This is a genomic window from Nitratireductor sp. GZWM139, assembly GCF_030068685.1.
GTDB classification, from domain to species: domain Bacteria; phylum Pseudomonadota; class Alphaproteobacteria; order Rhizobiales; family Rhizobiaceae; genus Nitratireductor; species Nitratireductor aquimarinus.
In genome coordinates, this window is record NZ_JAMQML010000002.1 from 165,975 (window position 1) to 223,043 (window position 57,069).

Here is a 57,069-nt window from a genome sequence, read left to right on the forward strand (position 1 = left end):
ATCGGCGGTTGCCGCCGGATCGCCGGGGCCGTTGGAGAGGAAGATACCGTCGGGCTTCATGGCGAGGATGTCGGCGGCGCTGGTCTTGGCGGGCACCACCGTCACCTTCGCGCCGAGACCGGCCAGAAGGCGCAGAATGTTGCGCTTCGCGCCATAGTCGACAGCGACGATGTGGTGGGTCGGCTCGTCCTGCGCGCCAAACCCTTCATCCCAGACCCACGGCGTTTCCGTCCAGCCCATCGACTGGCCGGAGGTAACCTCCTTGGCGAGGTCGAGGCCGACCAGACCCGACCATTCGCGCGCCTTGCTCTTCAGGGCTTCGATGTCGAACGCGCCATCGGGATTATGTGCGATCACCGCATTGGCCGCACCCTTTTCGCGCAGAAGCGCGGTCAGCGCACGCGTGTCCACGCCGCTGATGGCCACGATGCCGCGGCGCTTCAGCCAGCCATCGAGATGGCCGCCGGAGCGGTAGTTCGAGGGGTTGGTGATGTCAGCGCGGAAAACAGCGCCGACCGCGCCGGCGCGCGCCGCCGGGTGCAGGTCTTCGATGTCTTCGTCATTGGCGCCGACATTGCCGATATGCGGGAATGTGAAGGTGACGATCTGCCCGGCATAGGACGGATCGGTCAGAACCTCTTGATAGCCGGTGAGCGCGGTGTTGAAGCAGAGCTCGCCAATGGCCTCTCCGCCAGCGCCAATGCCTTTGCCCTCTATGACAGTGCCATCGGCAAGCACGATGAGAGCCGTTGGCCGGGTCGTGCTCCATGGGGCGGTCTTGGTCGCCATTGGGAAGTCTCCATCCTTCGTGTGCCCGGGCGCGATCACGGTCATATGACCGGGCGCTCCGTTCAGGTTCCTTTAGCATGATCTGCGAGCAGACCGGTTCTCACTTTTTGCCGCCGAGCGCAAGAGGCTTGCGCCCGAGGGGCCTTGAAAGAAAGTGCCTTATAGGCCATATGGCCCATCGACATGGGTCCAGCCCCGGGCGAAATCGCCGGTGGATTCAGGCCGAAACGGAAATTGTCCATGCAGGTCGCGGACAATAGGCAAAGGCTCAAAAACGGTCAATCTGTAGCAAATAAATATTTATGCCAATGTTTCCAATGACTTATGGGGGCGTTGCGGCTTGCTTCGAGATTCGGCCGGGGCTATGTTCATCCTAGTGACTGGAGACAGGTGTTATGATGCGCGAGAAACTCGCCAGGGCGTTGAACGATGCCGTCAAACAGAAGGACAAACGCCGCGTTTCGACGCTGCGTCTGGTTCAGACCGCTATCAAGGACCGCGATATAGCCAATCGCGGAGCCGGCAAGGATCCTGTGAGTGATGAGGATATCCTCCAGATTCTCTCGAAAATGGCCAAGCAGCGTCAGGAATCGGCAAAGGCTTTCGAAGAAGGAAACCGCCTCGAGCTCGCAGAGCAGGAGCGCGAGGAGATCGTGGTGATCACCGAGTTTCTGCCAAAACCCCTTGGCGAAGACGATCTGAAGCAGGCCTGCGCCCAGGTGGTGCAGGAAGTCGGCGCAGACGGTTTGCGCGACATGGGGCGCTGCATGAACGTTCTGAAGGAAAAATTCCCCGGCCGTATGGATTTCGGCAAAGCCAGCGGCATCGTGAAGGGCATGCTGCGCTAGCGCCTTTCACATATTGCGGGAAACAGGATGTCAGGGCGGCTCGATCGGGTCGCCCTTTTTGCATTGAGGCGAAGAGGGGTTTGACCTTCCAGCGGCTGGAAGGAGTAACGCAGGAGCGAACACATATCTCTGGAGGTGTGCAATGGCCGATGCGCATAAACATGATCACGCTGAAAAAGCCTGCTGCGGCGGACATAAGGAGGCTCACACCGAAGCCTCGGCGCGTGACCCGGTTTGCGGTATGGACGTGACGATAGAGGGAGCCGGGCACACGCTGGAGCACGGCGGTGAGCGTCACTATTTCTGCTCGCAGCGCTGTCAGGACCGGTTCGAAGCTGATCCGGAGCGGTATCTGGATGGCGCGCGGCAACAGGAGCCCATGCCCAGGGGTACCCAATACACCTGTCCCATGCATCCCGAGATCATTCGCGACGAGCCGGGTTCATGCCCCATCTGCGGCATGGCGCTGGAGCCCATGGGCGTGCCCACCGGAGAGGAGGGGCCCAATCCCGAACTCGTGGATTTCACCCGCCGTTTCAAGGTAAGCGCAGTTCTGGCGGTTCCGCTGCTGCTGATCGCGATGGGGCCGATGGTTGGCTTGCCTTTCCGCCACTGGATCGGTGAGCCGCTTGCGGTCTGGCTGGAATTCGCGCTGGCAACGCCCGTGGTTCTGTGGGCGGCGCTGCCGTTTTTCCGTCGCGGCTACGATTCCATCGTCAATCGCAGCCCCAATATGTGGACGCTCATCTCCATCGGTGTGGGCGCGGCCTATGCCTACAGCGTCGTCGCCACCCTGATGCCGGATATCTTCCCGGCCCAGTTTCGCGGCGAAGGCGGTGTGGTGCCGGTCTATTTCGAGGCAGCGGCCGTCATCGTGGCGCTGGTCTTTCTCGGTCAGGTGCTGGAGCTGAGAGCGCGTGAGCGCACCGGCTCGGCCATCCGCGCGCTGCTCGATCTTGCGCCGAAAACCGCGCGGCGCATCGCCGACGATGGTTCGGAGGCCGATGTGCCGCTGGATGACGTGCGCGAAGGCGACCGGCTGAGGGTGCGCCCCGGCGACAGCATTCCCGTCGACGCCACGGTCGAGGAGGGGCGTTCCTCCGTCGATGAATCCATGATCACCGGCGAGCCCGTTCCCGTCGAAAAGGCCGAAGGGGACCCGGTAACGGGCGGTACGATCAACAAGAATGGCACGCTGATCGTGCGCGCCGACCGGGTCGGTTCGGAAACGGTCCTGTCGCAGATCGTCGACATGGTGGCCAAGGCCCAGCGCTCGCGCGCCCCCATTCAGGGGCTGGCAGACCGGGTTTCGTTCTATTTCGTGCCAACGGTGGTGCTGGTCGCCATCATTGCCTTTGTCGTCTGGGCGATGTTCGGTCCTGCGCCTTCAATGGTCTTCGCCATCGTCTCGGCGGTCTCGGTGCTCATCATTGCCTGCCCCTGTGCGCTTGGGCTTGCCACGCCCATGTCGATCATGACGGCGACGGGCAGGGGCGCGCAGGCGGGTGTCCTCATCAAGGACGCCGAGGCGCTGGAGCGCTTTGCCAGGGTGGACACGCTGATCGTGGACAAGACCGGAACCCTGACCGAGGGGCGTCCGAAACTGACCGATGTGGTGGTTGCCGAGGGGGTCGACGAAAAACGCTTCCTCAAACTGGCGGCAAGTCTGGAGCGAGGTTCCGAACATCCGCTGGCCGAGGCAATCGTCGCTGGCGCGGAAGAGCGTGGCGTCACACTCGAAACGGCTTCCGATTTCGAGGCAATCACCGGCAAGGGTGTTTCCGGCACGGTCTCGGGCAACCATGTCGCACTGGGCAACAGGGCGATGATGGAAGAGGCCGGCGTCACGGTTGACGCTCTGGTTGAACAGGCCGACGCACTGCGCAGCGATGGCAAGACAGCCATGTTCGTTTCTGTCGACGGAAAGGCAGCCGGCCTCATTGCCGTCGCCGATCCGGTCAAGGAGACGACGGCCGATGCGATCCGCGCGCTTCATGATCTCGGCCTCACCATCATCATGGCGACCGGCGACAATGCCCGCACGGCGAAGGCGGTCGCAGAACGCCTCGGCATTGATGAAGTGCGCGCCGACATGCTGCCGGAGAGCAAGCAGGCGCTGATCGAGGAGCTGCGCGCCAAGGGAGCCAGCGTGGCGATGGCGGGCGATGGCGTGAATGATGCGCCTGCACTCGCCGCTGCCGATGTGGGCATCGCCATGGGGACCGGTGCAGACGTGGCTATGGAAAGCGCCGGCATCACGCTGGTGAAGGGCGATCTGAACGGGATTGTGCGGGCGCGCGCTCTGGCGCGGGCAACGATCCGCAACATCAAGGAGAACCTGTTCTTTGCCTTTGTCTACAATGCGCTCGGCGTGCCGGTGGCCGCTGGCATTCTCTACCCGGTCTTTGGCACGCTTCTGTCACCGATGATCGCAGCAGCGGCGATGAGCCTGTCTTCGGTTTCCGTGATCGCGAACGCCCTGCGCCTTCGCACCGTGAAGCTCGGATAGATCTGGTTCTTCGCGAAGCCAGAAATGAAAAAGCCCCGTCCTGAGCGGGGCTTTTTGTTGAGATCTCTCAGGCTGCGTTCGCGTCGGAGCGCTTTTGCTCCCCCGTTTCGAACTCCCGGAGCACATCCTCGATCGGGCTGGGTCGACCCAGATAATAGCCCTGTCCGATCTGACAGAACTCGCTGGCGAGAAAGCTGAGCTCGCCGGAGGTCTCCACACCTTCCGCCAGCACCGGCAGGCCGAGGCCGCGCCCGATGCCCAGAACCGCTTTCACAATGGTTGCGGCCTGTTCGTTGGTGTCCACCTGACGAATGAAGCTGCCGTCGATCTTGATCTTGTCGAACGGGAAGGCGCGCAGGTTGGAGAGTGAGGAATAGCCGGTGCCGAAATCGTCCATCGCCACCTTGATGCCGAGCGCCTTGAGCTGGCGCAGCGTGGTGAGCGCACGGTGCATGTCGCGCACCAGGGCCGTTTCGGTGATCTCGATCTCCAGGCGATGCGGAGAGAGGCCGGTTTCCAGAAGCACGCGATGTACGGTCTGCGGAAAGTTCACGCTGTGCAGCTGCACGGCGGAGACGTTGACCGCGATCATGAGATCGTCTTTCCAGCTGGCCGCTGCGCTACAGGCAGTCTGCAGAACCCATTCGCCGATCGGCACGATGGCGCCGCTTTCCTCGGCAACCGGAATGAAGACGCCCGGAGAAATGTTGCCGCGCTCGGGGTGTTTCCAGCGCAGAAGCGCCTCGTATCCGATCAGCTCGCCCGTATCGAGCTTCTTCTGTGGCTGGTAGACGAGGTGAAACTCTCTGCGGCCCACCGCATGGCGCAGCTCATGCTCCATGATGCGCCGCGCGCGCGCTTCCTGCCCCATTTCGTGTTCATAGAAGCGATAGGTATCGCGGCCCTCGGACTTTGCGCGATAGAGCGCGGTGTCTGCATGGTTGATCAGGGTCTCCTGATCCCGGGCGTCCTGCGGATAAAGCGCAATGCCGATGCTGGTGGACATCAGGCCATCATTGCTCGCCTGCTCGTTTTCCTTGCGGAAAGCGTGCAGGATTTCCTCTGCGAGTGCCGCAGCCTCGCGCGGATCAGAAAGCCCCGGTGCAATGATCGCGAACTCATCGCCGCCAAGGCGCGCGAGCATCTGCCCATGGCGAAGCGCACGGCCAGCATTGTCGGCGACCTTGCGCAGCATCGTGTCTCCGGCTGCATGGCCAAACAGGTCGTTGACCTCCTTGAAACGGTCAAGGTCGAGACAGAGAAGCGCGATGGATTTGCCTTCCGGGAGCGCTTCCATCTCTTCTTCCAGCCGGGCGGTGAAGTTGCGCCGGTTGGGCAGGTTGGTCAGCGTGTCATGCATGGCGAGCCGGCGGATATCGGCCTCCGCCTTCTTGCGCTCGCGCAGGTCGCGCACAGCGACGACGGTGTGCGGCTTGCCGCTGTAATCGATGACGCGCGAAAGAAGTTCAACAGGCTGCGTGGTGCCGTCCGCATGTTTCAGCGTGGTCTCCCAGACCGGTTCATCGGCAAGGACGCCATTCTTCTCGATGGAGGTGAAGAGCTTGGTGAAGTCGATGCCGATGAGCTCATCGAGCGGGCGGCCGCTCAGTGTGCAAAGGCTTTGGTTTGCGGTGATGATGGTGGTGTCATCGCATACCAGAAGCCCTTCCATGGCGGCGTTGGCGAGGCCGCGCATGCGGCGTTCTTCGGTGATTGCACGGCTGCGGTCACGGATGTCGACCCACAGCGCTACGGCCGTCATCAGGAAGATCATGAAGGCTGCGAACGCGACCGCCATGGCCAGCCACATGGACGGTATGGAGAAGGGCGAGATGGTGGTCGTCGGGTCGGGAATGATCGAAACGGCGCCCATCGCGGTGAAGTGCATGGTGCAGATGGCCAGCGTGAGCGTCAGGCTCGCGGCGATGGTCTTGGCTTCATTGCTGCGGGAGAGCGCAATGCGCATCGCCAGTGCGCCAAGCACCACGCCGGCAATGAGTGAAGCGGCGACCAGCCCCATGTCCCACACGAGACGGCCTTCAACCTCGAGGGCTGCCATGCCGGTGAAGTGCATGACGGCGATGCCGGAGCCGACAATCGCGCCGCCGACCAGTTGATGATCGAGTTTCTGGCGGGCGGCGACCGACATGCCGAGTCCGCTGAATAGGATGGCGAGCAGAAGGGAGACGGCTGTGAGCGGCACGTCATATGCCGTAGGAAGGCCCGGAGCGAAGGCGAGCATGGCAATGAAATGCGTCGCCCACACGCCAAAGCCGAAGCAGATTGCGGCAACGGCGGTCCATAACCAGCGCGTGCGTCCGGTGGATTTACATAAATGCTGGAGCAGGATTATCGCTGCAAAGGATGCGATGGCTCCGATGACCCCGGCGAGAAGCACCATTCCCGGGTCGTGTTCATTGACGATGCAATTGTAAACCGTAAGCACTTTGTGTCCCGCCACCTGATCGTTTTGTCAGTCGCTGGCCGTGCATTCGGGCGCAGCGCGCTGTTCTTTGAACCAGCGTTTAGCATCACTGTTTTGAATAATCGGTTAAGTTGTATGGCGGTTATGAAGTACCAGCCTGACGGGGCAGGGCTGTGAATACCGTGAAGAAGCCGGATCTCGATTCGCCGTCGCCGACGAACGTGCTTATATGGAGCGGCTAGAGGCTCTGAACTGAACAATGCGCTTTCCGAATTCCTTTCTTGATGAGATACGCGACCGCGTTCCGATTTCGCAGGTGATCGGCACACGTGTGACGTTTGACAGGCGCAAGACAAACGCCTCGCGCGGCGACTATTGGGCCTGCTGTCCCTTCCATGGCGAGAAGTCCCCGAGTTTTCACTGCGAGGACCGCAAGGGGCGTTACCACTGTTTCGGCTGCGGCGTGTCGGGCGATCATTTCCGCTTTCTCTCCGAGCTCGATGGAATAAGCTTCCCCGAAGCGGTCGAGCGCATTGCCGACATGGCCGGTGTGCCGATGCCGCAGCGCGATCCGCAGGCGGAGCGTCGCGAGCAGAAGCGCGCCTCACTCTCCGAGGTCATGGAAATGGCGGCAGGCTATTTCCAGAGCATGCTGCAGGAGCAGCAGGGCGCCGAGGCGCGGGCCTATCTGCGTTCGCGCGGGCTCTCCAGCGCCACGCAGCAGAGCTTCCGCATCGGTTACGCGCCGTCGAGCCGCAATGCGCTCAAGGAGTTTCTTGCCGGCAAGGGCGTTGGGAAGGATCAGATCGAGGCCTGCGGTCTTGTCGTGTTCGGCCCCGATATCCCGGTTTCCTATGATCGTTTCCGTGATCGCATCATGTTTCCCATCGAGGATGCACGGGGACGGGTGATCGCTTTTGGCGGTCGCGCCATGTCCAAGGATGTGCCTGCCAAATATCTGAACTCGCCTGATACCGAGCTCTTCCACAAGGGAACGGTGCTCTACAATCTGGCGCGCGCGCGCCGTGTGTCCGCGAAGGGCGACACCGTTATCGCGGTGGAAGGCTATATGGACGTGATCGGGCTTGCGCAGGCGGGTTTTGAAAACGCCGTTGCGCCGCTCGGAACGGCGCTCACGGAAAACCAGCTCGAACTGCTCTGGCGCATGACCGGTGAGCCGGTCCTGTGTTTCGACGGCGACGAGGCCGGGCTGCGCGCTGCCTGGCGCGCTGCCGATCTCGCCCTGCCGGTGGTGCAGCCGGGGCGCAGCCTGCGCTTTGCGCTTTTGCCCGAGGGCAAGGACCCCGACGATCTGGTGCGCGAGGAGGGGCCGGACGCATTTGCGGCGGTTCTGTCCGGCGCGCGCCCGCTGGCCGACATGCTCTGGATGCGCGAAACCTCCGGCAAGGTGTTCGATACACCCGAACGCCGCGCTGAGCTGGAGCGCAATCTGCAGGCGCTGACGGCGCAGATCCGCGACGAAAACCTCAAGCGCCACTACAGCCAGGACATGCGTGAGCGTGCGCGCACCTTCTTTGGGGGCGAGCAGTCGAAGCGTGGCGGCCAGCGTGGCTACCGCGATGGCGGCGGTGGTGGTGGGCGCAATCGCGGTTTCAGCGGCAGGCCCGGTGGGGCGTCAGGACGGCTTGCGGTTTCCGAAAGCCTGGCCCGCTCGGCTCTGGTGCGCAGTTCCAAACCCGCAATGCCGCTGCGCGAGGCAACCCTCCTCGTGACGCTGGTAAATCATCCGGGCCTTCTGGATGAGTATTTCGATGCGCTCGATCAGATGCTTCTGGCCAGTGCCGATCTCGGTCGGCTGCGCATGTCTCTTCTGGATGCGGTGGCGCACAACCCCGCGCATGACCGGGACATGATCCTCAAAAAGATCGAGGATGACGGACTGGTCGGGATCTGGAAGCAGGCGGAGGCGCGCGTGAAGGGCGCTTACATGTGGCCGGCCCTTGAGAATGCTGCTCTGGACGATGCGCGGGAGGCTTTTGCGCAGACCCTCTACTTGCACCGGCGCGCAGGCTCTCTACATAAGGAGCTGAAAGCGGCCGAACTGGCGCTCGCAAACGATTGGAATGAAGAGGATGCGCGGCATCTGACTGAGATCCAGGCGGAGTTGAGCAATCTGCAGGCAACTGAAGCGCTCATTGAAGGCTTCGGTCTTCTATCAGGGCGTGCGAATCGATCTTGAGCGTGACAAACCTATCTGGTTGGCTAAAAACCGGCCGAAACGGGAAAAAGCACGAGAATCACCCTCTGATTCGCTTTTTTACTCCGAATCAGGGTGCTTCGGCTTGACGTTGCGCCGGAATGCAGGAATCAGGTTCGATTCGAGAATGGGCTGTGCCGACGCCGCGAAAAGCGCGGCACGCAAGAGAAAAGATACTGAAATTGGACACGATAGGGAGTCCACCTAAGTATCAGGGTTAATCCGACATTAACGCGGCCGGCGCTAGACCACGAATCAGGTTGCGGGATGTCGTGACGGACAGCCGTTGCAGCGGCGGCGACGGGGTGGCATGGAACCCCGCTCGGTTGGAGAAGGCAAAGCATGGCGACAAAAGAGAAGGAAGAGGTCGAAACCGAACGCGAGGGCACCGACGGCCCTTTGCTCGACCTTTCCGATGACGCAGTCAAGAAGATGATCAAGGCCGCGAAGAAGCGCGGCTATGTGACAATGGACGAGCTTAATGCCGTTCTTCCTTCTGGCCAGGTCAGTTCCGAACAAATCGAAGACACCATGGCGATGCTCTCGGATATGGGCATCAATGTGGTCGAGGATGAGGAAGCTGCGGAAGACAACGATTCCAATGACAGTGAGGAAAGCAGCGAGCTGACCACGCAGTCGGGAACGGCTGTCGCCACGACGACCAAGAAAGAGCCGACGGACCGTACCGACGATCCGGTGCGCATGTATCTGCGCGAAATGGGCTCGGTCGAGCTTCTGTCGCGCGAAGGCGAAATCGCCATCGCGAAGCGCATCGAGGCTGGCCGCGAGACGATGATCGCGGGGCTTTGCGAAAGCCCGCTGACCTTTCAGGCGCTCATCATCTGGCGTGACGAACTCAACGAAGGCAAGATCCTGCTGCGCGAGATCATCGATCTCGAAGCGACCTATGCCGGCCCGGAAGCCAAGCAGGCGCCGGTCGTTCAGCGCCCTGATGAAGAGAACAAGCCTGCTGATGACAAGTCCGCGCGTTCGCGCAGCGACGACGTCACCAATGTAGGCGGCGAGGGCCAGAGCGAGGAAGAGGACGACGAAGAGGATGAGGCCAACCTGTCGCTTGCCGCGATGGAGGCCGAACTCAAGCCCGGCGTCATGGAGACGCTGGACTTCATCGCCGACACCTACAAGAAACTGCGCAAGCTGCAGGACCAGAAGGTGGAATCGAGCCTGGCCGACGCCGACAGCCTGTCGAGCAGCCAGGAGCGCCGCTACAAGCAGTTGAAGGGCGAGCTGATCACTTCGGTGAAGTCGCTTTCGCTCAACAATGCGCGTATCGAGACGCTGGTCGAGCAGCTTTACGACATCAACAAGCGCCTTGTGCAGAACGAGGGCCGTCTGCTGCGGCTCGCCGAAAGCTATGGCGTGAAGCGCGAATCCTTCCTCAAGGAGTATCAGGGGTCCGAGCTCGACACGAACTGGACCGAGCGCGTTGCAACGCTTTCCGGCAAGGGCTGGAAGGAGTTCTCGAAGAACGAAGCCAGGGCGATCGAAGATCTGCGCACCGAGATCCAGAATCTCGCGCAGGAAACCGCGATCTCCATCGGCGAGTTCCGTCGCATCGTGAACCAGGTGCAGAAGGGCGAGCGCGAAGCTGCAATCGCCAAGAAGGAGATGGTCGAGGCCAATCTGCGTCTCGTGATCTCCATCGCCAAGAAGTACACGAACCGCGGCCTTCAGTTCCTGGATCTGATCCAGGAGGGCAATATCGGCCTGATGAAGGCGGTGGACAAGTTCGAGTACCGCCGCGGCTACAAGTTCTCCACCTATGCGACCTGGTGGATCAGGCAGGCAATCACCCGTTCGATTGCCGACCAGGCCCGCACGATCCGCATCCCGGTCCACATGATCGAGACGATCAACAAGATCGTCCGCACCTCGCGCCAGATGCTGCACGAGATCGGCCGTGAGCCGACCCCGGAAGAGCTGGCCGAAAAGCTGGCCATGCCGCTGGAGAAGGTGCGCAAGGTGCTCAAGATCGCCAAGGAGCCGATCTCGCTCGAAACCCCGGTGGGTGACGAGGAAGATTCGCATCTCGGCGACTTCATCGAGGACAAGGGCGCTGTCCTGCCGATCGACGCGGCCATTCAGGCGAACCTGCGTGAGACCACCACCCGTGTTCTCGCTTCGCTGACCCCGCGCGAGGAACGCGTTCTGCGCATGCGTTTCGGCATCGGCATGAACACCGACCACACGCTGGAAGAAGTCGGCCAGCAGTTCTCGGTGACGCGTGAGCGTATCCGCCAGATCGAGGCGAAGGCGCTGCGCAAGCTCAAGCACCCGAGCCGCTCCAGAAAGCTGCGGAGCTTCCTGGACAGCTAATCAGAGGTCACTCACGACCTGCGATAAAAACCCGGCTGCAAAGCCGGGTTTTTTGTAATCTGAATTTGTAAAACAATAATTCTATATTCGTCCGTGATCGCCTTTCCTTTCTGATCTATAATTTGATTTGTTCTGTTTATTTAAGCGGCGCCCTTGGCGTGCTCGGCGTTTTCATTGAGCCGGGAGAGCGTGATGAGAGCTTTGAAAGCCTCGCGGCTGTCTTTCCTGGCAAGGTGCAGGGCAGTGCGTCGGTTGCGGATGTCGACCTGGGCGGGCTCCTGCCGGACGACCTTGCCTATTGGTTCTATGAGGGCTCGCTCACGACGCCGCCTTGCTCCGAAATCGTCGACTGGATGGTTTTGCGCACACCAAAGCGGGTCGCGGCTGAAGACATTCGCCGGTTCACGGCGCTCTATTCGGGCAATGCAAGGCCCGTGCGCCAGTCAAACCGGCGCTTCATCCTCGCTTCGCGGTGATTGGCATCAGGTTCTTTCGCCGGCATGCGCGGGCATATTCGGAATGATGAGGGCCGGGCTTCGTGTCCGGCCTCCTTCATTCTCCGTAAGGTCCTGATTTACCTCCAAAGCCCAGCTTGCAACGCCAGTGTGGCAGGCGGCAGGATTTGTTGCAGGCGGTATGGGCGATGAAGGGCGCATCCGGTCGGTGGCCGGTGTGCGTCGCAGGGAGGTGTGACATGACCACCTACATCATTCTCATCAACTGGACCGACCAGGGCATCAAGAATGTGAAGGATTCGCCAAACCGGCTGGAAAGCGCGAAGGCTGCGCTTTCCAAAATGGGTGGCACCCTGCGGGCGTTCTATCTGACCATGGGTGAATACGACATGGTCGCCGTGTCCGAGGCCCCTGACGATGAGGTTGCGGCGCGCTTTGCGCTGACGCTCGGCATGGGCGGCAATGTGCGCACGAAGGTGGTGAAGGCCTTCCCCGAAGCCGCCTATCGCGACATCATCGGCTCGCTCGGTTAGGGATAAGCTCGCTCCGGTGCGCTTGACAGGTTCGGCTCGCCGGGGCACCACCTCCGGATGCGACAGGCAATTCTCTCCGTGTCGACCATGGGCGCGGGGCTTTACGAATTTACCGATCGGGTTGAGGATTTCGTCAGGGAGGCAGGTGTTGAGGCCGGTCTCCTGACGGTCTTCGTGCGTCATACATCCTGCTCCCTGACCATTCAGGAAAACGCGGACCCGGATGTGAAGCGGGATCTGGAGGTGTTCTTTCGCCGTCTCGTGCCGCCCGCGGATGATGCTTCAATGAGCTGGGTGGTTCACCGTCTGGAAGGTCCCGACGACATGCCGGCCCACATCAAGGCGGCGCTGACACAGGTTTCCATCGGTATTCCGGTGGTGCGGTGGCGTCTGGCGCTTGGAACCTGGCAGGGGATCTACCTCTTCGAGCACCGCACACATCCGCACCAGCGCGAGGTGGTATTGCACCTCTCCTGAGGAGAGAGTGTTCGCAATGGTTTCGCAGCAATGCTTCTGCGGGTAAAACGATATCAAATATCGAATTTGACGGGAGTAAGCGTATGTCATTCTTGAAGCGGCTTTTCGGGGGCGGTGGCAGCGCGCCGGAAACGGGTGAGGCAAAGCCTGTCGGAGACGCGGTGGAGCACAAGGGCTTCACGATCCAGCCGACGCCCTTCTCCGAAGGCGGCCAGTTCCAGACCTGCGCGCTTATCACCAAGGACGTGGATGGCGAACGCAGGGAACACCGGCTGGTGCGCGCGGACCGTTTCCCCAGCGCCGAATTCGCCGCCGATCAGTCGATCCGAAAGGCGCGGCAGATGATCGATGAGCAGGGCGAGAAGATCTTCACCTGATCTTCAACGAGCGGGTCTGACTCGCTGGTTCTTTGTGCTGAAAGGGATTGCACGTTGACGCTCGCGGCATCGCTGTTTCCGATCCTGTGCTGGATCTTCTACACCGTCTTCGCCAGCTGGCTGGAGAAGCGCCGGCCGTCTCTGTCCATCATCATGGGCGCGCAGCGCCATCGCTGGGTGCGCAATGCCGTCCGTCGCGAAACGCCCATGGATGCAATCCTGTCGGGCAATCTCATGGGGGCGGTGTCTTTCTTCGCCTCCACGACGGTGCTGATCATTCTGGCGATGATTGCCGTCTTCGGGCAGGTCAATGCGGTGCTGGACGCGGTGACGGTGATGCAGCCGGCGCTCGATGTCGACAAGGCGGCGGTCGAGCGGCATCTGGTGATCTTTCTGCTGATGTTCGTGATGGCGTTTCTGTCGTTCACGCTTTCGCTGCGCCAGTTCAACCATTTCTGCATCATGCTTGGCGCTGCCGACGATTCCGAGGAAAGCGACCCGGAAGAAATCTACATCATGGCCGCGCTCAACACGATTGCGGCGCGCAACTTCAATCAGGGCATTCGCGCCTACTACTTCTCGATCGGCATGATTGCGTGGTTTGTCTCCGCCTGGGCGGCGATTGCGGTCAGTCTCGTCATCTTCGCCTCCATTCTCTACCGGGAATTCTTCTCCGCCGCACGCGAGCTCGTGGCGGGTCTCAAGGTCGAAGTCATCGAACCGGCTGGGAAAAAGGGCCAAGTGGGCGCGAAGACGGTGGGCGAGAAGACGGGTGCGCAGAAGCCCTGACCGGCTTCTGTTCAAAGCTGGCTATGCCTGTCCGGTTTTCTGTCTGGCAGCATCAGCCCATTGGCTGAGTACTGCGAACGTATCGGCCTCGCTCGTTCGGTCGATGGTCATGCGCACCAGTCCATTGTTCCAGATCTTGCAGGGCAGGTCTTCAAGAAGTCTGCGCGGCAGGATTTCCTTGCCATCCGGCGTGCGGTTTTGAAAGCTCACGAAATTGGCGTTGGCCGGATAGACTTTCAGCCCCCGTATCGTTTCAAGCAGATTTTTGAGTCTGACTGCCGCCTGATGGACAAGCCGGCCCTCCTGGATAGCGAGTGCGTACCAGTTCTCCTCAAACAGGGTCCCGAGCGCCGTGATCTGCGCAAAATCCAGCATGTAGCGTGGCTGGTTTCTTGAAATCCTCTGCAAAAGCACTGCCGGAGCAATTATTGCTCCAAGTCGCATGCCGGCCACCCCAAACGCTTTTGAAAACGACAGGAGATTGATGAAGCCGTATGCCAGATAGGATCTGAAGAGCGCCGGGCCAAAGTCGGGCCGGAAAAACGCATACGTGCTGTCGATGGCGATGTGGCGTCTGGTCGATACGGGGATGGCATGCAGATCCTCTGCGCACAGCCAGTCGCCTGTCGGATTGTTCGGGTTGCAGACCAGAAGGTGGCTGTTGGCGTCGGGAACAAAGTTCATGAGGGACGCCGGGTCGTAATACTCGACGGCCAATCCGCTCGCCTGCATGATCGTCCCGTATGCAAAATAGCCGGGGGAGGGCAGCGCCACGCTTGCAGCTTCGGTCGCTGCAAAGCGTGCCAGCAAATCCAGTGCCTCCGTGCAGCCATTGGTTGGAAGCACATTTTCTGGAGCCATGCCGAACCTTGCGCCTATGCATCGCCGGGCGGCCATGGCGGAATTCGCGGGATAGCGCCGCCAGTCCAGGGTGCGCAGGCGTGACGCGACCGCCTCCTTGAATGCATCGGGGAAGGACCAGTCTGACAGGGTCATGTCGATGCCCCTGGGTGGTGCTTCATAGATCTTGGTTGTCATGTCTCGTCTCCTCCTCAACGGTCGGGCAGGGTGCGCGGCGCCAGTAAGCCATTGCTGGCTTGAAGTTGAAGCAGGCAGGCAAACAGAAGGCGTCCGAAGAGGAGGGTGAGCCAGGTGGCTTCAAGTGTCAGGCGACCGGTGAACCACAGCCCTCCGACAATGGGCAGCACAAAGCCCCAGAGCGAGCCGGCAAGCGCCAGCAGAACCTGAAACGGCGACATCGTGACCTTCATCACTGCAGCCCTGAATGCCGCACAGGGTTCGATCAGGAACTGTATGGCGATGGCGCACAGGATGAGTGGTCCGCTTGTCGTCCAGAAGCAGCTCGTGCTGAACGGAGACAGGCCCGCATTCCAGGCTGCTATTCCCAGCAGTGTCAGTGAGAGAAGCGCGCAGATCGAAACAATCGCCATGAACATGGAGCGCTCGGTGGCTTCAAGGTTCTCTGTTCTGTCGAGGGAGCGCAGCATTCGCCCTGCGACCACGCCGAAAGACTTGAGCGGCACGATGAAGGTGCGAACAATCGTAAAGCCGATCGACGTGTAGGTGGCGGCGGCGGGGTCGGTTGCACGCAGGGCTGTCAGTACAAGCCAGAATGTCGAGGAGAGAACGATGATATCGCTGCCGGAAGCGAGCGCCTGGCCGGAGATCGCGTAGCCTGCGCGCCATGAGCCTGTCGGCTGGAACAGGGTTCTGAGGTGATTGGTGATGCGCAGCGCTATGCAATAGCGCAGGCTGATGTAAATCTGCGTCGTGAGGCTGATCATCCCCACAAAGCTGAGCAGAAGTGCGGGATTTGCTGGAAGAAACTGAAGGGCGCTTGCTGCCGTCAACTGCAGGAGAATTGCCTGAAAGGTGACGGCGAGCTGAGTGTTTTCCATCTGTGCACGTACCAGATAGCCTCCCATGAGTGCGTTCAGGCCGGTGACGGGAAAACCAATCGCGCAGAAGACAAGGTAGGCTGGGAGCAGCGAAGACAGATCGTCCGAGATGAGGAGAATGGTCGTTGATGTCACGCCGAACAGAAGCAAAAGGCTTCCGCAGAGGAGATAAAAGGCTTCTGCCATTCCCTTGATTCTGAAAGGGCGGGACTGCTTTCTGCGTTGAGAAATCACAACGATCCGAAAGCCGGAGAGTGGGACGGAGAAGGCGGCGCAGAGAAACCACCCCATGCCATGCGCGGCTGCGGCCTGGGTGCTGGTTGTCGCCAGCGCGACCGAGAATATAAGTCCGCTGATGCCGGCTGCAAATATCGCGAATGAAAGTTGGCCGCCTCTCTTGAGAAAATCGCGCGTCGTGCGCTGCAGGAATCGTGTGTTCATTTTTCGCCAGATTGAGGCGGTGGGATTTCCTGCGCCTGCTTTGAGCCGATATCATTGATTTGAGCCAGTGAAAGGCCGAGTTCTTTTTTGAGAAAACGACATATGGTCCAGTAGTCGGATATTTTATCGGTAAACGGTCCAAATCTATTTATGTATTTTGGTAGCCATTCGAGAATCTGATCTACCATTTGTTCTTTTCCTACCTTCTTGCTGTATTCCTCCATGCTGATGGTTTCGTGGTGTATGAAGCGCTTTCCGGGGAGTTTCTTGCAGAGGTTGTCGTAGGACGCGGTCTGCATGATGAACTCATGCCAGATGTCATCAACTTCGGCGTTCAGCGGGATGAAGGATGTGTCTTCATCCGAGGCAATCGTCATGAACTTCAAGAACTCTTCAACCTGTAGAACGAGCACGGCGTCACTGCGTTCGGGAAGGTTTTCTTTCAGGACATCCCACATTTTCGCAGTTACATATTTTTCGGCAAGCATATGACTCTCCTGCGTTGTCGGAGACAGGGCGCTTGAAAGCGCCCTGTCTTTGCACTCATACAAATTGGTATTCTTCTTCCTGATTAACGGCGCAGCATGAGTGTCCGTAGGACAGAAGCTTCAGGAAGTGGCGCTTCAGGATAACTTCGCGGATATTTTCGTGGGTCATTTTCGTCTCCACTAATTTTCACGCGTCTCGTCTGAGGCGCGTATTTATTTAAATATTGTTTTCGTTTGATTTCAACATCTATAAATAAAAAACAATGTAAGTGATATACTATATTTGTTATACTTGTTTTGATTTTTGGGAGTTATCTTTAATGGTTGCATTGTTATTTTGGGTGTATTTCGAAGTAATTCTTCGGTGAACTTGAAATTTCTGGCAGGCGAGCAGTGATGTGGTGCGCCTGGCGCCCCGACCGCGTGTTGCGGGGGCGAAGCTATGGCGGCCAGAAGCGCTGCAAGGCGCGATGCACCGCGCTTTGCAGAGAGCCGTCAGGGGGAGGCATGGTGCCCCGATATGAAAGGCGGGTTATGTCAGGCTTGCCGAGTGGGGGCCGGGGCTGTGGTGAGGCCTTCGATAAGCCCGTTCAGGGCCGCGATCTGCGCATCCGCATCGCTGCCCGCGTCGATGGCAAGGGCTGCCCGATCAAAGGCGGCTGCCAGCAGGCCCGTCAGTGCATCCAGTGGCAGGCTGCGCAGCGCGCCTGCCTCCATGGCTGCGTGGAGCCCTTCACGCAGGATGCATTGCCGCAGTAGCGGGGGGGGCATATGGGGAGCCGCGGCGCTTTTGCGGCGGCGGCTCCCGGCCGGCTCAATCAGCCGGCGACGACTTCGACGATCTCGATCTCGAAGACCAGGTCGTGCCCAGCCAGCGGGTGGTTGGCGTCGACGGTGATCTCGGCTTCGGAAACGCCGACAACCGTCAGCGAAATCTGGTTGCCGTCCGGGGTGGTGGCCTGAAGGTTGGAGCCGACCTGCACTTCCATCTCCGGCGGAAGCGCCGTGCGCGGAACCACCTGAACCTGGTTTTCGTCCCGTGCGCCATAGGCTTCTGCGGCAGGAATGGTCAGCGTTCCGCTCTCACCCTGCTTCATGCCCTGAATCTGCCGGTCGAGGCCGGGAATGATCTGGCCGCTGCCGACCTTGAACTCAAGCGGCTCGCGTCCGGCTGATGAATCGAACTGCGTGCCGTCAGCCAGCTTGCCAGTGTAATGAATCCTCACGACATCGCCGCTTTTGACCTGGCTCATGTCTGTCTCTCAATCGCTTTTGTGTGAGAAGATGGTGACGCGGCATAGCGCTCAGCGTCGGTGAACAGGGGGTGCGGCAGCGCCCTTCACCCCTTGCTGACACAGCCTAGTGCGTCAGATACGGCCCTGTAAAGCGATTGTGGCAAAACGGCCGGGGACAGCGCGGCGTCCCCGGCCTTTGCGGCAGTTCTTTCTGGCCCGGCGCTTGGGGAGCTGGTTGATGCGGGCCAGCCGCCGCGATCTCTGACGGTCTACTTTCCGGTGATGGCCCAGTTCACGCCAAACGGATCGCGGATCTGCCCGTAGCGGTCTCCCCAGAACATGCGCTCAAGCGGCATCACTACTTCCACGCCCGCGCCAACGGCGCGCGACCACCACCCGTCCACATCCTCCACGGCCAATGTGAGCGTGTATCCGGAGTGCTCACGCAGTGGCTGGCCGTATTCCGGGTAGGCATCGCTCAGCATGATCGAGCCACCATGGATAAGGAGGTGGATGTGCATGGTGCGGCCGCTCTCATCCTCGGGATGGCGATGGATTTCGGTCGCGGCGAAGGCCTGCTCATAAAACGTGGCCGCCTTTGATGCGCCGTCCACCATCAGATAGGGGGCGACACCGCCCTGAACCTTGGGCAGTTCCTGATTTTCATCAACGGTTACGCTGGTTTCGGACATGATGGCTCTCTCCTCATTGGGGACCGGAAAGTCGGCCCATGTCGGAAGGACGAAAAGCGCTTGGCCCTTCCGACAGTGAGCGTGCGTTTTTTTGAAGGAAAGTGGGAGAGAGGCTTCAGTCTGCCGAAACCCGTTGGGACAGCCTGTCGAGATGTTCGCGAATATGGCTTGCCTCGGCGGGCGTGCGCGCAAGGGCGATTGCCCGGTTGAAGGCCTCGCGGGCCTCCGCCATGCGTCCGATCTCACTGAGATAGGCTCCCCGAACACCATGGAAATAGAAATAGCCCGAAAGGCGGTCGGCAAGCGGGGCAATGAGCTTCAATGCGGCTTCCGGCCCCTTCGTCTTCGACACGGCAACCGACCGGTTCAGCGTGATGACCGGGGAAGGCGTCAGGTGTTCGAGCATCTGATAGAGTAGGTCGATCTCTTCCCAGTCCGTGTCCGCAGCCGTCCTGGCGCGAGAATGCAGTGCGGCAATGGCCGCCTGAACCTGATAGGCCCCCGGCTGACGGTGGCGCAGCGCCTTGTCGACCAGCGCCAGCCCTTCATCGATGTTCGCCCTCTTCCAGAGTGTGCGGTCCTGATCTTCCAGAAGCACGGCCTTGCCTTCGGGGTCCGTGCGGGCGGGGCTCCGGGCATGTTGAAGCAACATCAGGGCCAGAAGCCCCATGATCTCGGGTTCTGCCGGAAACAGGCGCAACAGCAGGCGGCAAAGCCGGATCGCCTCATCACAGAGTGAAGCGCGCACGGTCTCATCGCCGCCCGAGGCTGAATAGCCCTCGTTGAAGACGAGATAGATCATGGCCGCAACTGCGCCGAGGCGTGCCGAACGCTCCACCGCATCGGGTGCGGCAAAAGGAATGTTCGCTTCCGCCACCCGGCGCTTGGCGCGCGTGATGCGCTGTTCCATGGCGCGTTCATTGACAAGAAAGGCGCTCGCCACCTCCCGCACGCTGAGGCCGGAAACGATGCGCAGCGCCAGCGCCACCTGCTGCGTGGCAGGCAGGTCCGGGTGGCAGCACACGAACATGAGGCGCAGGATGTCGTCGCGATAATGCGCGTCGTCCAGCCGTTCGGCGATGTCGGTTTCCGCATCCTCAAGATCGGAAATCCGGTCTTCGGGCGGCAGGGCGGTGTTGCGCCGGTCGCGCCGCACGCTGTCGAGCGCGGCATTGCGTCCGACAAAAATGAGCCAGGCAGCCGGATCGCGCGGCGGTCCCTTGAGCGGCCAGGTCTTCAGGGCGCGCAGGCACGCTTCCTGAAAGGCTTCTTCGGCCCGGTCCAGATCGCGGAAGTAACGCAGCAGCGCGCCCATCGCCTGTGGGCGAGCGCTTGTCAGCGCGTTCTCGATCCAGGCCAGTTCGGTCATAAGGTCAGGGTTTCCTTTCCAGTGAGATTGCCCTTTTCAAAGATCTGCATCGGGCGGATTTCGAAGGTGACGCTCTCGCCTTCCTTCATTCGCTTGGCGAAATCGACAACTTCATCAAGATTGTCGCAATCGACCACGTAGAAACCGAGAAGCTGTTCCTTGGTCTCGGCAAAGGGGCCGTCGAGCACGAGCTGTTCGCTGCCGGATGCGCGGATCGTGGTCGCAGCAGATGTGGGCATGAGGCGGATCGCAGGACCCATGCGCCCCTTGTCGACCAGCTCTTTCTGGACCCGGCGGCGCTTGGCCAGCACCGCGTCATCCTCTTCCTTGGACCAGGACATGACCACGTCTTCGTTGTGGTAGCAGAGAATTGCATAGAGCATTCCGGTTCCTCTCTCGATTGGAAGACGGCGAAGCTTGCCGCAGTCCGACACGAGGCGTCGAGAAAAAACTTCTGCGGATGGCGCAAAGCCATCCACCGGAATATTGTCAAGAAAACTTCCTACCGGCGTTCAATCCTGATAGCTGAAAGCCGCGTCACCAACCGAGAGCCAGCCATGTTCGCCAACACATTCCCTGATCGCGCCTTGATCGCCGAGACCGTGGCCAAGATGCTGATCGAGATCAAGGCGGTGCATTTTCGCGCCGATGAACCCTATACCTTCACTTCCGGGCTGAAGAGCCCCGTCTATATTGACTGCCGGAAACTGATTTCCTACCCGCGCATCCGCTCGGCCATCATGGACTTTGCGGCCTCCGTCGTGCTTCGCGACGCGGGCTTCGAGAAGTTCGATGCCGTTGCCGGCGGCGAGACGGCAGGCATTCCCTTCGCAGCCTGGCTTTCCGACAAGCTCGGCCTGCCCATGCTCTACGTGCGCAAGAAGCCCAAGGGCTTTGGCCGCGATGCGCAGATTGAAGGCGATCTGAATGAGGGCGCACGCCTTCTTCTGGTCGAAGACCTGACCACCGACGGCGGCAGCAAGCTGAAATTCGCCGAAGCCGTCCGCAAGGCCGGCGCCGAGGTCACCGACACCTTCGCCGTTTTCTACTACGGCATCTTCCCCGAAACGCCGAAGCGTCTGGAAGACGCCGGCATGCGCCTGCACTACCTCACCACTTGGTGGGATGTGCTGAAAGTTGCGCGTGCGGAGAAGCTGTTCGACGAGAAGACGCTCGACGAGGTGGAGAAGTTCCTCAACAAGCCGCTCGAATGGTCCGCTGCCAATGGCGGCATCGCCGAGCTTGGTGAAAAGGCCGGCTGATCGAGAGCCTTCCGGCCTCCGGGCCTGTAAAAAATAAAAAGCGGCAGTTCGCCTGGTCGGAACTGCCGCTTTCATTTTTCAGAAGCTTCCACTGCCCGGTGCATTTTGGTGACGCAGCACCGGCGGTGGGAGACGATATTCAGAGCGGGATTTCGTAGAGCGCCGCCTTCTGCGCGCTGGTGAGTGGCATGTGCGGCGGCAACGGCGCTTCAAAGCCGCTATCCCCGTGCAGCTTGCCCGTCAGATATTTCACAGCCGGAATGAGCGGCTGCGCCGAAATGGCCGTGCGCGCCGCCGAGGCCGCTTCCAGCGCATCGTCATTGGTCGGTTCCGACCAGAGCTTCGCAACGAGCGGAGCCGTCACGCTGGCTGTGGCCGATATGCAGCCGGCATAGCCTTCCGCCTCGGCCTTTGACAGGGCGGCCTCATTGCTTGGGAAAACGTCGAACCCTTCAATCTTCGCCAGTTTCGAGGCGTAATCGAGATCGCCGGAACTGTCTTTCGCGCCGATGATGCGCTGCGGGAAGGCGGCTTTCAGCCGGGCAGCGAATTCGGGCGAGAAGGTCAGCCCCGTCATCTGCGGGAAATTGTAGAGATAGATGTCGATGGGTGCGTCCGCCGTGGAAGTGACGAGGCGCTCGAACCAGGCAAACAGGCCGTCATCGCTGACACCCTTGTAGTAATAGGGCGGCAGAACGAGTGCTGCGGCAAACCCGAGCGCGTGCGCGCGCCGCGTCAGTGCGATGGTCGTTTTGAGGTCGGGTGTGCCGGTGCCCACCATCAGCCGGGCCTTGTCGAGAGAACCGGCGGCGGCTTCCATGAGCGCAATGCGCTGATCCTGCGAGAATGAATTCGCCTCGCCAGTGGTGCCAAGCACGTTCAGCGCATCGCAGCCATTGTCGAGCGCCCATTCTGCATGGCGCAGGAAACGTTTGATGTCGGGATCGCCGGTTTCGGTCACGGGGGTGGGAACGGCGGCAATGACACCGCTTAAGCGTTTAGAGGTCACGGAAGAACTCCTTTGGATATGCGCTTCGATGTGTAGAGCATTTTGCGCCGGGCAGGAAACAACCGACCATTGGGCCATTGAGCCGGGCCGCCCGGCTGCCGGCAAATGAAAACCCGGCCGGAGGAGGGAACGTCCGGCCGGGCTCTTTTCGCCCGCCCGGTTGCCCCGGGCTCACGGCGGAAAGCTGTGCCTGGTTAGTTAGCGCTCGCGACCGGTGCGACAAGCGGGGTGATGCGTCTGAGCGCTACACGCCGGTTCTCACGCTCGCGCGCCTGCGTGTCGATCTTCAGGTAGCGCTCGCCATAGCCCTGCGTGACCAGGTTTTCCGGCGGAATGCCGAACACATCGGTCAGTGCGCGGGCGACGGATTCCGCGCGACGGTCAGAAAGCGCCAGATTGGCGAGATCGGAGCCCACCGCATCCGTATGCCCTTCGATCAGGAAGGTCTCGGCCGGGTTCCTCTCCAGCATGCGGTCGATGGCCGTGGCGATTGCTTCGAGCTCGTCGATCTCGCTTTCCTGAATTTCAGCCGAGCCGAACCCGAATTCGACCGTGTCGAGGTCGATGCGGCGCACCATGTCGCGCACCCGGGCCGAGCGCTTCACTTCCTCGAGAGAGTACATGCGGCGCACCGGCTCCACCGGCGGCTTCTCAAGGAAGGTGTAATAGCGGTCGGGGTTCTCCACGCGCTCCGCCTCAAGAATGTAATCGCTCACCGGGATCGTGAGTCGCAGCGGCGGCAGGTCACGTGCCGGATCGCGCCAGCGATCGACCGTGTCCAGACGCTCATCCGGCACGAACACCAGCACCTGCTCGCGCCCGTCCGGTGCAACACGCACGCGTCGGATCACGTCGCCATAGCGGTTGCGCACGGTGATCAGGCGAACGCCATTGGGGCGTGTCACCACCTCGCGCACGCGGCCGCGCTGTAACTCCTCGTAATAGACCTCGTCCTCATCAAGGATCAGGCGGTCGCTGTCCGGGCTTTCGACGAAGATCTGGTTGTTGATCTCCACGATGGTGCGGTTGTCGTTGAACTCCTGTACGATTTCCGCATCCTCGCGCTGCTGACGCAGCTCCCGGCGGCGTTCACGGCGCTCTTCGCGCGTCGTACCCATCTCGATCCGCTCGCCCTGTTCTTCAAGAATGTTGCGGATTTCGGTACGCAGCGCCTCCGGATCCAGTGCTTCGGCCTGCGCCTCCGCATCGCTTTCAGGCGGCGGTGCGGCAGCTTCGGCTTCAGGAGCTGCCGTTCGGGTTTCAGCCGGAGCGTCCGCATTGCCTTCCGGCTGCGCCTCGTCCTGCACTTCAGGCTCTTTCTGGCTGTCGAGAACAGGTGCGGCGTTTTCCGGCAGCACCTCTTCTTCAGCCGCCTCGGCATCGGTCCCGGCTTCCGCCTCTACCTCTGCGCTGTCTGCTTTGGGTTCCTCGTTTGCCTGGCTTTCATCGGCAGCAGGCTCATCCGGGGCAGGGGCGGTCTCCGGCTGCTCAGTCTCCGTTTCAACCGGTTCTTCGGTGGCCGTTTCTGGGACAGCCGGTTCGGGCTCCGCTGTCTCGGCAGCCGGCTGTTCTTCTTCGCTTTCCTGAGCTTCGGGTTCTGCCGGCTGCTCCTCAGTGGGTGCCGCAGGCTCTTCTTCCTCAGCCTCAACCGGAGCGGGTTCGGTTGTCTCCGCCGCAGGCTCCTCCTCTGTCTCTACCGCTGGTTCTTCGGCTTTGGGGGCAGCCTCCTCCGGTGCGGGGTTCTCTGGCCGCGCCTCTGGCACGGGTGTTTCTTCAGCAGCCGGTGCAGCCTCTGGCTCGGCCGGGTCCTCGGCTTCCGGTTCGGCAATGGGCGCGGGTGGTGCCTCGTCAGCCTCGGGCGCCGCTTCAGGCGCCTCATCGACAGGGGCTGGTGCTGGGGCTGGGGCTGCCGCAGGCGCTTCCGGGGCGGGCTCTTCTGCCTCGCCAGCCTCTTCGTCAGCGCTTTCTTCCTGCTTGCCGCCGCCGCGCTTCTTCAAGAGGGCGCGCCATGCTTCTTCCGACATGCCCTCGGGCTTTTCCGCCTGCGCCAGCACCATGCCGGCGCTGCGCTCCTGTGCGAGCACCGGCTGGACGGCAAGCGGTGTGGCCGCGATGAGCAGGCCAAGGGCCGTGGTCGTCATGATCCGCTTTCGCGTCGTCATAAAATCTCTCCTGTGTGGGCGTCCCATCGCCGCCTAAACCGCTTCACGGGCAATCGGTTCCCATTTCGGTGCATTTGACACCGCTGCGTGTGAAAGCATGGCGGGGCGATGGCGCAGGCATGGCGAAAATGCGCCCAACAGCTCGCTTGACGCGCACGAAAAGGCGGTCCAAAGCTCTGCCATGACAACGAATGAATTCTGGAAAACCAAACCGCTTTCCGCGCTCAGCAACAGGGAATGGGAGGCCCTGTGCGATGGCTGCGGCAAGTGCTGCCTCGCCAAGCTTGAGGATGAGGATACCGGCGACATCTACTGGACCAGTGTGGGCTGCCGCCTGTTCGACGGGGCAAGCTGCCGGTGCCATGATTATGAAAACCGCCTCGCGCGCGTGCCCGACTGCGTGCAGCTGACGCCCGAGAATGTCGGAACCATCCCCTGGCTGCCGGCAACCTGTGGCTATCGTCTCGTGGCGGAGGGCAAGGATCTCCTCTGGTGGCACCCGCTCATTTCCGGTGACCCCGAAACGGTGCATGAAGCCGGCATCTCCATGCGCGGGCGGGTGAAGGCCAGCGAAGACGATCTGGCGCAGCCGGAGGGTTATTTCTCTTTCATCCTGGATGAGGAACCATAGGCCGCGAACGCGGCTTTCCTTCAGGCGAAAGAGCAAACACGGAGCAATGACCATGTCGGACGATGAAACGCTGAGCCTCGTGCAGTCCTTTCTGGATGCGCTGAACGCCAATGACCACGATGCCGCGCTGGCGCTGGTGAGCGAGGATGTGGCGCATGATCCTTTCGACGGTGAACGCGAGATCGGGCGGGACAGGCTGCGCTGGCGTCTGGGGCTCGAGGCACGGCATTTCGATGAACGTTTCGCCGACATTGCGCTGATGAGCGCACCGGGCGGCGTGCGGGCTGCGGCCGAGTTCACCGTGCGCGGGACCTATCGCGCAACGGCCGAAGGCCTGCCGGAAGCGACCGGCCAGAATTACACGCTGCCGGGTGGCATGTTCTTCGAGATCGATGGCGGTGAAATCACCCGCATCAGCGAGCAGCGCAACCCGGTGCAGTGGCGCGCCGCATTGTCGCCCAGTCGCTGAATGCCATGTGAACGGCTCATTCCCGGGCCGTTCAGGCACACCCTGACAAAGTGCTTTTCATCACGGGGCGCGGAAGAAGTCCTGACCAACCGAGGAAAGCACCATGTTACACAAGCTCAAGATCGCAACCCTTTCGGCAATGATCGGTCTCGGCACGCTGGCAGCGGCCCCGACCACGGCGCAGGCGGACAATCTCTATTTCGGTTTCGGCATCGGCGACCCCTCGGGTGGTTATGTCTACGGCCATAACGGACGCGGCCATCGCGCAGAACGCCCCCGCCGCAACCGCGCCTGCACGCCGCGTCAGGCAGTTCGCAAGGCTGAGCGTTTCGGCATGCGCCGGGCGCGCGTGGTGAAGGCCAACCGCAACATCATCCGCGTTGTCGGACGCACCCATTGGGGCCGCCAGCACATCGTGTTTGCACGCGCCCCGCGTTGCCCGGTGATCCGTTAAAGCAATTCCAGGAAAAGTGGGAACCGGTTTTCCGTCCGGAATTGCGTAAAAACAATTGGTTAGGGAGTTCCTCTGTTCAACGAAAAGCGGAGTTTCTCTAACCAGTCTGTCGACCGGCAAGAAACACCCATTCAAAAAGAGAAAAGCCGCTGGCAGGGCGCCAGCGGCTTTTTTGTGCGTGACATGCTCTGTCTTGAGCGGTCTCCCGTCAGGCAGGGGCCTGACGGGAAAGCCAAGAAGGCCTAGTTGTCCAGTTCGAACGTGACGTTGACCTGCACCTGATAGGTGTTTTCGCCTGCTTCCACCGGAACGGATTCGGCCGACGCCTGCATCCGCACGGCCTTGCCGGCATAGGGCATGGGCGGGCGCTGCTGCATCTGCTCGGAGATCTCGACAATGTCGCCGAGCTTCAGGCCGGCGGCCTCTGCAAGCGTCTTCGCCTTGTCCATCGCGTTTGCCACCGCACGCTTGCGCGCTTCGGTAACGGTTTCCGACGGATCGTCATTGGTGAAGTTCAGGCCACCGCCCTGGTTCACGCCGAGCGACACGGAGCGGTCGAGAATTGCGCCGACCTTGTCCAGATCGCGGATGCGCACGGTGAGCGTGTTGCCCACCTCGTAACCAATGATGCGCGGGGCTTTCTCGTCATTCTTGTCGTTGGGGTAGACATAGCGCGGGTTGATCGACAGGCCGCCGGTCTGCAGATCGCGGGCTTCGACGCCGTCTTCCTTCATCGCGTCGATGACGGCGGTCATTGCTTCATTGTTGGCGTCGAGCGCCTCGCGCGCCGTCTCGGCCTCTCGCACGACGGCGATGTTGAGGATCGCCATGTCGGGGCTGACGGCGGCTTCTCCCTCGCCGGTCACGATGATTCGTCCGTCCTTGTCGCTGGCGACTGCCGGGCCGGCTGCGAGCAGCGAAGCGGCCAGCATCGGGGCTGCGAAGGCGGCGGGGAAGATGGATTTGGTCATGGAAATCTCCTTTTGCGATGTCCGCATACGGCAAGTAGACAGCGATTGTGTATCGATTGCGGCAAGATGACTTGTGCAGCGATGAAAAAGCAACTAATCCATCGCCCACCGGGCCTGTAGCTCAATTGGTTAGAGCCGGCGGCTCATAACCGCTTGGTTGGGGGTTCGAGTCCCTCCGGGCCCACCAATGACTTTTCAGTCGTTGATTTTGTTGGTCTTTTCCCGGTCTCTTCCGAATTTCTCTCGAGTTTCAGATGCGTTGCTGCATCGTGGGAAACCGGGTGCCGACGGGCGAAAGGGTTCGTTCCGCGACCTCGAGCTTGGGGCAGGAGGACGGATATTTCGCCCGCCAGCGCCGCCAAGCTACCCAACTGGAATGCGTATTCTACTGGTGCGATAACGTAGTTGCCCATCGCCTGCTGTCGGGCAGGCCGACGCCTACGGCAGGGCGGATGAGGCGTCGGCCAGGCGGTCCGGGTCAGGTCCGCCGCATGCGCAGATGGCCGGATTCTCGACCAAAATGCGAATGACGAAATGTTGCTCGGGGTAACCGTCATACTCTGGAAGCAGGCGCTGCGCCCGATCCTGCCTCCGTCAGGCATTCACTGGCGGACCAGTGTGAAGCGGATGCCATCGTCCACCACGCCGCCGGCCCGGCGCGCACTGCCATTGCGGGACAGATAGACCGTGCCGATGCCGGGCTGCGCTATGCCCGACAGGGTGATGGTGTCGCCATCGCGCGCCCATTTGTTGACATCGGCAAGCCCGTGAAGGCCACCAAGACCGCTCACCTGATGGCAGGCAAATGGGGACACGCGCCCGCTGTTTCCGCCACTGTCGGCGCTGAAGGTAACGGTGCAGCTGTCGGTGCCGGTGCTCACGGCCGGTTCCACACGCCATTTGCCGATGATCGGGTCGCGGCTTTCGGAAAGTGTGGCGACAGGCGCGGTTGAAGGTCCGGGGCTTGTGCTTTCGGACACACAGCCGGCGAGAGCGACAACTGCCAGAAGGCCGAGTGTTGATGAGCGCCGCATTGCTTCCCCCTGAATTTGAAACACCAAAGACCCGCAGCCTTTTCGCATGACTGAGGGTTCTCCAAAGCGCATTCTATCGAACACGCATCATGCCGTGTGTCTCAGGCCTGTGCCGTTTGTCTCAAAGTGCTGGAAGAGGGCGATCTTTCGAAGAACCCCGCCGGCGGACCGGCGGGGCGTTTTCAGCGTACCGGTTTATTGCAACCGGCTGCCATCATTGCGCGGCTGCAGGAGCTGCGGGACCACCCGAAGCGGCACATTCGTCTGCGGCTGCTGGATCTTGCGGCAGTTCGGCGGTGTGCCGACAGTGCCACGCGGGCAGCGGGGCGCGACGATGGGACGGCAGTTCGGATAATTGCCCGTTGTGCCCTGCGGGCAGCGGCGCTGCACGACCGGACGGCAGTTCGGGAACGTGCCTGTCGTGCCGCGCGGGCAGCGCGGCCGCACGATGGGCGCGCAATTGGGATAGCGCCCCGTCGTTCCGGGCGGGCATTGACGCTGCACTTCCGGCCTGCGGCAGGCACCGGCCACCAGCCGCGTTCCGCGCGGACAGACACAGCGTCCGTCCTGGGTGCGGATCTGGCCCGGAAGCAGGCGGCACTGCTGGCGGATCGGCCGGCAGTTGGGCGGTGTGCCCGTCGTGCCGCGCGGGCAATCCCGCTCCACCTGCGGTGTTACGCAGCGCCCGTTGGTCAGGCGTGTTCCGCGCGGGCAGACACAGCGGCCATCCCGTGTGCGGATCTGCCCCGGCAGAAGCCGGCATTGCGGCCGGGGATCGGCCTGCGGCTTCGGATCAGGCTCACGCGGCGGTGTGGGGCGCGGCGTGGGCAGCGGCACCGGCGCGGTCTGCACGCCAATGCACTGGCCATTGCGGAAGGTGGTGCCTTCCGGACAGACACAGCGCCCCGCATTGTTGAGAACGAGACCCGGCGAACATTGCTGGTCCTCTTCCTCGTCTGCCAGAACCCTAAAGTCATGGCAGTCATAGGCGCGGTCGTCTTCTGCTCCGCCTGGTGCGCCCGAGAGCGAAGGCGCGGTGCGCACATCCGCTTCACGGTCGATCACGGCGGCGCAGTTCAGCCCGTTTGCGCCATTGGCCACTTCGTCGGCCAGACCGCCATCCACCGGCAGTTCGACGATCACCTCATGCGTGCGGCTTTCGCCGGCCGCAAGGGCAAGGTCGGTTTCGCAGGCAAATGGCAGTTCGGTCGGTTCCGGCGAGCAGCCAAAGGGCGGGTTCACCGAGACGATCCGTGCAGAAACACCACCGAAACCCTCGACCCGAAGCGCATCACCGATGCGGACCGGACCGGAGATGGAGGCGGGCCCCTCGTTGCGGATGGTGATCTGGAACCGGCACGGCTGGCCGATAAGGCACTCGGCATCGCCGGTCTTCTCGACCGAGATCTGCGTTCCGCCCTGCGCACAGGCCTCGCCGATGGGATAGACGATGTCGTCTCCCGGAGCCGGGCCGTAGGAACCGCGTGCGCAGTTCTCGAACCGCTCATTGGTCGAGACATTGACCGTCACATCGAAGTAACGCGAGACGCCGGGGGTCATGACCGCACCGGGGATCTGGCAGGTGAGGTTCGCTGCCGGAACCGCCCCGCACGACCATTCGGGACCATCCGGCGTAACCGTCTGAATGTCGACGGGCGCGCCACTGCCGATGATTTCCGCTGCATCGTTGACCCGAACCGGGCCGACGGGTGCGGCCGTGCCCGCATTGGTGATGCGGATGCGGCAGGCAACGCCAGCGGTCATGGACAGGACGGGTTCGCACGTCTTTTCGATGCGCATTTCCGCCTTGCCTTCCGGGACGCCCGGAATGGTCGCCGTGGCGCAGGCCTCGTTGTTGGCGAGGTTCGTTTCGCCTTCAAGCGGCGTCACCTTCGCGCAGTTTTCCACCACATTGGTCGGATAGTCGCCGACCACCGTGGTCACCAGAATGTCCGTCGATGCGCCGGGCACGAGATTCAGTCCCGGATGATCGCACTGGAACATGTTGCCGGCGAGCGGCGCACAGATCCAGGGCGGCGAAGGGCTGAAGCCTGCCGAGGCGACGTCGCCAGCCGGGAACGTGTCCACGAAGCTGACGGGGCCGTTGATCGGCGTTGCGCCTGCATTGAGGATGGTGACGACATAGGTGCAGAGCCCGTCAGGCGTGCAGATCGAAGGATCGGCGCGCTTGCGCACGGCAATGTCGGGCGTGTCGTCATCCGGCGGCGTGCAGCCGGGTGTGCCCGGCAGGCAGATCGCGATGGAGGCGCAGGCCTTGTCGTTGGTCGGATCACCGAACGGGTCCTTGCCACTGGCGGTATAGTCATATTCGGCGCAGTTGCGGATTGCACCCCAGACCCATGCCGGCCCCGGCTGGAAGCCGAGTTTGAGCTCCACGAACGCGCCCGGATCGAGCGTGGTTTCGGGATGCTCGCATGACATCGGGCTCATCATCGGGGCGCAGACCCATGGTGCGTTGGGGCCGGAGACCACCGTTGCATTGCCGGGTGTCGTCACCTCGTCCAGCACGATCTTGCCGGTGTACGGGGCATCGCCCGCATTGGAGACGCGAATGGTGAAATCGCACGAGCCGTCGATTTCGCATTCGCCTTCGTCGGCCCATTTTTCGACCTTGATGTCGGGTTCGCCTTCATCATCGGGCGGACATTCGAGGTCTTCCGGGATATCGATGTCGACCATCTGCGAACAGCACAGGCCAACGCCCTCGGCCGGACCCGCATAGGTCTCGATGCCGGTGACGATCAGATGCACCGTATCGCCGGGTACCGCACCGGTGATCTCCCATTCAAGCGTGCCGCCGCCGGCAGGAACCACCTGATCTGGCGGATCAATGGTGATGCCCGGCGTGGTCGAGGTCACGGTGACGACATTGCCCGCCATCTCCGGGCCCACGTCCATGCGATAGATATAGGCGCCGCCGCCGGGCAGACAGTCCACCTCGCCTGTTTCGACCGAGAAACAGGCCTCGTCCGGCCCGTCGCCCGGGGGCGGGGGAGGCGGTGGTGGCGGCTCGCAATCCGTCACGTCGATGGTGATGGTTGTCGGATCGCCGGTTTTCCAGTCGCCATCATCCGGCAGAGCCGGGTTATGCGACGGGATGTTGGCCACGAGGCTGCCTGTCGCCGTGCGGATCACGGCCACATTGGCCTGATTGTCCACATTGACGATGGCGGGGAAGGCTGCCTGATCGATCTTCGCCTTGATGGTGATGTCGATGGCGCGTTCCGTCAGGCTGCCATCACCGTCGAGATCGGCGGCTGTCAGATGGAAATCCGACTGGGTGAGCGTGTCGTCCATGGTCGCGGTCGTGCTCACCACATGAGGTGAAACCGGCACGCCGCCAACGCCGATGATGTCGCCGCTGAAGGTCACGTCCACGATCGCCAGACTGGCGGGAAGCTGGTCCGTGAACTCGAATTTCACATTGGACAGGAATGCACCGAGACCCGGATGGGAAATCATGTCGGGTTCTCCGCGCACGCCAAGGCGCAGGCGGTATTCCACATAATCGCAATCAAGCTGTCTTCCGCGCTTTTCGAGGAACGGCGTCAGCACGGGCTCGACTTCCGGCATTTTCGGTTCGAGCTCGATGCGCGGGCCGTCTGCGTCGCCCGGTGTTTCAAGCACTTCGATTTCTTCAAGCACACGCCCTTGAGCGTGGGCCTGACCGATGCCGGCAAACGGCATGAGCGCTGTGGAGAGCGCCATGCCGGCCACCAGCAGCCAGCGCGGCGTGCGCGCTTTGTCTGCAAGGGGTTTCATGATCGTCTCCATGACGGTGTTGAACGTGATCCGTTCGGCGGGATGGGTGAACATGGTCATCTCTCCCTCCCTCACGGCGCACAGGATTCAAGCGGCGTTTCAAGCGGCAACGTCACCTTGCAACAGGGGAAGTAGCCACCCGCATCGGCATCGGACTTTCTGAAGAAGCAAAGGCCGAGATCGACGGTTTCACCAGGGATATGGCCATTGATGCCGAGCGTGAACGGCGTGGCCAGACCGGGAACCGTCTGCCTGGACGGGGAAACGGCGATGCCGGGCGTCAGCGATTTCGCAGAAAGCGTATCGCCGTCGATGCCGGCGCGGTCACGGATGTACAGATCGGCTTCGAGCCCTGCCGGCGTGCAGAAATACGCCGCCGTCTCCAGCTCGATACAAGGCGGGAGATCGTTGGGGGGCGGGAAGCCGGGTGGCCAGCCGGGAACGGGAATTTCACCCGGATAGGGGATTGGTTCGTAGTAGCCGGTGCGGCCCTCACAGGGACGCCAGACCTCCACGTCGCCCACATGGCCCTTCACCTCGGGGTCTTCGAAAAAACCATCGTAATCGGCAAACCAGGAGCCGAAGGGCGGTTCGTTCTTCGGCCGCACAAGGGTGCTTCGCGTGAGCTGCGCCCCGTGAACGGCAAGAGGCCCGCCTTCGATGAGCTGTTCTTCAAGGGCAGGGTTGTCGCGCAGCCTGTCGCCGGTCTTTATCAGCGTGCTTGCGCATGCATTGCGGTTGAAGAAGCCTTCGGCATCGTACCCGTATTGCAGGTCGATGCCGCCGGCCGTCTGACGATAGGGTTCGGGAAACCCGACCGCATATTCCTGGGGCGTCGGTACCCAGATGCTATCGGTTTCCGGGTCATCGGGGCTTTCGCGCCAGTAGCGCAGCACCGATGCCTCGCCGCTGTCGGCAAAGCTGGAATAGTCGTAGCGGTTTTCAACCTCGCCGCGCTGGGCGAGATACATGAAACCGCGCGTGTCGAAGGCGATGTCGGTGACCGGGAGTTCTTCCTCGGCTTCCACCGTCAGCTCCCAGCGCGGATCGCCGGCAAATGCGCCGTCACGGGCAATGCCCACCGACCAGATTTCCGCCTCTTCGCCGACCGCGTAGTAGAGGCGTCCGCCATGCATGGCGAGGCCGTAGACCCGCCGTTCCTCCTGCGTGTAGCCCCAGCTCTTCGGCTCTTCGGTGTCGAAGGCTGCGCCCTGAATGTCCATCACCGCGCCATCGTCGGCCACGGGATCGAGCCCGCGCGCCGGCCGCCCGTCAACGCCGTGATCGAAAGTGCCGACCAGATTGCCATCGATGTCGATGCGGTGAATGAGGCCGCTGTCGAGATCGGAGGCGAAGAACTGGCGGTGCGAGCGGTCAAAGGCGATGTTGCCGATGCCCGGACCACTATTGGCGTCGATATCGGCAAACAGTGTGACCGCGCCGGTTATCCCGTCGATCTTCCAGATCGAACCGGGACCGCCGCCATTCTTTTCGCCGAACTGGCCCTCCATGAAACGTGCGCCGGCCTTGCCGCGGCGCTGCCGCTCGGGCCGCCCGTCCTCATCCTCGTCCTCCGTAACGATCTGGAGGCCGTGCATGGATGTGGCTGCGGCATAGAGATTGGGCACGATGGCCGTGGTCTCTTCGCGCCTGCCATCATCATAGGCAAGGCCGAACACCTGACCGATTTCGGAGGCCGGTGTCTCGAAGGGCGGTGGCGTAAAGACCACCTGTCCGGTCGGCGGGCCGCCGAGCCAGGTCATGTCGAAGATGCGCAGCGAGGCGCGAGCGGTGTCGATGAAGGTTTCGTCCACCGGGTCCACACCCGGCAGAAGCCCCTCTTCGAAACCGGGAATGACCGTGCCGGGAAATCCCGTCATGGCCATGAAGCCCGGCTGGATGATCGCGCCGTCCTGTGCGTGTGCAGGTGCGTGCAGCGCAAATCCCGCCATCATGGCGAGCGTGATGGCTGCCGTGCCTGCGCGAAGATGTCTGGTGAAAAAAGCGGGTCGCAGAATTGCGCGCCCGTCACCTCGTGCCGGGAACCGGTGGTCCTGCCGCATAACGTGCCTCCCGATACCGTTTCGGGAGGTGCCCGGCCGGGCGTCCCTGGTGCGCCCGATCCCCTTGATTCCGGTGTGTTCCCCCGAAGCGAGGTTCTTTTCTACCCCGTCTGGATCAAGACTACGCCTCGGCTTACCCAAGGTCAACAAAGCCGCCCCGGCCATGCGCCGCGGCGGCTTCAACAACCGTTTGCAGTTGATATGCCGTGTCATCACAACACTCCTTTCCGGGCGCGCACCATGCGTGCCCTGAAGCCTGTGTCGGTCGCGGCAGTGAAAAGGTTCACGCCCCGGGGAAGTGGTGGGGGAACTGGTGGGGAATTGGCCTGTGCTGCGCCGGGGTTGAACGATGGGCCTGTTCCCACAGCCCGGCAAATGGACTAGTTTTTTCGGGAGTTGGGGGAAAAGCGATGAACCGGAACGTCCCGTCGCGACACACACTCTCGAAGAGCCGGTCATGAGCGGTGCAATGGGCCAGACGTCCGACGCCGAACTCGTGGCCAGAACGGCGCGCGGCGACAAGGCGGCGCTGAGGCTTTTGTTCATGCGTCATCACACGCGGGTCTACCGCTTCGTGATGCGCCAGACGGGATCGGAAACCATGGCGGACGAAATCGCGAATGAAGTGTTCCTGGAGGTGTGGCGTCAGGCGCCCCGCTTCGAGGCGCGCTCGCAGGTCACCACCTGGCTTCTGGGCATTGCCCGCTTCAAGGCGCTTTCCATGTTGCGCAAGCGCCGGGAAAGCGCTCTGGAAGAAGGGCAGGCCGAGGCCGTGCCGGACGGCGCGGACACGCCGGAGGTCGCAACAATGAAGGACGACAAGGCGACGGCGCTGCGCGGCTTCGTCAATGAATTGTCCGAAGAGCACCGCACTGTGGTCGATCTTGCCTATTATCACGGCAAGTCGGTGACCGAGATCGGCGAGATCCTCTCGGTGCCCGTCGCAACGGTAAAAACCAGAATGTTTTACGCCCGCAAGAAGCTTGGAGAAGCGCTGCAGGCGTCAGGATATGATCGAGGCTGGCCATGAGCGAGAACGCACAATCGAACCGGCGCGACCGGCTGGAAGCGCTGCTGCCGTTCTTCCTGAATGGCACGCTCTCGGGCGCTGAACTGCGTGAGGTGGAAGAATGGCTCGCCTCCGATCCCGAGGCGCTCGCCTCTCTTGCGGAAGCCGAAGGCGAGTATTCGGCAACCCTTGCAGACAATGAGGCAATCCACCCGCCGGCCGATGCGCTGGCGCGCTTCTCGGCGGCGCTGGCCGAAGAGGCCGGACCCGACCGGGCGGCAGGGCTTACGCTGCGCGAGCGGTTTGCCCGCTTCCTCCCCTCGCTTCCCGTGCAGGCCGCCTGGGTGGCTGCCGGGCTGGCGCTCGCCATTCTCGTCGGCCAGACCGTCTGGCTCAACCTGTCCCAGAACGAGCAATTCTCCGTCGCTGGTGCAGATCGTGAAGCGGCCCCCTTCGTTTTCGTGACCTTCAGGGCCGATGCGTCCATGGCGGACGTGTCCGCGCTGCTCGATGAAAGCGGTGTCGAGATCGCTGCCGGGCCGTTGCCGGGCGGGCTCTACCGTGTGCTTGTGCCCGCAGAAACGGCTGCCCAATATGACGGGATCGCTGCCGCGCTGGCGGAGGCAAGCGTGGTGGAAACCGTTGTGACGGGGCGCAGACCTGCCGATGAATAGGCCTCTCACGCGCATTCTGACCGGCATCCTGCTCACCGCCTTCGCGGGTGGTCCCGTATTCGCCCAGACCACGCCCGACCCGCAGGCCGCACCGGACGGGACGCGCGTTGAGACACAGCCCTCCGGGCGTCACGTGGTCTATCTGCCGCAGATGCTGGCCGAGCTTTTCGGGCCTGGAGCGGGCCGCGATGCGCCTGCACAGCCCGCCACACCCGGTGTCGGACCCACGCCGACCCTTCCCACACCCGCCGGGGCAGGAGCCTTTTCCCTGCCGGTCGCGCCGCAGCGCGCCATATCCGGGGCTTTCGTGCCCGACGAAGTGCTTGTCACGCTGGACGGCGATGAAGGCGTGGCGGCCGCCGTTGCCGCGCAGTTCGGGCTTGAACTGCGTTCCGCCCGTGCCTCCACGCTTCTGGGCCGCACCGTTGCGCGGTTTGGCATTCCCGATGGCCGCCCGGTGGGCTTCGTTCTTGCCCAGCTTGCCGGCGATGGCCGGCTGGCGGATCGTGTGCCCAACCATGTTTTCCAGCTTCAGCAGGCGGCGGGCGTGGTGAACTACGCCTTTGAACGCATCGCGCTCGATGCCGGTGCTGCAAGCGGCGAGAATGTGAGCGTGGCGGTCATCGACTCCGCGCTTGACGGGAACCACCCGGCTTTGAAGGGGCGTGTGGCGGGCACGTTTGATGCGCTGCCCGACATGGAGGTGGCTGACCGGGATCATGGCACGTCCATCTCCGGCCTGATCGCCGGCGACGAGACCTTTCGCGGCATCGCGCCGGGCGTACGCCTTCTTCATGCGCGCGCCTTCGAGAGCGGTGTATCCAGCACGAATGTGCTGCTTGCAGCACTCGACTGGGCGGTGGAAGAGGGCGCGCAGATCGTGAATATGAGCTTTGTCGGGCCGGAAAACCCGCTCTTCTCCGCCGCCTGCAACAATGCGATGGCGCGTGGCGTCGTTCTGGTGGCAGCCGCCGGCAACAACGGACCGGGCGCGCCTTTCGGTTATCCGGCAGCCTATGGGGATGTGATCGCCGTGACCGCCACCGACGTTCACGACCGGCTGATGGGCCAGGCCAATCGCGGCCGTTACATCGACCTTTCCGCGCCGGGCGTGAACGTTGTCGCGCCCATCCCTGGCGGCATGGATGTGGTGACGGGCACGTCTTTCGCCGCCGCGATCGTTTCCGGTGCGATTGCCAATCTCATACATGCCGGCGAGGACGCCGCGCCCGAAGCGCTGGCCGAACTCCTGCGCACCACTGCGGTGGATCTGGGCGCGCCGGGCCGGGATGAAGAGTTCGGCGATGGTCTTCTGAATGCCAAAGCGGCCATGGCGGGACGTACCGGCAATTAGTCTCTATTCTGCCTTTCTGTGAGGCCGACGGGGGCGATGATGAGGCCATCTTCGTCGCGTGCGCGATGGGCCTTCACGCCATAGATCTCCGCCAGATGCGCTTCCGAAAGCACCGTTTCCGGTGTGCCGAAGGCTGCCAGCCTGCCCTTGTTCAGGAGCATGACCCGGTCGCACCAGCGCGCTGCCAGCGTCAGATCGTGGAGCGATACCAGAACCGTGCGCCCTTCATTCTCTGCAAGCCGCTTCAGCGACTGCATGAGGGTGATCTGATGTGCCGGGTCGAGGCCGGAGGCCGGTTCGTCAGCGATCAGCAGCGGGGTCTGCTGCGCCATGGCGCGCGCCATCAGCACACGCGCCTGCTCGCCGCCTGAAAGCTCGGTGGCGATCCGGTCGGCGAGCGGGGTCACATCGGCCATCTCCATCGCGCGGGCGATGGCCGCTTCATCACCGGCATCCGGGCGGCGTCCGAAGGCGCGCCAGGGCAGGCGGCCCAGCACCACCAGATCGCGCACGGTGAGGCGCCAGCCAATGATGCGCTGTTGCGGCAGATAGGCGATAAGGCGCGCGCGCGCGGCCGGGCTGATGGAGGCGAGATTGTGCGCGCCGAGCCGCATCGCGCCTTCAGCCGGCAATTGCCCGGTCAGCGCGCGCATCAGTGTGGACTTGCCTGCGCCATTGGGACCGAGCAGCCCGATCACCTGACCCGGTTCGATGTCGAAACCGACGCCCTCAAGCACCAGCCTGCCGCCAAGCTTCACGCTGATATTGTCCGCCTGCAGCCTCATCACAGCATCTCCCGGCGGGCGCGGATCACGAGCCACAGGAAGAAGGGCGCGCCGATCAGCGCCGTCAGAACGCCGACATTCAGTTCGCCCGCCGGCAAAACGAGCCGGGCGGCAATGTCGGCAGCCAGAAGCAGCGCCGCGCCGCCGAGGCCTGCCGGAAGCAAGAGGCTGCTTGGCATGCGGTTCGTGAGCGGTCGGATCAGATGCGGCACCACGAGGCCGATGAAGCCGATGGTGCCGGCCACCGCCGTCGCCGCCCCCACCGAAAGCGCCACGCCGGCAACGATCAGGAAACGCGCGCGGCCCATATGAATGCCGAGATTGCCGGCAGCCTCTTCGCCGAGCGACAGCGCATCGATGGCGCGCGCCGAAAGCGCAATCAGCAGCCAGCCGGCGGCCATCAGCGGCAGGGCAAGCAGCACATGCTCCATGGAGCGGTCCTTGAGCGAGCCCAGCAGCCAGAAGATGATTTCATAGGCGGCGAACGGATTGGGCGAGAGGTTGAGCACCAGAGAGGTCAGCGCGCCAGCAAGGCTCGATAGCGCGACGCCGGCCAGAATGAGTGTGAGCGTGGAGCCCTGACGCGCTGCAATGGCAAGCAGGATGAGCACGGCGGCAAGCGCACCGATCAGCGCCCCGGCGGGCAGCGCGTAGAGCGAGCTTCCCGCAAGCCCCGAATAGAACACGGCGACCGCGCCGAGTGCGGCCATGGACGAAACGCCGATCACGCCGGGTTCGGCGAGCGGGTTGCGCAGAAACCCTTGCAGAACCGCACCGGAAAGGCCGAGTGAAAAGCCGATGGCAAGGCCGAGCAGGGCGCGCGGAAGGCGGATTTCGCGCATGATGATGGCGGCTGCTTCACCGCCGCCGGCGAAAAGCCCTGCAATGCTGTCTCCGATCCCAAGCGCAGCCGGCCCGACCAGCAGCGACAGGATGAAGAGCGCAAGCGCGAGCATTGCGAGCGAAATGGAGAGCTTCATTGCGTGGCGTCCTGCGGGCAGGGCGCGATTTCGGCGCGCAGGCTTGCCAGCGCGCGCACGGCTTCAATCACGGCGGGCGACCCGCAGGACCATGCGCCGGCAGGCACGAATGCGCCGATGCGCGTGTCGGGCAGCGCGGCAATTGCCGGATGGCGCGGCACATGTTCGCCAAGGGTGGGCGCGCCCTCTGACGCGCTGGTGACGATGACGTCAGGCCGGGCGGCGATGACCTGTTCGAGCGGGAAGGGCGCAACGCCCACCAGTCCGAGATCAGCCGCGAGATTGGCAAAGCCCGCCGCCTGCATAACGGAATCGGCCAGCGTTCCGCTGCCAAGCGCCACCCCGTTCTGATCATAGGCGATCATGGTGGGGCGCATGTCGCACTGGCTTTTTGCGATGGCATCAAGCTCCCGCGAAAAATCATCGGCCAGCTTCTCGGCCCGCGCTTCCTGACCGAGAAGCGCGCCCATGCGGCGGATTTCTCCCGGAATGGTGTCGAGCGTCTGCACGAAGGAAAACTCCTCGACCCTGAAGCCAAGCCGTTTCAGAAGCGCGGTCGTGTTGTGCAGCGAGTAGGTGCCGGTCACCACGAGGTCCGGCTTTTCCAGAAACACCTCTTCGGCAAGACCGCGATTGACGGGAAAATCCTGCGCCTTCTCATGCAGCATGGAAAGGTCCGGCTCGCGGGCAAGGAAGGAAACGGAGATCAGCTGTTCCGGTCCGGCAAGCGTCATGGCGAGCTGATCGGTGCACAGATTGAGCGACATGACCCGTTTGGGCGCGGCTGAAACCGGCGCGATGAGAAACGCGCCGGCCAGAAATGTCAGGCCGGAAAGGCGGGAGAGGCGTTTCCGGCGCTCACGCATCAGGGCGCGAACTTTGCCTGGAACCCGGCGAACACCGAGAAGCCGGGCGTGTTGTAGCCGCGCACCGTCTGATAATCCTGATCGAGCAAGTTCTCCGCGCGCACATAGAGCTCGGTGTCCTCGGTCGGCTTGTAGGCCACTTTGGCGTTGACCAGCAGGTAATCGTCCAGCTTGAAATTGCCCGTGTCCACCGTGTCGATGGCCGCCTTGGCCGAGGCCGAAATGGTCCATTTCTCGGCAGGCCGTACGCTGGCGATCAGCCCGATCTCGTGGCGCGGCACACGCGGCAGCCGCGCATCGTTCTGATCCACCGAATGCGTGTAGGTGTAGGCTCCGGTGAGATCGAACCAGTCGGTTGCGGCATAGCTGAGCGAGGCCTCGACACCGCGCATGCGCGACGTGCCGGGGATCTGGTCATACTGGGTCGTGTAACCGATCAGATCGTCGATCTCGAGCTGGAAATAGGTGATGTCGGCGATTGCCCTGTCGTTCCAGAAACGCTGCTCCACGCCAATGTCGAAACCGAAGCTGGTTTCAGGCCGCAGATTGGGGTTTGCCCCGAACGGACCGAAAAGCTCGTTGAGGCTGGGTGCACGGAAGCCGGTTCCCACCGAGCCGTGCAGACGCGTTCCGGTCGCATCGATGAGATAGGAGGCGGTTGCCCGGTATGTGGTGTGCCCGCCGAATTCGCTGTGCTCGTCCTGCCGGAGGCCGGCTGTCAGCGTCAGGTTTTCAACCGGCGTGGCAATGGCCTCGCCCCAGACGCCTGCGATCCAGAAATCGGAATCGATCTGGGGGTTGAACATGCCGGCGGGAAAGACTGCGCTCTGGCGTTCGTAATCCGCGCCACCCTGAACCGTCAGCCATTCATTGACGTCGAATGCGCCCAGATAATCGGCCTTGTAGCGGCGACCGTCATAAGAGCCGTCGAACGCGGTGCCGGTGATGGAGCGTTCCAGGTCGAAGGCCTGCACGGAAACCGTGTTGCGGAAGCGGCCGTTCATCAGGTCGAGATTGAAGCCGGCCCGGCCGGCCAGCTGTTTGCTGTGGTTGGTCGCCGTCAGATTGTCGCTCGGCAGAATGGTGCCGAAGCCCTGATTGTCGAACTCGGCTTCCGCGTCGATGTAGAGCGCCGAGCCGAATACGGAGAACACGTCTGAAAATGCATGCTCGGCATTCACGTCGAAGGTGACGTTCTCATAGCCATCGCGCTCCGTGCCCGAAGCCGCAGCCGAAATGCCGTCGGTGCGGTAGCCGGTTGCGTTGATGGAGAGTTTCGACTGTTCGTTCGCCGCCCTGAAACCGTAGGAGCCGCCGACCGTGCCGTGCGAGCCGCCTTCGCCCTGAATGATATGGGCGATGCCCGGTTCGATGTCGCCCAGCGTCGACAGGCTGATCACACCGGCAATCGCATCGGAGCCGTAAAGCGTGCTCTGCGATCCCTTCAGCACTTCGATGCTCTGCAGGCCGCCCGACAGAAGATACTGGTAGGACGTCTGCACCTGCGGGCTGGTCGGATCGGAAATGTCGATGCCGTTATAGAGCGTCTTCACATAGCGGCGCGGCGCGCCGCGGATCGAAAGGCTGCCCTCTGCGCCAACGCCACCCGGCGATGAGAGGCTCACACCCGGCAGCAGGTCGAGATACTCGACGGCCAGCGGCAGGGACTGTTCCTCGATCTCTTCACGGCCCACCACGTCCACCGTCGACCCCACGGTGGAGGCCTCTGCCGGTGTGCGGTTGGGCGTGATGACCAGTTTTTCAAGCACATAGTCTTCTGCGCCCGCCATGGTGGCTGAAAGGCCCGTCAGCAGCGCCGAAGCGCTGAGCAGGAGCCGGGTGCGATAACGTCTGGATGGCATGCGTGCTCTCCATGAGAATGCTGCTTCTTTTGCTGGAGAGCGATGGCTGTCTGAATCTGTCCCCCGCCAGCGATGACATTTCGTCACCACTGCGAGATCCACAGCCCCGGAAGCGTCCCGCATCCGGTCGGTGACGGCTCAAGGCAGGTTTCCTGGCTCGCGCTTCATCGGCTTCCTCGCCTTCCCGGGGCATTGCACCCAGTGGCATAGGAGGAGCCTCGGCGCTCACAGTTGCGGGAGCAGCCACGGCTGCGGCCTGATCATGCAGGGCCGTTCCGTGTTCCCTTTTCCCCGGCATGCGAGTGCCTGCCGGAGCACCTCAAGCGAACAAAATTCGCTTACCAACTGGCTCCGGCAGCGTCAATTGCGGCCTGTGGGACGGCTGTTCCACCCATAACGGTGCAGGTGGCGGGTATTGTCAGTACAGGTTTCGGAAATTGTTGCGAAATCGGCTCTATTTGTCAGTTTTACGGCTCATTTGTCGCAAACTCGTCATTTCAACGGTCGAAAAACCTGCAAAACTTACCATTGGCCCCGGTCGTTTTTTGACATCGCTGGCGCGATGGGAAATGCTGAACACAAACTGATAACGGCAAGAAATGGGAGTGCGTCGATGACGTTTTTCAAGAGCAATGGCGAGAAAGTGCCAGCCCGCGTCGCCGAAATGGCGAACGAAGCGCGCGTCGGAAAAATGGACAGACGTGAGTTCCTGGCGCTGGCAAGCGCACTCGGCGCATCGACAGCCGCCGCCTACGGCATGCTCGGCCTTGCGGCACCCACCCATGCGCTCGCTCAGGAGCCCAAAATGGGCGGCACGCTGCGTGTGGCCATGTTCATCAAGGATCCGAAAGACCCGCGCACGGCCGACTGGTCCGAGATCGCGAACGCCATGCGCCAGACGCTTGAGCCGCTGGTGAAATACACGCGCGACTTCACCTTTGAGGGCCGGCTTCTGGAGAGCTGGGAGGTCAACGAAGACGCCACCGAGTACATTCTCCACGTGCGTCCGGGCGTGACCTGGAACAATGGCGACGCCTTTACCGCAGACGATGTGATCTACAACTTCAACCGCTGGTGCGATCAGACGGTGGAGGGCAACTCCATGCCCGCCCGCATGGCCGCACTCATCGATCCGGAGACCAAGAAGGCGCGCGAAGGCGCGATCGAGAAGGTCGACGACATGACGGTGAAGCTCAACCTGTCAGCCCCTGACATTTCCATCATTCCCGGCATGGCCGACTATCCGGGCCTGATCGTGCATCCGAGCTTTGATGAGACGGGCCGTGATTTCATCGCCAATCCCATCGGCACCGGTCCCTTCGAACTCGTTTCATACGAAGTGGGCAACCGCGTCGAACTGAAGAAGCGCGAAGACGGCAAGTGGTGGGGCGGCGAGGCCTATCTCGATGGCATCGAGTTCATCGATTACGGCACCGATCCATCGGCCATGGTAAGCGCCTTCGAATCCGGCGAGATCCACACCAATTACGAGACCACCGCCGATTTCGTGGACATTCTCGACGCCATTGGCCTGGTCAAGTCCGAGGTCACCACGGCAACCACGATTGTGGCCCGCACCAATGTCAACAACAAGCCGTATGACGATGAGCGGGTGCGCCGCGCGCTGCAGATGGCCGTGGACAACGCCACAGTTCTGGCGCTTGGCTACGACAATGCCGGCGAGGTGGCCGAGAACCACCATGTTTGCCCGATCCATCCCGAATATGCGGAGCTGCCCAAGATCGAGCGCAATGTGGACGCGGCCAAGGCGCTGATGGAAGAGGCCGGCCAGATGGAGCATGAGCACGAGCTGATCTCGGTCGACGAGGACTGGCACAAGAACACCGGCGACGCCATTGCCGCGCAGCTTCGCGAGGCGGGTTTCAAGGTCAAACGCACCGTTCTGCCGGGCTCGACCTTCTGGAACGACTGGACGAAATACCCGCTGTCCATGACCAACTGGAACATGCGCCCGCTCGGCATTCAGGTGGTCGCGCTCGCTTATCGCACAGGCGAGGCGTGGAACGAGTCCGCCTATTCCAATCCCGAACTCGACAAGCTGATCGAACAGGCGCTGGCCATTCCGGACCCCGACAGCCGCCGCGAGGTGATGAAGCAGATCGAAGAGATCCTTCAGGGCTCCGGCATCATCATCCAGCCCTATTGGCGCAAGCTCTACAATCACTCCGTGGAGACCGTGATGAACCACGGCATGCACCAGACCTTCGAGATCGACCTGGAAAAGGTCTGGCTCGACGAGGGCTGAGACCCGGAACAAGGGGGCCGCACGGGCCCCCATTGCGCAGGCAACCAACAACAACCTCCGTAAACGGGGGAAGGGGAAACCGTGCTTGGATTTATTCTGAGACGTATGGGCGTCATGGCATTGACGATGCTGTGCCTGACCCTTGTCGTGTTCTTTCTGGTCAATCTGGAGCCCAATCTCAAGAAGCTAGCGATCAGCCAGCTCGACATGCGCTCCTCGGCTGAAGAGCTTGAAAGCTGGCTTGAGAAGAACGGCTACCGGCAGAATTTCTTTGTGCGCTATGGCCAATGGCTCGGCGTCGTCCAGAAACAGCCCAACATCGACCCCGAAACGGGCGTCGCCACGCCACGGTTTTCCTATTGCGACGAACCCGCCGAACCCTATTACGGCGGCATTCTGCAGGGTGATTTCGGCTGCTCCACCAAGTTCAAGGTGCCGGTGGCCGAAAAACTCTTTCCGGCACTGGGCGCCACCGGCATCCTCATGTTCTGGGTGATGGTGGTGATGGTGCCCGTCGCGCTCCTGATCGGCGTTCTGGCCGGAATGCGGGAGGGCAGCCGCACTGACCGCACCCTTTCGGTCGCCTCCATCGCCACCACGGCGACGCCCGAATATGTGTCGGGCGTGATCTTCGCCGTCATCTTCGCTTCCTGGCTCGGCTGGCTCAACGGCTCCGCCGCCACCGCCACGCGGCAGGGCATTTCGTTTTACAATTTCACCCTGCCTGTCATGACCATGGCGATCTACGGCATCGGCTATATCGCGCGCATGACGCGGGCCTCGATGGTCGAGGTGATGACGCAGCAATACATCCGTACGGCGCGCCTCAAGGGGCTCGGCTTCCGCACCGTCGTGCTCAAACACGCGCTGCGCAATGCGCTGATCGCACCGTTCACGGTCATCATGCTCCAGTTCCCCTGGCTTTTGACCGGCGTGGTCATCGTCGAGGTGATGTTCCGGTACCAGGGGTTTGGCTTCACGCTGGTGGAGGCGGCGAGCAACAACGACATCGACCTGTTGCTCGGCTGCTCTCTGGTCTCGGTTTTCGTGGTTTTGTCGACGCAGCTCATTTCCGATGTCGGCTATGCCTATCTCAATCCGCGCATCCGCGTGCAGTAGGGAGGACGCGCGATGCAAGTGGATTATCTTGGAACTTTCGGCATCATTCTTGGCGTTCTGGCGCGCTTCTGGCCGGTCTGGGTGGCGCTGGCGATCATTCTGGTTTTAAGCCTGCGCTTTCGCAGCCGGCTCGGCCTCTACGGCCAGCTTTTCGACACCGGCGTTGGCATTACCGGCGTCATGATCTGCTGCTTCTGGCTGTTCACCGCAATCTTCGCCGGCACGGTCGCCCCCTTCGACCCGCTGGCGCAGTTCCCGATCATGAAGAACGTGCTGCCCGGCGCCATCGAGCCGGAGACGGGGCAGGCTTTCCTCTTCGGTGGCGACAGGCTCGCGCGTGACGTCTTTTCGCGCATGGTCTATGGCAGCCAGATCGTGCTGATCATCGCCCCGGCGGCCACGCTGTTTGCGCTGATGGTCGGCACCACGCTTGGTCTGCCCGCCGGCTATTATGGCGGGCGCATCGACAGTCTCCTGTCGTTCCTCGCCAATCTGGTTCTGGCCTTTCCGGTGATCCTGCTCTTCTATCTGCTGGTCACGCCGGGCATTCGCGAAACGCCGATCCCGCAATGGATGGCGGGCACCTTCTTCATTTTCCCGATCATCTTTTTCGTGACGCTTTTCTGGACGCGCTATCGCAGCCGTCCGCAATTGCTGGCCATCCAGCTTGCACTGACGCTTCTGATCGGCGGCTGGATCTATGTTGGCCTCGTCTTCGACGCCGATCCGCTCGGCATCATTTCGATCAGCTCGAACCAGCTCAACATTTTCGTTGCGGTGGTGTTTGCTTCATCGCCCGGCGTTTTCCGCATCGTGCGCGGCCTCGTCATGGACATCAAGACGCGGGACTATGTGGCCGCCGCCCAGACGCGGGGTGAAACGCCCTGGTACATCATGCTCTGGGAAGTGCTGCCCAATGCGCGCGGGCCGCTCATTGTCGATGTGTGCCTGCGCATCGGCTACACAACCATTCTGCTCGGCACGCTTGGCTATTTCGGCCTCGGTCTTGCGCCCGAAAGTCCCGACTGGGGCACCGGCATCAAGGAATCGAGCCGCCTTCTGCGCGCCTATGTGCATCCTGCGCTTCCGCCCGTTTTCGCCCTCATGTCCTTCGTTCTGGGGCTGAACCTGCTCGCCGATGCGCTGCGTGAGCAATCGCTGAAGGATTGAGTGGATGAACACTGAAAGCGACGCCATGAACGAAGCCATCAGCACGACGCGCAGCGTGAATGCTGACGAACCGATCCTCGAGATCGAGAACCTGTCCATCTCCTTCTTCACGCGGGCCGGTGAGATACCGGCGGTGATGGATTTTTCCTGCAGGGTCATGCCGGGCGAGGCCATGGGCATTGTCGGCGAATCCGGCTGCGGCAAGTCCACCGTGGCGCTCGGCATCATGCGCGATCTCTCCAATGTGGGGCAGATCGTCGGCGGCCGCATCCGCTTCAAGGGGCGGGACATGGCCGGGATGAGCGAGGAGGAGTTGCGCCAGATCCGCGGCAACGAGATCGCCATGATCTATCAGGAGCCGATGGCGAGCCTGAACCCGGCCATGAAGATCGGCAAACAGCTCATGGAAGTGCCAATCATCCATGACCGTGTGTCGAAGGATGAAGCCTGGAACCGCGCGCTGGAGATGGTGGAGGCCGTTCGCCTGCCGGACCCGGAGCGCATCATGCGCTCGTTCCCGCACCAGCTTTCAGGCGGCCAGCAACAGCGCATCGTCATCGCCATGGCGCTTCTGTCAAAGCCGGCACTGCTTCTTCTGGATGAGCCGACCACCGCGCTCGATGTCACGGTCGAGGCGGGCATCGTGGAACTGGTGAAGGGGCTCGGCAAGAAATACGGCACGTCGATGATCTTCGTGTCGCACAATCTGTGCCTGATCCTGGAAACCTGCGACCGCGTCACCGTCATGTATTCCGGCGAGGCGGTGGAAACGGGCCGCGTCGAGGATGTCTTCGACCGCATGAGGCACCCCTATACACAGGGCCTGTTCCGCTCGATCCCGTTGCCCGGCGCAGACAAGAACGCCCGGCCGCTGATCGCCATCCCCGGCCAGTTGCCGCTGCCGCATGAGCGTCCTGATGGCTGTAATTTCGGCCCACGCTGCCAGCACTTCAAGGCGGGCCTGTGCGATGCCGGCGATATTCCCATGCGCGCGATCGAGGGGCACGAGCAGCACCGTTCGCGCTGCGTGCGTTTCGACGATATCGACTGGAAGGCACTGCCGGAGGGGGCGCTTGTGGAGCAGGAGCCCGTCGCGCCCGGTGCTCCCATGCTGCGGATCGAGAATCTCAAAAAGTACTATCACGTTGCCGCAAACAGCATTTTCGGCGGTGGCGACACCAAGACGGTGAAGGCCAACGAGCAGATCAGCTTCGAGGCGCGCGAGTCCGAGACGGTGGCCATCGTTGGCGAATCCGGCTGCGGAAAGTCGACGCTCGCCAAGGTGCTTCTGGGGCTTGAAACGGCGACCGATGGCAGGGTGATGCTCGGCAATGAACCGATCCAGGCGACGCCGGTCGAAGACCGCTCCACCGGCACGGTCGCCAGCATCCAGATGGTGTTCCAGAACCCGTTCGACACGCTCAATCCGAGCCATTCCGTCGGCTCGCAGATCATCCGCACGCTGGAAAAATTCAACATCGGGAAGACGCTGGCCGACCGAAAGCAGCGCATGCTGGAGCTGCTCGACCTGGTCAAGCTGCCGCGCGCCTTCGCCGAGCGCATGCCACGCCAGCTTTCGGGCGGTCAGAAGCAGCGCATAGGCGTCGCCCGGGCCTTTGCCGGAAATGCAAAGGTTGTTGTGGCAGACGAGCCGGTCTCCGCGCTCGATGTTTCGGTGCAGGCGGCGGTGACCGAGCTGCTGATGGATATTCAGCGCAAGAACAAGACGACCATGCTGTTCATCAGCCACGATCTCTCGGTCGTGCGCTATCTCGCCGACCGGGTGGTGGTCATGTATCTCGGCCACATTGTCGAGCAGGGCACGACCGACCAGATATTCGCGCCGCCCTACCACCCCTATACGGAGGCGCTTCTTTCCGCGATCCCCATTGCCGATACCTCGGTGCGCAAGAAGCACATCGTTCTGGAAGGGGACATACCCTCAGCCATGAACCCGCCCTCGGGCTGCCCGTTCCAGACGCGCTGCCGCTACAAGGATCAGGTTCCGGGCGGAAAGTGTGAGCGCGAGGTGCCGCCGCTGAAGGATCTGGGCAATGGCCATTTCAGCCTGTGCTGGCTGGATGATGCAACGCTTGCGGGCATGGAGCCGGTCATCAGCTTCGACGCGCCATCGGATTGATCGGCCCGGCCGGCCGGAGGGCGGGCCCCGCGCCCTCTCTGCGCCTGTCGTGAACATCATCGTTTTGTTCAATGACTTCTGGATATGCGGCTGATTTTCCATCACTTTGCGCCGACTAACCGGATTGCAACAGGAGATTCGCATGCCCTCGGGGTTCTTCCGCTTCCTTCTCATGGCGTTCGCCGCTCTTGGCCTGGCGGCCGCGCTGTCGGTTCCGGCGCGCGCGCAGCAGAATGTTCAGGCAGTGGTCACGACCGATCTCAACATGCGCGAAGGCCCCGGCACACGCTATCGCGTGGTTCTGACCATTCCGAATGGCGCGCGCGTGGTGACGCTGCGCTGCACCGACCGTTATGAATGGTGCGAAGTGGGTTATGCGGGGCGCACGGGCTGGGTTTCCGCGCGTTATCTGCGCGACACAAGGCCGGCTTACAGGGATCGCCCGATCTCCGATATCGGATCGACGCTCGGGCTCAAACTGTTTGATTTCGTCATGCGCGAGCTGGATGATCGCCGCCGTGACGACACCGCTTTCGACAATGACGACCGTTTCGACGGTGATCGCCGCCCGACCCCGCGCAATGTGTGCTTTTACGACCGTCCGAACTTTCAGGGCCGCCGTCTCTGCGCCGGCATTGGCGACGATGCGCGCGTGATGGATCGCAACTGGGATGGCCGCGTGGCCTCGATCCGCGTTGGCGAGCGCACCTCCGTCGAGATCTGCTCAAGGATCGACTATGCCGGTCGCTGCGATCTCCTCACCCGTGATGTGCCTTCTCTGCGCCGGGGCGACACGGTTTCGTCCTTCCGGGTTTATCGCCGCCGGCCGGGCGACGAGGGCAGCTATGACCGGGTCCGTCGCGCCTGTTTTTACGAGCGTGTCGATTTCCGGGGCGCGAGCATCTGTTTCGATGCCGGTGATGGCACGGCGCGCCTGCCGCGCGAATGGAACAACCGCATCTCCTCGGTGACGCTTGAGGGCGGTGCCGAGGCGCGTGTCTGCGAGCGGCGCAATTTCGGCGGCTGGTGTGAAACCATCCGTCGCGACACCCGCCGACTGCGCGACATTTACAACGACGACATCAGTTCCATCGAGGTCTTCTGATCGCCCATTGCAGGGCCGTCCGCATCGCAAACGCCGCCCTTGCCGGGCGGCGTTTTTTGTTTGATATCCGCGGCTTGTAAATATGAATTGTAAATTCATGTTTTAATTCAAGAGGATGCGGCGGGGTCGAAAATTTGACCGATTGATAAAAAAAAGAAACTGCGCTAGCCTTTCCCCAATAATAAAAGGGGAATACGGAATGGCTGATGGTCTCTACGCGGACGGCATCGCCGCCGGCCGCCTTTCCGGTGAGGAATACGAAAAGAACTTCGCCGACCTGCATCCACCGCTCGACCGCCATGAGGCGGCCGTCGAGGCGGACAGGTGCTACTTCTGCTTCGATGCGCCGTGCACCACGGCGTGTCCGACATCGATCGACATACCCATGTTCATCCGGCAGATCGCGACGGACAATCCGTTGGGTTCGGCCAGAACGATCTTCGACCAGAACATTCTGGGCGGCATGTGCGCCCGCGTCTGTCCCACGGAGACCCTCTGTGAAGAGGCCTGCGTGCGTGAGGAGGCGGAGGGCAAGCCGGTCCAGATCGGCAGGCTCCAGCGCTATGCCACGGACGCGGCCATGGAGGCTGACGCGCAGTTCTATGAACGCGCTGCTCCAACCGGCAAGAGCGTTGCCATTGTCGGGGCAGGGCCCGCAGGCCTTGCCTGTGCGCACCGTCTGGCCATGCATGGTCATGACGTGACGATCCTTGAGGCGCGGCCCAAGCCCGGCGGGCTCAACGAGTTCGGTATTGCCGCCTACAAGACGCCGAATGGTTTCGCCCAGGCCGAGGTGGATTACCTGATGGCCATTGGCGGCATCCGGCTTGAGGAAGGAAAGGCGCTGGGGCGTGATTTTTCGCTTGGCGACCTCACGCGTGATCACGACGCCGTCTTTCTTGGCATGGGGCTTGCCGGCGTCAATGCGCTCGGTGCGGAAGGCGAAGCGGCTGACGGCGTCGAGAGCGCGGTCGACTACATTGCCCATCTGCGTCAGGCGAAGGATCTCGCCAGCCTGCCGGTCGGTCGGCGTGTCGTCGTCATCGGCGGCGGCATGACTGCCATCGACGCAGCCGTTCAGGCGCGGCTTCTGGGCGCGGAGGAGGTCACGATCTGCTACCGGCGCGGCCAGGAACACATGAACGCTTCGGTGTTCGAGCAGGATCTGGCGGCGTCCAAAGGCGTCACCATAAGGCACTGGCTCCAGCCAGCGCGCATCATCGCCGACAATGGCCGGGTGAGCGGCATCGAGCTTGAATACACGGCGCTGAAGGACGGCAGGCTTTCAGGCACCGGCGAAACGCTGACGCTGCGCGCCGATCAGGTCTTCAAGGCCATTGGTCAGTCCTTCGAGGCAGGCGTTCTCAACGGCAGCACCGCGTCGGTTGAGCTTGAAGGGCGTCGCATCAAGACCGATGCGGAAGGGCGCACCTCCATGCCGAACGTCTGGGCCGGTGGCGATTGCATCGCCGGCGGCGACGATCTCACCGTATCGGCGGTCGCGCAGGGGCGCGACGCAGCCGAGAGCATTCATCGCGCATTGGCCGGCTGAGGAGCGGAAAACCCATGGCAGACATTCGCAGCAATTTCGTCGGCATCAAGTCTCCCAATCCCTTCTGGCTTGCTTCCGCACCACCCACAGACAAGGCCTACAATGTCGAGCGCGCCTTCAAGGCGGGCTGGGGCGGCGTCGTCTGGAAGACACTGGGCGAGGAGGGGCCTCCGGTCGTCAATGTCAACGGACCCCGCTACGGCGCGATCTGGGGCGCGGACCGCCGGCTTCTCGGCCTCAACAACATCGAGCTCATCACCGACCGCGACCTTTATCTGAACCTGCGCGAAATCAAGCAGGTGAAGAAGAACTGGCCGGACCGGGCGCTCATCGTTTCGCTCATGGTGCCGTGTGAGGAGCAGGCGTGGAAAGCCATCCTTCCGCTGGTGGAAGAGACGGAAGCTGATGGCATCGAGCTCAATTTCGGCTGTCCGCACGGCATGAGCGAGCGCGGCATGGGCGCAGCCGTTGGCCAGGTGCCCGAATATGTCGAGATGGTGGTGCGCTGGTGCAAGCAGAACACGCGCATGCCCGTCATCACCAAGCTCACGCCCAACATCACCGATGTGCGCCAGCCCGCCCGCGCGGCCCATGCCGGCGGCACGGATGCGGTGTCGCTCATCAACACGATCAATTCCATCACCTCGGTCAATCTCGACAATTTCGCGCCCGAACCCACGATTGACGGCAAGGGCTCCCATGGCGGCTATTGCGGCCCGGCGGTGAAGCCCATCGCGCTCAACATGGTGGCCGAGATCGCCCGCGATCCGCAGACCGCTGGCCTGCCCATCTCCGGCATTGGCGGCATCACCACATGGCGCGATGCCGCCGAGTTCCTGGCGCTGGGGTCCGGTACGGTTCAGGTCTGCACCGCCGCCATGACCTACGGTTTCAAGATCGTCGAGGAGATGATCGAGGGGCTCGAAAACTGGATGGACGCCAAGGGGCACGCCACGCTTGATGACGTGATCGGCCGCGCGGCGCCCAATGTCACCGACTGGCAGTATCTGAACCTCAACTATGTCACCAAGGCGCGCATTGATCAGGACCAGTGCATCAAATGCGGTCGCTGCCACATCGCCTGCGAGGACACGTCTCATCAGGCAATCACGGCCATGGTCGACGGCAAGCGTCATTTCGAGGTGATCGAAGAGGAGTGCGTCGGCTGCAATCTGTGCGTCAATGTCTGTCCGGTGGAGGGCTGCATCGACATGGTGCCGTTGGCCGCCGGGGCGCTCGACAAGCGCACGGGCGAGAAGGTCGAGCCGGTCTATGCCAACTGGACGACGCATCCGAACAACCCTTCCAAAGTGGCTGCGGAATAGGTTTGACGGCGGCGGTTATCCGCCGCCGTTTTTCTTTGAGCGTCTGTCAGGAAGTGGCAGAAGCAAATTCTGCCCCTATTGCGGATAATAATTATCCAGGATATGTTTTATCCGCAATAGGGAGATCGACATGAAACTGAGTGAAGGCGTTGAGGCGGCGATCCATTGCGCCACGCTTCTTGCGCAGCTGGAAGAGGGGCGCACCATGCCGGCCAGCGCGCTTGCCGAATATCACGGCCTCTCGCCAAGTTATCTGCTCAAACATTTGAAAACGCTGACGGCCGCCCGCATTCTGGAATCGGTTTCCGGGCCCCATGGCGGCTATCGTCTGGCGCGGTCGGCGGATGCGATCACCCTGCTGGACGTGGTGCTTGCCATCGAGGGGCCGCAGCCGGCCTTTCGCTGTGCGGAGATCCGCCAGCGCGGGCCGGGCGCACTGGAACCCGAGGTCTATGCCGCGCCCTGCAACATCAACGCCGCCATGCTGCGCGCCGAGCAGGCCTATCGCGCCGAGCTGCGCAAGACGCGGCTTAGCGATGTGATCTCCGACTATCTGGGGGAGGCCGATCCGCGCGCGCTCGCCTTCAGCTGCGCCTTCGTTGCGCGAAACCAGCGTCCGCAGGGCTGACGCCATCTTCTGAAATGGAAAGGAATGATCATGCAAGAACGCCTGAACTACGTGAAGACCGAGCCGAAACTGCTTGGCGCGATCTTCAATCTCAAGAAGGCGGTGAACGAAAGCGGCCTCGATCAAGGGCTGATCCATCTGGTGAACCTGCGCGCCTCGCAGATCAATGGCTGCTCCTATTGTGTCGACATGCACACCCGCGAAGCGCGGCGCGATGGTGAGAGCGAGCAGCGTGTGCATCTCGTATCGGCATGGCGTGAATCCCCGCTCTATACCGGGCGTGAGCGCGCAGCCCTTGCCTGGACCGAGCGTCTGACGCACATCTCCGACGGCCCGGTCGAGGATGCGCTCTACAATGAGATGCTGGAGCATTTCTCCGAGCAGGAGCTGGTGCAGCTTACCGTGCTGGTCGGTCTCATCAATGTGTGGAACCGCATCGCGATCCCGTTCCGCTCGGTCCATCCGGTGATCGCGGATGATGCGTCTGCTGCCGCCTGAACCCCTTTAAGCCAGACAGCGCTATTCTGCCGAACAGCCCGGAAACCGGCTTGGATTTCCGGGCCATTCCTTTAGGCTGAAAGGCATTCTTCGGGGGATGCATTGACCGACACGGTAGAGACAAAGGCCGCGCGGCGCGAGGCGTATCGCACCAGCGCGACGGGGGTGCAAAAGCGGCTTGGCCATTTGGCCATGCTGGCCTTTGCAACACTGGTCGCCGGCTCCTTCTCTCTGGGGTCGATGGCCGCGCAGCATATCGGCCCGGTGGCGCTCAATGCCGCCCGTTTCCTGATCGGCATTGTCTTCATGGGGCTGGTGGTGCGCTTTGTGCTGCGCCAGCCGCTTCCCTTCCCGAAAGCCCCTTGGCGCTTTCTGGTTCTGGGCGGCCTGATGGCGTTCTATTTCGTCACCATGTTCGTGGCGCTCGGCATGACCAGCCCGGTCTCGACCGGCGCGGTCTTCACGCTGATGCCGCTGCTCAGCGCCTTTTTCGGTTATCTCTTCCTGCGGCAGGTGCCGCGCGGGCTCGTTATCCCGAGTCTCGTTCTGGCCGGTCTCGGCTCGGTCTGGGTCATTTTCGACGGCAATTTCGAAGCCATGCGCCGCTTCGACATGGGCGAGGGGGAGCTGATCTTCTTTGTCGGGGTCATCGGGCATGCGGCCTATGCCTCGCTCGTCCGGCTCTACAATCGCGGCGAGCCGGTCTTCGCCTTCACCTTCTGGACGCTGCTGGCCACAGGCGTGCTGATTGCGCTTTACGGCGTGGGCGAGATCGCCGCGACCGACTGGTTCGCCCTGCCGTCGATCACCTGGCTGGCGATCTTCTATCTGGCGATCTTCACCACGGCCGGCACGTTCTTCCTGCTCCAGTTTGCCGCCCTGCGGCTGCCCGCCTCCAAGGTGCTCGCCTATAACTACCTCACACCGACGCTGATCATCGTGTTCGAAGGTCTGCTCGGCCATGGCTGGGCGAGCCTTTCGGTGATGGTTGGCGCCGTGGTGACCATTCTCGGCCTGGTCATTCTGGCGCTGTCGCCCGAAGGCTGAGTTCAGTCGCCGAAGCGCCGTCCAAACCCTTTTGGATCAACCAGCGCCGGCAGGCCGGTTTCATCGAGCCACGCTTCGCTCGGTGCGCTCAGTCTGCGATAGATGTCGCGCACCAGCCTGCGTGCCGTCTCGCCCGGCCAGTCCTGCGGCAGGAGCGCGGTCGGCAGGCCGGGATCGCGCAGCACGATGCGTCGCCAGTCATGAATGAGCAGGGTTCGCGCCGCCATCGCGTCGATGGGCGCGGGCATATGCGTGCCGGCAAGCTGATCGGCCAGCGGCGTGTAATCGGCGATCAGCTCCGCATAGGCGGCGGCGATCTCGTCTGAAGGCCAGAGGCTGCGCAGCATTTCGGGATGTTCGGCGCTTGAACCGTGGATCACCAGCATGTCCGCGAGCACGGCGTCACCGTTCGGCATTCTGGTGCGCGGCAGCAGGTGAACGCCTTCCGCGATCTTCAGGAAGCCGCGCTCCTTCAGCGCCTCGTCATGTTCGCCATTGCCGTTGGGCGGCGCGATCGCCACCGTCCACGAGCCATCCCAGTCGGGCGCGCCGGCTGCATAGATGCGCCGTGTCGCCAGGTCGAAGGCGTGCTGGCCATGCCGGTCCAGCGAGAAGAATGAGTTGCGGCCCCGCCGTTCGCGCACCACCCAGCCATCGCCGGCAAGCCGCGACATGGCGGTGCGCAGCGCGCCGGCCTCGATTCCCAGCCGCGCCATCACGGTTTGAAGTGCGGCCAGCGGCGCTTCGCCGCCACGCGGCACGATGGCGTCGCCGAACAGGGTGATCACCAGTGACCAGACCCTGAGGCGGCCACGCCCGTGCAGGCGGTCGATCAGATCGGAAAGGGCGGTTTCTGCAGTTTCGGTCGGCGCATCCATGCCATCCACATGCCACGGGACGGGGAGGCGGGCAAGATTGTCAGTCGAGCCCCTTCACGCCACTCACCAGAAGATGCGTGGCAAGCTTCGCATAGTCCTGCCGGGAGATGCCGCGATCCTCGCGGAACCACATGTAAAACCAGTTGAGCATGCCGAACAGGCTCATCGTCACCGGTTTCAGCAGAGGCCGGTTGTCGAAGACCTCCGGGTTCACCTGCCGCACCGCTTCGGCAAACAGCGCAACCAGCCGGCGCTCCAGTGCTTTCAGCTCTTCCTGCTGTGCGTCGGGCAGAAGCTGAAGGCCGGAAAGCTGTACACGGTGCTCATTGTCCGCATCGCGATAGGCGTCGAGCAGCGCCGTCACCAGCCCTTCCAGCCGCTCCTGCGGGGCTGCATGCGGCTGATCAGCCTCTTCCACGGCTTCCACCAGTTCCTGCAAATGCGTTTCGATGATGTCGAAAAGCAGCGCTTCCTTGGAGGTGTAGTAGTGATAGAGCAGCGCCTTCGAAACGCCGAGTTCCGTTGCAAGCTGGTTCATCGAGGCGCGGTCATAGCCGTCACGCGCGAAGATGCGCGCTGCGCCATGCAGCATGGCGTCGCGCTTGTCGTCATAATCCTTGGCTCGGGTGCGGGCCATCAATGCATATCCCGGGGGCGTTTGTGCGTTTGTGCGTCTGTGTCGCCCCTCGCGCCGTTCACGGGCGGGAAGGGGCGAGTCACTGTTGAAATGAGCGTCGGTACTCTCACTGTTTGTCGCGCTTGTCGATGATGCGCACGGCCTTGCCCTGGCTGCGGGCCACGCCGCCGGGGTCGGTCGCGTTGACGCGCACCGTCACGCCGACCACATCCTTGATGCGTTCGCCGAGCTGGCGGCAGGCCGCAAGCCGCACTTCTTCGCCCGCTTCCAGTGCTTCCATCTCCACATGGATGGTCATCGCATCCATGCGGCCTTCCTGCGTCAGCTCGATCTGGAAATGCGGCGCGAGCCCGTTGACGGTAAGAATCTGCTCCTCGATCTGGGTGGGAAAAACATTGACCCCGCGCAGGATGATCATGTCGTCCGAGCGCCCGGTGATCTTTTCCATGCGGCGCATGGAGCGCGCCGTGCCCGGCAGAAGCCGCGTCAGGTCGCGCGTGCGGTAGCGCACGATGGGGAAGGCTTCCTTGGTGAGCGAGGTGAAAACCAGCTCGCCCTTTTCGCCGTCCGGCAGCACTTCGCCGGTCTCCGGGTCGATGATCTCGGGATAGAAATGGTCTTCCCAGATATGCAGCCCGTCCTTGGTCTCCACGCACTCATTGGCAACACCCGGTCCCATCACTTCCGACAGGCCGTAAATGTCGACCGCATGCATGTCGAATGCGTCTTCGATCTCGGCGCGCATGGCGTTGGTCCATGGCTCCGCACCGAAAATACCCACCTTGAGCGGGCTCTTGCGCGGGTCGAGGCCGCGCGCGCGGTATTCATCGAGGATCGACAGCATGTAGGAGGGCGTGACCATGATCGTGTCGGCCCGAAAATCCTCGATCAGCGTCACTTGGCGCGTGGTCATGCCGCCTGATGCCGGCACCACCGTCGCGCCCAGCCGCTCCGCGCCGTAATGCGCACCCAGACCGCCGGTGAAGAGCCCATAGCCATAGGCCACGTGAACGATGTCGCCCGCCCGCGTGCCGGATGCGCGGATTGAGCGCGCCATCACCTCGGCCCAGGTGTCGATGTCCTTTGCGGTGTAGCCCACAACGGTCGGCTTGCCGGTCGTGCCGGATGAAGCGTGAATGCGCGCCACCTTCTCGCGCGGCACGGCGAACATGCCGAACGGATAATTGTCGCGCAGGTCCGTCTTCACCGTGAAGGGGAATTTCGACAGATCGGAAAGCTGCTGCAGATCGTCGGGATGAACACCGGCGGCGTCGAAGCTCTTCTTGTAATGCGGTACGTTTTCATAGGCGTGCCTGAGCGACCATTTGAGGCGCACAAGCTGCAGGGCCTGGATTTCATCGCGCGAGGCGATTTCGATCGGGTCCAGGTCTTCCTTTTTGGGGGTCAGGTCTTTCATCATTATCTCCCGAAGATG

48 protein-coding genes, 1 tRNA gene, 1 pseudogene and 1 riboswitch (1 of these 51 cut by a window edge) are annotated in these 57,069 nt (G+C 62.3%); of the genes and pseudogenes, 27 read left to right on the forward strand and 23 right to left on the reverse strand.

The genetic code is table 11. The annotated features are described in order from the left end of the window. Positions 1-789: the 5' portion of a glutamine-hydrolyzing carbamoyl-phosphate synthase small subunit gene (gene carA / locus NDI72_RS03230; protein ID WP_206543964.1), read on the reverse strand. Its footprint begins 411 nt before the window's first position; only the first 789 of its 1,200 coding nucleotides appear in the window; its start codon is at positions 787-789; the stop codon falls past the left edge of the window. Positions 790-1,187: 398 nt separating this feature from the next. On the opposite strand from carA, the gene NDI72_RS03235 reads away from it, so the two are divergent. Both NDI72_RS03235 and NDI72_RS03240 read left to right on the forward strand, forming a co-directional pair. Next, positions 1,188-1,637, forward strand: coding sequence for a GatB/YqeY domain-containing protein (locus NDI72_RS03235; RefSeq protein ID WP_113156380.1), 450 nt, complete (start codon positions 1,188-1,190; stop codon positions 1,635-1,637). A 142-nt stretch (positions 1,638-1,779) separates the two neighbouring features. Further along, a complete protein-coding gene (locus tag NDI72_RS03240) occupies positions 1,780-4,146 on the forward strand; it encodes a heavy metal translocating P-type ATPase (RefSeq protein WP_283799571.1) in 2,367 nt (788 codons plus the stop codon). Between the two features lie 67 nt (positions 4,147-4,213). Here the strand turns inward: NDI72_RS03240 and NDI72_RS03245 are convergent, their stop codons facing one another. Further along, positions 4,214-6,592: a bifunctional diguanylate cyclase/phosphodiesterase gene (locus NDI72_RS03245; protein WP_283799573.1), complete on the reverse strand. Its 2,379-nt coding sequence runs from the start codon at positions 6,590-6,592 to the stop codon at positions 4,214-4,216. Between the two features lie 238 nt (positions 6,593-6,830). Between NDI72_RS03245 and dnaG the strand changes: the two genes are divergently transcribed. From dnaG to NDI72_RS03280, 7 genes and pseudogenes are all read left to right on the forward strand, one after another. Beyond that, positions 6,831-8,771 (forward strand): DNA primase, encoded by a 1,941-nt coding sequence (dnaG, locus tag NDI72_RS03250; protein WP_206543961.1) that lies wholly within the window; start codon positions 6,831-6,833, stop codon positions 8,769-8,771. 360 nt (positions 8,772-9,131) lie between these two features. Further along, positions 9,132-11,126: an RNA polymerase sigma factor RpoD gene (gene rpoD / locus NDI72_RS03255; RefSeq protein ID WP_113155733.1), complete on the forward strand. Its 1,995-nt coding sequence runs from the start codon at positions 9,132-9,134 to the stop codon at positions 11,124-11,126. A gap of 143 nt (positions 11,127-11,269) precedes the next feature. Further along, positions 11,270-11,602 (forward strand): annotated as a pseudogene (locus NDI72_RS03260) (carbonic anhydrase family protein); the annotation flags it as partial. A 218-nt stretch (positions 11,603-11,820) separates the two neighbouring features. After that, complete coding sequence (locus NDI72_RS03265; RefSeq protein WP_113155731.1) at positions 11,821-12,114, forward strand: GYD domain-containing protein; 294 nt, start codon at positions 11,821-11,823, stop codon at positions 12,112-12,114. A 57-nt stretch (positions 12,115-12,171) separates the two neighbouring features. After that, complete coding sequence (locus NDI72_RS03270; protein WP_206543959.1) at positions 12,172-12,591, forward strand: secondary thiamine-phosphate synthase enzyme YjbQ; 420 nt, start codon at positions 12,172-12,174, stop codon at positions 12,589-12,591. Between the two features lie 83 nt (positions 12,592-12,674). Continuing rightward, on the forward strand, positions 12,675-12,968 hold the full coding sequence (locus NDI72_RS03275; RefSeq protein WP_206543958.1) for an HlyU family transcriptional regulator: 294 nt from the start codon (positions 12,675-12,677) through the stop codon (positions 12,966-12,968). 54 nt (positions 12,969-13,022) lie between these two features. Continuing rightward, the gene (locus NDI72_RS03280) at positions 13,023-13,757 is read left to right on the forward strand and encodes a DUF599 domain-containing protein (RefSeq protein ID WP_206994126.1); all 735 of its coding nucleotides are present in this window, start codon (positions 13,023-13,025) and stop codon (positions 13,755-13,757) included. 21 nt (positions 13,758-13,778) lie between these two features. Here the strand turns inward: NDI72_RS03280 and NDI72_RS03285 are convergent, their stop codons facing one another. The 8 genes from NDI72_RS03285 to NDI72_RS03320 all read right to left on the reverse strand — a co-directional run bounded on the left by NDI72_RS03285 (position 13,779) and on the right by NDI72_RS03320 (position 20,284). After that, positions 13,779-14,795: an aminotransferase class I/II-fold pyridoxal phosphate-dependent enzyme gene (locus tag NDI72_RS03285; protein ID WP_283799576.1), complete on the reverse strand. Its 1,017-nt coding sequence runs from the start codon at positions 14,793-14,795 to the stop codon at positions 13,779-13,781. Between the two features lie 14 nt (positions 14,796-14,809). Continuing rightward, positions 14,810-15,862 (reverse strand): hypothetical protein, encoded by a 1,053-nt coding sequence (locus NDI72_RS03290; protein ID WP_206548186.1) that lies wholly within the window; start codon positions 15,860-15,862, stop codon positions 14,810-14,812. Between the two features lie 251 nt (positions 15,863-16,113). Continuing rightward, complete coding sequence (locus NDI72_RS03295) at positions 16,114-16,605, reverse strand: UCP032817 domain-containing protein (protein ID WP_283799578.1); 492 nt, start codon at positions 16,603-16,605, stop codon at positions 16,114-16,116. A 537-nt stretch (positions 16,606-17,142) separates the two neighbouring features. Continuing rightward, positions 17,143-17,376: a hypothetical protein gene (locus tag NDI72_RS03300; RefSeq protein WP_283799580.1), complete on the reverse strand. Its 234-nt coding sequence runs from the start codon at positions 17,374-17,376 to the stop codon at positions 17,143-17,145. A gap of 47 nt (positions 17,377-17,423) precedes the next feature. Beyond that, positions 17,424-17,858 carry an FKBP-type peptidyl-prolyl cis-trans isomerase gene (locus tag NDI72_RS03305; protein ID WP_113155724.1) on the reverse strand — a complete coding sequence of 145 codons (435 nt, stop codon included), beginning with the start codon at positions 17,856-17,858 and terminating at the stop codon, positions 17,424-17,426. 251 nt (positions 17,859-18,109) lie between these two features. After that, positions 18,110-18,532 carry a VOC family protein gene (locus NDI72_RS03310; RefSeq protein WP_206543954.1) on the reverse strand — a complete coding sequence of 141 codons (423 nt, stop codon included), beginning with the start codon at positions 18,530-18,532 and terminating at the stop codon, positions 18,110-18,112. A gap of 115 nt (positions 18,533-18,647) precedes the next feature. Next, positions 18,648-19,901: an RNA polymerase sigma factor gene (locus NDI72_RS03315; RefSeq protein WP_283799582.1), complete on the reverse strand. Its 1,254-nt coding sequence runs from the start codon at positions 19,899-19,901 to the stop codon at positions 18,648-18,650. Beyond that, entirely contained in the window at positions 19,898-20,284 is a 387-nt protein-coding gene (locus tag NDI72_RS03320; protein WP_113155721.1) for a YciI family protein, read from the reverse strand. Before NDI72_RS03320 ends, NDI72_RS03315 begins: the two co-directional genes overlap by 4 nt. A gap of 174 nt (positions 20,285-20,458) precedes the next feature. Here NDI72_RS03320 and NDI72_RS03325 point away from each other — a divergent pair, with 174 nt between their 5' ends. Continuing rightward, complete coding sequence (locus NDI72_RS03325) at positions 20,459-21,163, forward strand: orotate phosphoribosyltransferase (protein WP_113155720.1); 705 nt, start codon at positions 20,459-20,461, stop codon at positions 21,161-21,163. A gap of 139 nt (positions 21,164-21,302) precedes the next feature. Here NDI72_RS03325 and NDI72_RS03330 read toward each other — a convergent pair whose 3' ends face one another. Next, positions 21,303-22,172, reverse strand: a complete 870-nt coding sequence (locus tag NDI72_RS03330; RefSeq protein ID WP_283799584.1) for a dihydrodipicolinate synthase family protein — start codon at positions 22,170-22,172, stop codon at positions 21,303-21,305. Between the two features lie 194 nt (positions 22,173-22,366). Beyond that, entirely contained in the window at positions 22,367-24,334 is a 1,968-nt protein-coding gene (locus NDI72_RS03335) for an OmpA family protein (RefSeq protein WP_283799586.1), read from the reverse strand. Positions 24,335-24,515: 181 nt separating this feature from the next. Here NDI72_RS03335 and NDI72_RS03340 point away from each other — a divergent pair, with 181 nt between their 5' ends. The 3 genes from NDI72_RS03340 to NDI72_RS03350 all read left to right on the forward strand — a co-directional run bounded on the left by NDI72_RS03340 (position 24,516) and on the right by NDI72_RS03350 (position 25,888). Next, entirely contained in the window at positions 24,516-24,965 is a 450-nt protein-coding gene (locus NDI72_RS03340; protein WP_283799587.1) for a YcgN family cysteine cluster protein, read from the forward strand. Between the two features lie 52 nt (positions 24,966-25,017). After that, positions 25,018-25,434: a nuclear transport factor 2 family protein gene (locus tag NDI72_RS03345; protein WP_113156377.1), complete on the forward strand. Its 417-nt coding sequence runs from the start codon at positions 25,018-25,020 to the stop codon at positions 25,432-25,434. 103 nt (positions 25,435-25,537) lie between these two features. Then, positions 25,538-25,888 carry a hypothetical protein gene (locus NDI72_RS03350; RefSeq protein ID WP_283799589.1) on the forward strand — a complete coding sequence of 117 codons (351 nt, stop codon included), beginning with the start codon at positions 25,538-25,540 and terminating at the stop codon, positions 25,886-25,888. A gap of 242 nt (positions 25,889-26,130) precedes the next feature. On the opposite strand, the gene NDI72_RS03355 is transcribed toward NDI72_RS03350, so the two are convergent. After that, positions 26,131-26,859, reverse strand: a complete 729-nt coding sequence (locus NDI72_RS03355; RefSeq protein WP_113155716.1) for an SIMPL domain-containing protein — start codon at positions 26,857-26,859, stop codon at positions 26,131-26,133. A 110-nt stretch (positions 26,860-26,969) separates the two neighbouring features. Here NDI72_RS03355 and NDI72_RS03360 point away from each other — a divergent pair. Beyond that, positions 26,970-27,046: transfer RNA gene (locus NDI72_RS03360), tRNA-Ile, on the forward strand. Positions 27,047-27,461: 415 nt separating this feature from the next. Here NDI72_RS03360 and NDI72_RS03365 read toward each other — a convergent pair. From NDI72_RS03365 to NDI72_RS03375, 3 genes are all read right to left on the reverse strand, one after another. Next, on the reverse strand, positions 27,462-27,893 hold the full coding sequence (locus NDI72_RS03365; RefSeq protein WP_283799591.1) for a hypothetical protein: 432 nt from the start codon (positions 27,891-27,893) through the stop codon (positions 27,462-27,464). 195 nt (positions 27,894-28,088) lie between these two features. Beyond that, on the reverse strand, positions 28,089-31,736 hold the full coding sequence (locus NDI72_RS03370) for a DUF7929 domain-containing protein (RefSeq protein WP_283799592.1): 3,648 nt from the start codon (positions 31,734-31,736) through the stop codon (positions 28,089-28,091). Positions 31,737-31,747: 11 nt separating this feature from the next. After that, a complete protein-coding gene (locus NDI72_RS03375) occupies positions 31,748-33,739 on the reverse strand; it encodes an NHL repeat-containing protein (RefSeq protein WP_283799593.1) in 1,992 nt (663 codons plus the stop codon). 457 nt (positions 33,740-34,196) lie between these two features. Between NDI72_RS03375 and NDI72_RS03380 the strand changes: the two genes are divergently transcribed. From NDI72_RS03380 to NDI72_RS03390, 3 genes are read left to right on the forward strand one after another with little or no spacing between them, the layout of a single operon-like run. Further along, positions 34,197-34,769 carry a sigma-70 family RNA polymerase sigma factor gene (locus tag NDI72_RS03380; RefSeq protein ID WP_206548176.1) on the forward strand — a complete coding sequence of 191 codons (573 nt, stop codon included), beginning with the start codon at positions 34,197-34,199 and terminating at the stop codon, positions 34,767-34,769. Then, positions 34,766-35,422, forward strand: a complete 657-nt coding sequence (locus NDI72_RS03385; protein WP_283799594.1) for an anti-sigma factor — start codon at positions 34,766-34,768, stop codon at positions 35,420-35,422. The genes NDI72_RS03380 and NDI72_RS03385 overlap by 4 nt, the downstream gene beginning before the upstream one ends. Beyond that, positions 35,415-36,776 carry a S8 family serine peptidase gene (locus tag NDI72_RS03390; protein ID WP_283799596.1) on the forward strand — a complete coding sequence of 454 codons (1,362 nt, stop codon included), beginning with the start codon at positions 35,415-35,417 and terminating at the stop codon, positions 36,774-36,776. The genes NDI72_RS03385 and NDI72_RS03390 overlap by 8 nt, the downstream gene beginning before the upstream one ends. Here the strand turns inward: NDI72_RS03390 and NDI72_RS03395 are convergent. The 4 genes from NDI72_RS03395 to NDI72_RS03410 are packed head-to-tail and all read right to left on the reverse strand — an operon-like array spanning position 36,773 to position 41,269. Further along, positions 36,773-37,561, reverse strand: a complete 789-nt coding sequence (locus NDI72_RS03395) for an ABC transporter ATP-binding protein (RefSeq protein ID WP_283799598.1) — start codon at positions 37,559-37,561, stop codon at positions 36,773-36,775. The genes NDI72_RS03390 and NDI72_RS03395 overlap by 4 nt on opposite strands. Further along, the gene (locus NDI72_RS03400) at positions 37,561-38,541 is read right to left on the reverse strand and encodes a FecCD family ABC transporter permease (protein ID WP_206543940.1); all 981 of its coding nucleotides are present in this window, start codon (positions 38,539-38,541) and stop codon (positions 37,561-37,563) included. Before NDI72_RS03400 ends, NDI72_RS03395 begins: the two co-directional genes overlap by 1 nt. Continuing rightward, positions 38,538-39,407: an ABC transporter substrate-binding protein gene (locus NDI72_RS03405; protein ID WP_283799602.1), complete on the reverse strand. Its 870-nt coding sequence runs from the start codon at positions 39,405-39,407 to the stop codon at positions 38,538-38,540. The genes NDI72_RS03400 and NDI72_RS03405 overlap by 4 nt, the downstream gene beginning before the upstream one ends. Continuing rightward, entirely contained in the window at positions 39,407-41,269 is a 1,863-nt protein-coding gene (locus tag NDI72_RS03410; protein ID WP_283799603.1) for a TonB-dependent receptor plug domain-containing protein, read from the reverse strand. Before NDI72_RS03410 ends, NDI72_RS03405 begins: the two co-directional genes overlap by 1 nt. Before the next feature lie 125 nt (positions 41,270-41,394). Continuing rightward, a riboswitch (cobalamin riboswitch) is annotated at positions 41,395-41,606 on the reverse strand. A gap of 276 nt (positions 41,607-41,882) precedes the next feature. On the opposite strand from NDI72_RS03410, the gene NDI72_RS03415 reads away from it, so the two are divergent. From NDI72_RS03415 to NDI72_RS03460, 10 genes are all read left to right on the forward strand, one after another. Then, on the forward strand, positions 41,883-43,535 hold the full coding sequence (locus NDI72_RS03415; RefSeq protein WP_113155707.1) for an ABC transporter substrate-binding protein: 1,653 nt from the start codon (positions 41,883-41,885) through the stop codon (positions 43,533-43,535). 81 nt (positions 43,536-43,616) lie between these two features. Beyond that, positions 43,617-44,654, forward strand: a complete 1,038-nt coding sequence (locus NDI72_RS03420) for an ABC transporter permease (RefSeq protein ID WP_206543936.1) — start codon at positions 43,617-43,619, stop codon at positions 44,652-44,654. Positions 44,655-44,666: 12 nt separating this feature from the next. Continuing rightward, positions 44,667-45,824: an ABC transporter permease gene (locus NDI72_RS03425; protein ID WP_113155705.1), complete on the forward strand. Its 1,158-nt coding sequence runs from the start codon at positions 44,667-44,669 to the stop codon at positions 45,822-45,824. Positions 45,825-45,849: 25 nt separating this feature from the next. Next, positions 45,850-47,964, forward strand: coding sequence for a dipeptide ABC transporter ATP-binding protein (locus NDI72_RS03430; protein ID WP_283799720.1), 2,115 nt, complete (start codon positions 45,850-45,852; stop codon positions 47,962-47,964). Positions 47,965-48,106: 142 nt separating this feature from the next. Next, positions 48,107-49,069, forward strand: coding sequence for a peptidase inhibitor family I36 protein (locus NDI72_RS03435; protein WP_206548170.1), 963 nt, complete (start codon positions 48,107-48,109; stop codon positions 49,067-49,069). 199 nt (positions 49,070-49,268) lie between these two features. Continuing rightward, positions 49,269-50,621 (forward strand): NAD(P)-dependent oxidoreductase, encoded by a 1,353-nt coding sequence (locus NDI72_RS03440; protein WP_283799607.1) that lies wholly within the window; start codon positions 49,269-49,271, stop codon positions 50,619-50,621. Between the two features lie 14 nt (positions 50,622-50,635). Continuing rightward, positions 50,636-51,946 (forward strand): NAD-dependent dihydropyrimidine dehydrogenase subunit PreA, encoded by a 1,311-nt coding sequence (gene preA, locus NDI72_RS03445; RefSeq protein WP_206543934.1) that lies wholly within the window; start codon positions 50,636-50,638, stop codon positions 51,944-51,946. Positions 51,947-52,076: 130 nt separating this feature from the next. Then, the gene (locus NDI72_RS03450) at positions 52,077-52,574 is read left to right on the forward strand and encodes an RrF2 family transcriptional regulator (protein ID WP_113155701.1); all 498 of its coding nucleotides are present in this window, start codon (positions 52,077-52,079) and stop codon (positions 52,572-52,574) included. A gap of 30 nt (positions 52,575-52,604) precedes the next feature. Then, the gene (locus NDI72_RS03455; RefSeq protein WP_206543933.1) at positions 52,605-53,072 is read left to right on the forward strand and encodes a carboxymuconolactone decarboxylase family protein; all 468 of its coding nucleotides are present in this window, start codon (positions 52,605-52,607) and stop codon (positions 53,070-53,072) included. A 102-nt stretch (positions 53,073-53,174) separates the two neighbouring features. Beyond that, positions 53,175-54,119 (forward strand): DMT family transporter, encoded by a 945-nt coding sequence (locus NDI72_RS03460; RefSeq protein WP_236042182.1) that lies wholly within the window; start codon positions 53,175-53,177, stop codon positions 54,117-54,119. Positions 54,120-54,121: 2 nt separating this feature from the next. On the opposite strand, the gene NDI72_RS03465 is transcribed toward NDI72_RS03460, so the two are convergent. From NDI72_RS03465 to paaK, 3 genes are all read right to left on the reverse strand, one after another. Beyond that, on the reverse strand, positions 54,122-54,997 hold the full coding sequence (locus NDI72_RS03465) for a PaaX family transcriptional regulator (RefSeq protein ID WP_283799610.1): 876 nt from the start codon (positions 54,995-54,997) through the stop codon (positions 54,122-54,124). A gap of 40 nt (positions 54,998-55,037) precedes the next feature. Continuing rightward, a complete protein-coding gene (locus NDI72_RS03470) occupies positions 55,038-55,634 on the reverse strand; it encodes a TetR/AcrR family transcriptional regulator (protein WP_283799611.1) in 597 nt (198 codons plus the stop codon). Positions 55,635-55,740: 106 nt separating this feature from the next. Continuing rightward, positions 55,741-57,051 carry a phenylacetate--CoA ligase PaaK gene (paaK, locus tag NDI72_RS03475; protein WP_283799612.1) on the reverse strand — a complete coding sequence of 437 codons (1,311 nt, stop codon included), beginning with the start codon at positions 57,049-57,051 and terminating at the stop codon, positions 55,741-55,743. Positions 57,052-57,069 lie beyond the last annotated feature (18 nt).

Coding starts and splice junctions, on each gene's coding strand:
- NDI72_RS03235 (WP_113156380.1), top strand. CDS start 1,188: ATGCGCGAGAAACTCGCCAGGGCGTTGAACGATGCCGTCAAACAGAAG.
- NDI72_RS03240 (WP_283799571.1), top strand. CDS start 1,780: ATGGCCGATGCGCATAAACATGATCACGCTGAAAAAGCCTGCTGCGGC.
- dnaG (WP_206543961.1), top strand. CDS start 6,831: ATGCGCTTTCCGAATTCCTTTCTTGATGAGATACGCGACCGCGTTCCG.
- rpoD (WP_113155733.1), top strand. CDS start 9,132: ATGGCGACAAAAGAGAAGGAAGAGGTCGAAACCGAACGCGAGGGCACC.
- NDI72_RS03265 (WP_113155731.1), top strand. CDS start 11,821: ATGACCACCTACATCATTCTCATCAACTGGACCGACCAGGGCATCAAG.
- NDI72_RS03270 (WP_206543959.1), top strand. CDS start 12,172: ATGCGACAGGCAATTCTCTCCGTGTCGACCATGGGCGCGGGGCTTTAC.
- NDI72_RS03275 (WP_206543958.1), top strand. CDS start 12,675: ATGTCATTCTTGAAGCGGCTTTTCGGGGGCGGTGGCAGCGCGCCGGAA.
- NDI72_RS03285 (WP_283799576.1), bottom strand. CDS start 14,795: ATGACAACCAAGATCTATGAAGCACCACCCAGGGGCATCGACATGACC.
- NDI72_RS03290 (WP_206548186.1), bottom strand. CDS start 15,862: ATGGCAGAAGCCTTTTATCTCCTCTGCGGAAGCCTTTTGCTTCTGTTC.
- NDI72_RS03295 (WP_283799578.1), bottom strand. CDS start 16,605: ATGCTTGCCGAAAAATATGTAACTGCGAAAATGTGGGATGTCCTGAAA.
- NDI72_RS03300 (WP_283799580.1), bottom strand. CDS start 17,376: ATGCCCCCCCCGCTACTGCGGCAATGCATCCTGCGTGAAGGGCTCCAC.
- NDI72_RS03305 (WP_113155724.1), bottom strand. CDS start 17,858: ATGAGCCAGGTCAAAAGCGGCGATGTCGTGAGGATTCATTACACTGGC.
- NDI72_RS03310 (WP_206543954.1), bottom strand. CDS start 18,532: ATGTCCGAAACCAGCGTAACCGTTGATGAAAATCAGGAACTGCCCAAG.
- NDI72_RS03315 (WP_283799582.1), bottom strand. CDS start 19,901: ATGACCGAACTGGCCTGGATCGAGAACGCGCTGACAAGCGCTCGCCCA.
- NDI72_RS03320 (WP_113155721.1), bottom strand. CDS start 20,284: ATGCTCTATGCAATTCTCTGCTACCACAACGAAGACGTGGTCATGTCC.
- NDI72_RS03325 (WP_113155720.1), top strand. CDS start 20,459: ATGTTCGCCAACACATTCCCTGATCGCGCCTTGATCGCCGAGACCGTG.
- NDI72_RS03335 (WP_283799586.1), bottom strand. CDS start 24,334: ATGACGACGCGAAAGCGGATCATGACGACCACGGCCCTTGGCCTGCTC.
- NDI72_RS03340 (WP_283799587.1), top strand. CDS start 24,516: ATGACAACGAATGAATTCTGGAAAACCAAACCGCTTTCCGCGCTCAGC.
- NDI72_RS03345 (WP_113156377.1), top strand. CDS start 25,018: ATGTCGGACGATGAAACGCTGAGCCTCGTGCAGTCCTTTCTGGATGCG.
- NDI72_RS03350 (WP_283799589.1), top strand. CDS start 25,538: ATGTTACACAAGCTCAAGATCGCAACCCTTTCGGCAATGATCGGTCTC.
- NDI72_RS03355 (WP_113155716.1), bottom strand. CDS start 26,859: ATGACCAAATCCATCTTCCCCGCCGCCTTCGCAGCCCCGATGCTGGCC.
- NDI72_RS03365 (WP_283799591.1), bottom strand. CDS start 27,893: ATGCGGCGCTCATCAACACTCGGCCTTCTGGCAGTTGTCGCTCTCGCC.
- NDI72_RS03370 (WP_283799592.1), bottom strand. CDS start 31,736: ATGACCATGTTCACCCATCCCGCCGAACGGATCACGTTCAACACCGTC.
- NDI72_RS03375 (WP_283799593.1), bottom strand. CDS start 33,739: ATGCGGCAGGACCACCGGTTCCCGGCACGAGGTGACGGGCGCGCAATT.
- NDI72_RS03380 (WP_206548176.1), top strand. CDS start 34,197: ATGAGCGGTGCAATGGGCCAGACGTCCGACGCCGAACTCGTGGCCAGA.
- NDI72_RS03385 (WP_283799594.1), top strand. CDS start 34,766: ATGAGCGAGAACGCACAATCGAACCGGCGCGACCGGCTGGAAGCGCTG.
- NDI72_RS03390 (WP_283799596.1), top strand. CDS start 35,415: ATGAATAGGCCTCTCACGCGCATTCTGACCGGCATCCTGCTCACCGCC.
- NDI72_RS03395 (WP_283799598.1), bottom strand. CDS start 37,561: ATGAGGCTGCAGGCGGACAATATCAGCGTGAAGCTTGGCGGCAGGCTG.
- NDI72_RS03400 (WP_206543940.1), bottom strand. CDS start 38,541: ATGAAGCTCTCCATTTCGCTCGCAATGCTCGCGCTTGCGCTCTTCATC.
- NDI72_RS03405 (WP_283799602.1), bottom strand. CDS start 39,407: ATGCGTGAGCGCCGGAAACGCCTCTCCCGCCTTTCCGGCCTGACATTT.
- NDI72_RS03410 (WP_283799603.1), bottom strand. CDS start 41,269: ATGCCATCCAGACGTTATCGCACCCGGCTCCTGCTCAGCGCTTCGGCG.
- NDI72_RS03415 (WP_113155707.1), top strand. CDS start 41,883: ATGACGTTTTTCAAGAGCAATGGCGAGAAAGTGCCAGCCCGCGTCGCC.
- NDI72_RS03425 (WP_113155705.1), top strand. CDS start 44,667: ATGCAAGTGGATTATCTTGGAACTTTCGGCATCATTCTTGGCGTTCTG.
- NDI72_RS03430 (WP_283799720.1), top strand. CDS start 45,850: ATGAACGAAGCCATCAGCACGACGCGCAGCGTGAATGCTGACGAACCG.
- NDI72_RS03435 (WP_206548170.1), top strand. CDS start 48,107: ATGCCCTCGGGGTTCTTCCGCTTCCTTCTCATGGCGTTCGCCGCTCTT.
- NDI72_RS03440 (WP_283799607.1), top strand. CDS start 49,269: ATGGCTGATGGTCTCTACGCGGACGGCATCGCCGCCGGCCGCCTTTCC.
- preA (WP_206543934.1), top strand. CDS start 50,636: ATGGCAGACATTCGCAGCAATTTCGTCGGCATCAAGTCTCCCAATCCC.
- NDI72_RS03450 (WP_113155701.1), top strand. CDS start 52,077: ATGAAACTGAGTGAAGGCGTTGAGGCGGCGATCCATTGCGCCACGCTT.
- NDI72_RS03455 (WP_206543933.1), top strand. CDS start 52,605: ATGCAAGAACGCCTGAACTACGTGAAGACCGAGCCGAAACTGCTTGGC.
- NDI72_RS03465 (WP_283799610.1), bottom strand. CDS start 54,997: ATGGATGCGCCGACCGAAACTGCAGAAACCGCCCTTTCCGATCTGATC.
- NDI72_RS03470 (WP_283799611.1), bottom strand. CDS start 55,634: ATGGCCCGCACCCGAGCCAAGGATTATGACGACAAGCGCGACGCCATG.
- paaK (WP_283799612.1), bottom strand. CDS start 57,051: ATGAAAGACCTGACCCCCAAAAAGGAAGACCTGGACCCGATCGAAATC.